Annotated in this window: 40 protein-coding genes and 1 tRNA gene; 31 read left to right on the top strand and 10 right to left on the bottom strand. The window is 73.6% G+C overall.

Translation table 11 applies throughout. The features are described 5' to 3' along the window. Positions 1 to 108: 108 nt before the first annotated feature. The 3 genes from NOD94_RS21290 (at position 109) to NOD94_RS21280 (ending at position 2,706) form a co-directional block, all read left to right on the top strand. Positions 109 to 840, top strand: a complete 732-nt coding sequence (locus tag NOD94_RS21290; protein WP_281207610.1) for a disulfide bond formation protein DsbA — start codon at positions 109 to 111, stop codon at positions 838 to 840. A gap of 64 nt (positions 841 to 904) precedes the next feature. Then, a complete protein-coding gene (locus tag NOD94_RS21285; protein ID WP_281207609.1) occupies positions 905 to 1,903 on the top strand; it encodes a zinc-binding dehydrogenase in 999 nt (332 codons plus the stop codon). A 167-nt stretch (positions 1,904 to 2,070) separates the two neighbouring features. Beyond that, complete coding sequence (locus NOD94_RS21280; protein WP_281207608.1) at positions 2,071 to 2,706, top strand: anthrone oxygenase family protein; 636 nt, start codon at positions 2,071 to 2,073, stop codon at positions 2,704 to 2,706. A gap of 46 nt (positions 2,707 to 2,752) precedes the next feature. Here NOD94_RS21280 and NOD94_RS21275 read toward each other — a convergent pair whose 3' ends face one another. Beyond that, the gene (locus NOD94_RS21275; RefSeq protein WP_281207607.1) at positions 2,753 to 3,247 is read right to left on the bottom strand and encodes a DUF1772 domain-containing protein; all 495 of its coding nucleotides are present in this window, start codon (positions 3,245 to 3,247) and stop codon (positions 2,753 to 2,755) included. 216 nt (positions 3,248 to 3,463) lie between these two features. Here NOD94_RS21275 and gdhA point away from each other — a divergent pair, with 216 nt between their 5' ends. The 5 genes from gdhA to NOD94_RS21250 all read left to right on the top strand — a co-directional run bounded on the left by gdhA (position 3,464) and on the right by NOD94_RS21250 (position 8,523). Next, positions 3,464 to 4,813, top strand: a complete 1,350-nt coding sequence (gene gdhA / locus NOD94_RS21270) for an NADP-specific glutamate dehydrogenase (RefSeq protein ID WP_281207606.1) — start codon at positions 3,464 to 3,466, stop codon at positions 4,811 to 4,813. A gap of 79 nt (positions 4,814 to 4,892) precedes the next feature. Then, a complete protein-coding gene (locus NOD94_RS21265; RefSeq protein WP_281207605.1) occupies positions 4,893 to 6,245 on the top strand; it encodes an AMP-binding protein in 1,353 nt (450 codons plus the stop codon). Continuing rightward, the gene (locus NOD94_RS21260; protein ID WP_281207604.1) at positions 6,242 to 7,027 is read left to right on the top strand and encodes an alpha/beta fold hydrolase; all 786 of its coding nucleotides are present in this window, start codon (positions 6,242 to 6,244) and stop codon (positions 7,025 to 7,027) included. Before NOD94_RS21265 ends, NOD94_RS21260 begins: the two co-directional genes overlap by 4 nt. Before the next feature lie 92 nt (positions 7,028 to 7,119). After that, a complete protein-coding gene (locus NOD94_RS21255; RefSeq protein ID WP_281207603.1) occupies positions 7,120 to 8,037 on the top strand; it encodes a DMT family transporter in 918 nt (305 codons plus the stop codon). 183 nt (positions 8,038 to 8,220) lie between these two features. After that, positions 8,221 to 8,523, top strand: coding sequence for a hypothetical protein (locus NOD94_RS21250; protein ID WP_281207602.1), 303 nt, complete (start codon positions 8,221 to 8,223; stop codon positions 8,521 to 8,523). 63 nt (positions 8,524 to 8,586) lie between these two features. On the opposite strand, the gene NOD94_RS21245 is transcribed toward NOD94_RS21250, so the two are convergent. Then, entirely contained in the window at positions 8,587 to 9,444 is an 858-nt protein-coding gene (locus tag NOD94_RS21245; protein WP_281207601.1) for a LuxR C-terminal-related transcriptional regulator, read from the bottom strand. Positions 9,445 to 9,699: 255 nt separating this feature from the next. On the opposite strand from NOD94_RS21245, the gene NOD94_RS21240 reads away from it, so the two are divergent. The 20 genes from NOD94_RS21240 (at position 9,700) to NOD94_RS21145 (ending at position 35,196) form a co-directional block, all read left to right on the top strand. Then, entirely contained in the window at positions 9,700 to 9,990 is a 291-nt protein-coding gene (locus NOD94_RS21240; protein ID WP_281207600.1) for a hypothetical protein, read from the top strand. A gap of 75 nt (positions 9,991 to 10,065) precedes the next feature. Continuing rightward, positions 10,066 to 10,884 (top strand): alpha/beta fold hydrolase, encoded by an 819-nt coding sequence (locus tag NOD94_RS21235; protein WP_281207599.1) that lies wholly within the window; start codon positions 10,066 to 10,068, stop codon positions 10,882 to 10,884. A gap of 42 nt (positions 10,885 to 10,926) precedes the next feature. Next, a complete protein-coding gene (locus NOD94_RS21230) occupies positions 10,927 to 11,835 on the top strand; it encodes an isocitrate lyase/phosphoenolpyruvate mutase family protein (RefSeq protein WP_281207598.1) in 909 nt (302 codons plus the stop codon). Beyond that, positions 11,832 to 12,893 (top strand): 3-oxoacyl-ACP synthase, encoded by a 1,062-nt coding sequence (locus NOD94_RS21225; protein WP_281207597.1) that lies wholly within the window; start codon positions 11,832 to 11,834, stop codon positions 12,891 to 12,893. The genes NOD94_RS21230 and NOD94_RS21225 overlap by 4 nt, the downstream gene beginning before the upstream one ends. A gap of 1 nt (position 12,894) precedes the next feature. After that, positions 12,895 to 15,246: an iron-containing redox enzyme family protein gene (locus NOD94_RS21220; protein ID WP_281207596.1), complete on the top strand. Its 2,352-nt coding sequence runs from the start codon at positions 12,895 to 12,897 to the stop codon at positions 15,244 to 15,246. Between the two features lie 11 nt (positions 15,247 to 15,257). Beyond that, a complete protein-coding gene (locus NOD94_RS21215; protein ID WP_281207595.1) occupies positions 15,258 to 16,448 on the top strand; it encodes an acyl-CoA dehydrogenase family protein in 1,191 nt (396 codons plus the stop codon). Between the two features lie 58 nt (positions 16,449 to 16,506). Further along, positions 16,507 to 17,736: a cytochrome P450 gene (locus NOD94_RS21210; protein ID WP_281207594.1), complete on the top strand. Its 1,230-nt coding sequence runs from the start codon at positions 16,507 to 16,509 to the stop codon at positions 17,734 to 17,736. A 99-nt stretch (positions 17,737 to 17,835) separates the two neighbouring features. Continuing rightward, complete coding sequence (locus NOD94_RS21205; protein WP_281207593.1) at positions 17,836 to 18,909, top strand: saccharopine dehydrogenase; 1,074 nt, start codon at positions 17,836 to 17,838, stop codon at positions 18,907 to 18,909. Continuing rightward, positions 18,899 to 20,101: a saccharopine dehydrogenase C-terminal domain-containing protein gene (locus NOD94_RS21200; protein WP_281207592.1), complete on the top strand. Its 1,203-nt coding sequence runs from the start codon at positions 18,899 to 18,901 to the stop codon at positions 20,099 to 20,101. The genes NOD94_RS21205 and NOD94_RS21200 overlap by 11 nt, the downstream gene beginning before the upstream one ends. Continuing rightward, the gene (locus NOD94_RS21195; RefSeq protein WP_281207591.1) at positions 20,098 to 21,450 is read left to right on the top strand and encodes an ATP-grasp domain-containing protein; all 1,353 of its coding nucleotides are present in this window, start codon (positions 20,098 to 20,100) and stop codon (positions 21,448 to 21,450) included. Before NOD94_RS21200 ends, NOD94_RS21195 begins: the two co-directional genes overlap by 4 nt. Then, the gene (locus NOD94_RS21190; RefSeq protein WP_281207590.1) at positions 21,440 to 22,690 is read left to right on the top strand and encodes an MFS transporter; all 1,251 of its coding nucleotides are present in this window, start codon (positions 21,440 to 21,442) and stop codon (positions 22,688 to 22,690) included. The genes NOD94_RS21195 and NOD94_RS21190 overlap by 11 nt, the downstream gene beginning before the upstream one ends. Before the next feature lie 66 nt (positions 22,691 to 22,756). After that, positions 22,757 to 24,085, top strand: coding sequence for a SidA/IucD/PvdA family monooxygenase (locus NOD94_RS21185; RefSeq protein WP_281207589.1), 1,329 nt, complete (start codon positions 22,757 to 22,759; stop codon positions 24,083 to 24,085). After that, positions 24,085 to 25,275, top strand: coding sequence for an FAD-dependent oxidoreductase (locus tag NOD94_RS21180; RefSeq protein WP_281207588.1), 1,191 nt, complete (start codon positions 24,085 to 24,087; stop codon positions 25,273 to 25,275). The genes NOD94_RS21185 and NOD94_RS21180 overlap by 1 nt, the downstream gene beginning before the upstream one ends. Beyond that, entirely contained in the window at positions 25,272 to 27,560 is a 2,289-nt protein-coding gene (locus tag NOD94_RS21175; protein WP_281207587.1) for a class I tRNA ligase family protein, read from the top strand. The genes NOD94_RS21180 and NOD94_RS21175 overlap by 4 nt, the downstream gene beginning before the upstream one ends. Then, positions 27,557 to 30,859, top strand: coding sequence for an amino acid adenylation domain-containing protein (locus NOD94_RS21170; protein WP_281207586.1), 3,303 nt, complete (start codon positions 27,557 to 27,559; stop codon positions 30,857 to 30,859). Before NOD94_RS21175 ends, NOD94_RS21170 begins: the two co-directional genes overlap by 4 nt. Beyond that, a complete protein-coding gene (locus tag NOD94_RS21165) occupies positions 30,856 to 32,487 on the top strand; it encodes an AMP-binding protein (protein ID WP_281207585.1) in 1,632 nt (543 codons plus the stop codon). Before NOD94_RS21170 ends, NOD94_RS21165 begins: the two co-directional genes overlap by 4 nt. After that, the gene (locus NOD94_RS21160) at positions 32,480 to 32,752 is read left to right on the top strand and encodes an acyl carrier protein (RefSeq protein WP_281207584.1); all 273 of its coding nucleotides are present in this window, start codon (positions 32,480 to 32,482) and stop codon (positions 32,750 to 32,752) included. The genes NOD94_RS21165 and NOD94_RS21160 overlap by 8 nt, the downstream gene beginning before the upstream one ends. 3 nt (positions 32,753 to 32,755) lie before the next feature. Then, positions 32,756 to 33,361 carry a GNAT family N-acetyltransferase gene (locus tag NOD94_RS21155; RefSeq protein WP_281207583.1) on the top strand — a complete coding sequence of 202 codons (606 nt, stop codon included), beginning with the start codon at positions 32,756 to 32,758 and terminating at the stop codon, positions 33,359 to 33,361. Next, positions 33,358 to 34,410 (top strand): C45 family peptidase, encoded by a 1,053-nt coding sequence (locus NOD94_RS21150; protein WP_281207582.1) that lies wholly within the window; start codon positions 33,358 to 33,360, stop codon positions 34,408 to 34,410. Before NOD94_RS21155 ends, NOD94_RS21150 begins: the two co-directional genes overlap by 4 nt. 45 nt (positions 34,411 to 34,455) lie before the next feature. Continuing rightward, positions 34,456 to 35,196, top strand: a complete 741-nt coding sequence (locus NOD94_RS21145; protein ID WP_281207581.1) for a 4'-phosphopantetheinyl transferase superfamily protein — start codon at positions 34,456 to 34,458, stop codon at positions 35,194 to 35,196. Here the strand turns inward: NOD94_RS21145 and serS are convergent. From serS to NOD94_RS21120, 5 genes are all read right to left on the bottom strand, one after another. Next, entirely contained in the window at positions 35,180 to 36,460 is a 1,281-nt protein-coding gene (gene serS, locus NOD94_RS21140; RefSeq protein ID WP_281207580.1) for a serine--tRNA ligase, read from the bottom strand. The genes NOD94_RS21145 and serS overlap by 17 nt on opposite strands. A 71-nt stretch (positions 36,461 to 36,531) precedes the next feature. Next, positions 36,532 to 37,515, bottom strand: a complete 984-nt coding sequence (locus NOD94_RS21135; RefSeq protein WP_281207579.1) for a VlmB-like protein — start codon at positions 37,513 to 37,515, stop codon at positions 36,532 to 36,534. Beyond that, on the bottom strand, positions 37,512 to 38,144 hold the full coding sequence (locus NOD94_RS21130) for a flavin reductase family protein (protein WP_281207578.1): 633 nt from the start codon (positions 38,142 to 38,144) through the stop codon (positions 37,512 to 37,514). Before NOD94_RS21130 ends, NOD94_RS21135 begins: the two co-directional genes overlap by 4 nt. Beyond that, positions 38,141 to 38,668 carry a hypothetical protein gene (locus NOD94_RS21125; RefSeq protein WP_281207577.1) on the bottom strand — a complete coding sequence of 176 codons (528 nt, stop codon included), beginning with the start codon at positions 38,666 to 38,668 and terminating at the stop codon, positions 38,141 to 38,143. Before NOD94_RS21125 ends, NOD94_RS21130 begins: the two co-directional genes overlap by 4 nt. Before the next feature lie 28 nt (positions 38,669 to 38,696). Beyond that, on the bottom strand, positions 38,697 to 39,851 hold the full coding sequence (locus NOD94_RS21120) for an acyl-CoA dehydrogenase family protein (RefSeq protein ID WP_281207576.1): 1,155 nt from the start codon (positions 39,849 to 39,851) through the stop codon (positions 38,697 to 38,699). Between the two features lie 249 nt (positions 39,852 to 40,100). On the opposite strand from NOD94_RS21120, the gene NOD94_RS21115 reads away from it, so the two are divergent. Both NOD94_RS21115 and NOD94_RS21110 read left to right on the top strand, forming a co-directional pair. Further along, positions 40,101 to 41,114 carry a DUF2156 domain-containing protein gene (locus tag NOD94_RS21115; RefSeq protein WP_281207575.1) on the top strand — a complete coding sequence of 338 codons (1,014 nt, stop codon included), beginning with the start codon at positions 40,101 to 40,103 and terminating at the stop codon, positions 41,112 to 41,114. 17 nt (positions 41,115 to 41,131) lie between these two features. Beyond that, a complete protein-coding gene (locus tag NOD94_RS21110) occupies positions 41,132 to 41,311 on the top strand; it encodes a hypothetical protein (RefSeq protein WP_281207574.1) in 180 nt (59 codons plus the stop codon). 138 nt (positions 41,312 to 41,449) lie between these two features. Here NOD94_RS21110 and NOD94_RS21105 read toward each other — a convergent pair whose 3' ends face one another. From NOD94_RS21105 to NOD94_RS21095, 3 genes are all read right to left on the bottom strand, one after another. Continuing rightward, entirely contained in the window at positions 41,450 to 42,148 is a 699-nt protein-coding gene (locus NOD94_RS21105; RefSeq protein ID WP_281207573.1) for a hypothetical protein, read from the bottom strand. 4 nt (positions 42,149 to 42,152) lie between these two features. After that, a complete protein-coding gene (locus NOD94_RS21100) occupies positions 42,153 to 43,244 on the bottom strand; it encodes an iron-containing redox enzyme family protein (RefSeq protein WP_281207572.1) in 1,092 nt (363 codons plus the stop codon). A 239-nt stretch (positions 43,245 to 43,483) separates the two neighbouring features. Then, a tRNA-OTHER gene (locus NOD94_RS21095) sits at positions 43,484 to 43,573 on the bottom strand. 157 nt (positions 43,574 to 43,730) lie between these two features. Between NOD94_RS21095 and NOD94_RS21090 the strand changes: the two genes are divergently transcribed. Then, positions 43,731 to 44,111: a hypothetical protein gene (locus NOD94_RS21090; protein ID WP_281207571.1), complete on the top strand. Its 381-nt coding sequence runs from the start codon at positions 43,731 to 43,733 to the stop codon at positions 44,109 to 44,111. Positions 44,112 to 44,291 lie beyond the last annotated feature (180 nt).

Raw genomic sequence — 44,291 nt, 5'->3', positions numbered from 1 at the left:
CCCCCCCCCCCCCCCCCCCCCCCCCCCCCCCCCCCCCCCCCCCCCCCCCCCCCCCCCCCCCCCCCCCCCCCCCCCGTCCGCACCCTCATCCCGGGGAGCTCCTCAGACATGCCACACACCGACACCGAGTCCGCCCCGCGGGCCGCGCACACGGACGGGCCCGGCGGCCAGACGGTCGACTTCTGGTTCGACCCCCTCTGCCCCTTCGCCTGGATCACCTCCCGCTGGGTGCTGGAGGCCGCCGAACGGCTGCCCCTGACCCTGCGGTGGCACGAGATGAGCCTGGCGCTCCTCAACAGCGGCCCCGAGGTCCCCGAGGCCCGGCGTGCCCTCCTCGGCCGCTACTGGGGTCCGGTCCGGCTGATCGCCGCCGCCCGCGAAGCGCACGGCGACGAGGTCGTCGGCCCCCTCTACACCGCCCTCGGCAACCGCTTCCACGGCGCGGGCGGCATCTTCGAGCCGGTGCGCACCGCGGCCGACTCCGACTTCCGCGAGGCCATGCACCGGGCGCTGGACGGCGTCGAGCCGGGCTGCGCGGAGGCCCTGGCCGAACTCGGCCTGCCCGCCTCCCTGTTGGCGGCGCTGGACTCCGAGGAGTGGGACGAGCGCCTGCGGGCCTCCCACGACCGGGTACCCGACCAGGACCTCGGCCGGGAGCTGATCGGCGTACCGACGATCTCGGTGGACGGCGGCCCGGGCCAGTTCGGGCCGGTGCTGTCCGCGATACCGCGCGGCAAGCGGGCGGCCGGCCTGTGGACCGCCTTCGCGACACTGGCCGCCGACCCGGACTTCTTCGAGTTGAAGCAGAGCACGGGCCGCACCGCGCCCGTCACCGACTAGGCCGCCCCGTCCCCCCTTTCCGTTCTTCTCTTTCCCGCTCCGCGGCACGACCGGAGGAAGTCAGATGCGCATCATCCGAATCCACGAGTACGGGGACCCGGATGTCCTCCGCGTGGAGGAAGCACCCGTCCCGACGCCGGGCCCGGGCGAGGTACTCATCGCCGCCGAGGCCGTCAGCGTCGGCTTCGCGCAGACCCAGATGCGGCGGAACATCTTCCCCGCCCCCATGTGGCGCCCGCAGTTCCCGATCGTGCTCGGCGGGGACATCATCGGCCGCGTCGCGGGTGTCGGCGCCGGTGTGACGGACATCCACGAGGGCGACCGGGTCGGCGCGTTCACCCTGAACGGCGCCTACGCCGACTACGCGGTCGTCGACGCCTCCACCGTGCTGCCCGTCCCCGAGGGCCTGGACGCCGCCCAGGCGACCGCGCTGCCCTCCCCGGGCCCGATCGCCGCCGGCACGCTGGGCACCGCGGCGCTCCGGCCCGGCGAGAGCGTCCTCGTGCACGCGGCGTCCGGCGGCATCGGCCACCTCGCCGTCCAACTGGCCAAGGCCGCGGGCGCCGGCCTGGTCATCGGCACCGCCGGCTCCCCCGACAAGCTGGAGTTCGTACGGGGCCTGGGCGCGGACGTCGTCGTCGACTACAGCCGGGACGACTGGGCCGACGAGGTCCGCGCGGCGACGGGCGGCAAGGGCGTCGACGTCATCCTCGACAGCGTCGGCGGCGACGTGCTCCGGCAGGGCGTGGGCCTCCTCGCCCCGTTCGGCCGGCTCGTGTTCTACGGTTCGGCCGGCGGCGGCCTGGAGATCCCCAAGGTCTCGCCCATGGAGCTCATCGAGATGAAGTTCCTGACCGGCTTCGCGCTATCGCGCTGGCGCGCCGCCCGCCCCAAGGAGTACCTGCGCAACCACGAGGACCTGGCCAACCGGCTCGCCGACGGCACGGTCCGGCACGCCGTGCACGCCACCCTGCCGCTGCACGAGGTCGCCGAGGCACACCGCCTGATCGAGTCCCGCGCGCAGATCGGCCGCATCGTCCTGCTCCCGGACGCCACCGCCTGACGCCGCCCCGGCACCGGAACGGCCCCCACCGGCCCCGCGAGCTCCGGCTCGCGGGGCCGGTGGGGGCCGTCGGGACGCTCCGATGCCCTGACAGGGAGGCCGCCCGGGTGCCACGATCGGCTCCGCGCGCGGGTACGGGGCCCGCCGACAGCAGGTGAGGACGCGTCATGAATCCGAACAGAGCCGTGCCGGGCCACGTTCCACAGGGCGGTGCCCCACAGGGCGGTGCTCCACAGGGCGGTGCCCCACAGGGCGGTGCTCCACAGCGACCGGCCGGGGCGGGCGGGGGCGGTGCGCGGGCCGCCGGGGTGTTGCTCGGGCTGTCGACGGTGCTCGTCGGCCTGATGGCCGGGCTGTTCTTCGCCTTCGACGTCTCGGTGATGCCGGGACTGGCCGGGCTCGACGACCGCGCGTACGTCACCGCCATGAACGGCTTCAATGCGGCCATCGACGGCAACGGCCTCTTCGGGAGCGTCTTCGTCCTGGCCCTGCTCACCACCGCCGCCGCGGCGGTGGTCTCCCTGCGGACCGGCCACCGCGCCGTCGCGCTCCTGGCCGGGGCGGCCGCCGTCGCCTACCTCGTCGTCCTCGTGATCACCTTCGCGGTGAACATCCCGCTGAACGACCGGCTCGCCGACGTGGCGGGCGCGGTGGGCGCCGCGCCGCCGACCGGCCTGCCGGTGGTGGACGACTTCAAGGGCACCTGGGTGACCACGAACATCATCCGCACCCTGCTCTCCACGCTCGCGCTCGTCGCCCTGGTCCGGGCCCTCCTCCTGCACGGCCGCGCCACGCCGCGCTGACCGGGACGGGACCGGCCCCCGCACCGCGCGGGGGCCGCTCCCGAGGTCAGGAACCGCCGTGGAGGACCAGCGCCCAGGCCAGCAGGCCGGTGGCGGCCGTGCACAGCAGGGTGCGCCACACGTTCGCGCGCACCCACGGGCCCTCGAAGGCCCGCCGGACGGCCGCCGGGTCGGCGAGCGCGTCGGCCGGACCGGCCTGCGCCAGGGCGTTGTTGAGCGGGATGTTCACCACGCCCGTCACCACCATCGCCAGCACGTAGCAGACGAACGCCCCGATCAGCGGGCCGAGTGCCGCCCGCCCGTCGGCCGGGACGTGCAGGCCCACGGCGAGCCCGGTGAACAGGAGCGCCCCGAGGTAGCCCAGCATGAACCAGCCGTTGAGGATCGCCACGTTGATGCGCTGCATCACCTCGACGACGGTCCGGTCGCCGGTGGCCCGCAGACCGGGCATCACGGCCACGGAGAACCCGTAGAAGAGGCCGCTGACCAGGCCCATGGTGATCGTCGCCGCGATCAGTGACGCGAACCGTGCCGTTTCCATGTTGAGCTCCCCCGTGCGTAGTCGAAATCCGGTCATCGAGCTGACGGACGCGGCCGATCCTACGGGCGGAGATCCACGGCGTCCCGGGAAATCCGATGAGCTGATACCACCCGGTTTCAACCGATGGACACCGTTCGGCGCGCACAGGTGCCCGGGGTACCCTCCGCTTCCGCGGGCCCGCACGCCCGGCACCGAAGCCTGGAGAGGAAACAGACCGTGACCGAACCGAAGCACCGGCTGGACGCATTGCGGGCCGACATCGAACGCCGCAACCCCGCCCAGCCCGAGTTCCACCAAGCCGTGCGCGAGGTCCTGGACACCCTCGCCCCGGTGTTCGCCGCACGCCCCGAGTACGCGGAGGCGGGCCTGGTGGAGCGGCTGGTCGAGCCCGAGCGGCAGATCATCTTCCGGGTGCCGTGGACGGACGACCGCGGCCGGGTCCACGTCAACCGCGGCTACCGGGTGGAGTTCAACAGCGCGCTGGGCCCGTACAAGGGCGGCCTGCGCTTCCACCCGTCGGTGGACATCGGCGTGGTGAAGTTCCTGGGCTTCGAGCAGATCTTCAAGAACGCCCTGACGGGCCTGGGCATCGGCGGCGGCAAGGGCGGCAGCGACTTCGACCCGCACGGCAGGTCGGACGCGGAGGTGATGCGCTTCTGTCAGTCGTTCATGACGGAGCTGTACCGCCACATCGGCGAGCACACGGACGTCCCGGCCGGTGACATCGGCGTCGGCGGCCGCGAGATCGGCTACCTCTTCGGCCAGTACCGGCGCATCACCAACCGCTGGGAGGCCGGCGTCCTGACCGGCAAGGGCACCGGATGGGGCGGCTCCGAGATCCGTCCGCAGGCCACCGGTTACGGCAGCGTCCTCTTTGCCGCCGAGATGCTCGCCGTCCGCGGCGAGTCCCTCGACGGCCTCACCGCCGTGGTCTCCGGCTCCGGCAACGTCGCCCTGTACACCATCGAGAAGCTCCAGCAGCTCGGCGCCAACCCGCTGACCTGCTCGGACTCCCAGGGCTACGTCATCGACGACAAGGGCATCGACCTCGCGCTGCTGCGCCGGATCAAGGAAGTCGAGCGCGGGCGCGTCAGCGAGTACGCGCAGCGCCGCGGCTCCTCCGCCCGGTTCGTGCCCGGCGGCCGGGTGTGGGAGGTCCCGGCGGACGTGGCCTTCCCGTCGGCCACCCAGAACGAACTCGGCGCCGACGACGCCCGCGCGCTCATCGCCGCCGGGGTCAAGGCCGTCTCGGAGGGCGCCAACATGCCCACCACCCCGGAGGCCGTCCACCTCTTCCAGGAGGCCGGCGTCGCCTTCGGCCCCGGCAAGGCCGCCAACGCGGGCGGGGTCGCGGTCAGCGCCCTGGAGATGGCCCAGAACGCGGGCCGCACGGCGTGGAGCGCCGGCCGAGTCGAGGAGGAACTCGCGGGCATCATGCGCGACATCCACGCGGTGGCGTACGAGACGGCCGAGCGGTACGGGGCTCCCGGCGACTACGTCACCGGCGCCAACATCGCCGGCTTCGAGCGGGTCGCCGACGCCATGCTCGCCCAGGGCGTGATCTGACGCCGGAAGCCGGGGCACCCGGCCCGGGCACCGGGCCGGGGCCGTAGCCTGGTGTTCCACCACCGACAGGGAGTCATCCGTGCTGAGCGCGCTCGACGGGACGTACGGCGATCGCAAGGACGCCCTGAGCGTCGCCGGACGGACCGCCTCGTACGAGGAGTTGCTGGGCGCCGCGAGCGCCGTCGCCGCCGACGTGGCGGGCACGACGGCCTTCGCGATGACGGCGACGGCCTCGCTGGAGACCGTCGCGGCGGCCGTCGGCGCCCTGCTGGCCGGGGTGCCGTTCGTACCGCTGCCGCCCGACGCGGGACCCGCCGAGCGCGAGCACATCCTGCGGGACTCCGGCGCCGTCGAACTCGACGTCGACTTCGCCCGCCGGGCTCCCGCCCGGTCCCTCCCGGCCGTGCCCACCGCCGATCCGGCGCTCATCCTCTACACGTCCGGCACCACCGGGCCGCCCAAGGGCGTCGTGCTGAGCGGCACCGCGATCACCGCCGACCTGGACGCCCTCGCCGACGCCTGGCAGTGGAACGCCGACGACACCCTCGTCCACGGACTCCCGCTGTTCCACGTGCACGGCCTGGTCCTCGGCGTGCTCGGCGCGCTGCGCACCGGCAGCCGCCTCGTGCACACCGGCCGCCCGACCCCGAGTGCCTACGCGCGGGCGGGCGGCAGCCTCTGCTTCGGGGTACCCACCGTCTGGTCCCGCATCGCCGCCGACCCGGAGGCCGCCGCGGCCCTGTCCGGGGCCCGGCTCCTCGTCTCGGGCAGCGCCGCCCTGCCCGCCCCGGTCTTCCGGGACCTGGAGCGCCTCACGGGGCACCGGCCGGTGGAGCGGTACGGGATGACCGAGACGCTGATCACCATCAGCGGCCGGGCGGGCGGCGAGGTCCGCCCGGGCACGGTCGGCACCCCGCTGCCCGGCATCCGGACCCGCATCGCGGCCGAACCCGGCGCGGAGATCGGCGAACTCCAGCTGACCGGGCCGACCTTGTTCTCCGGCTACCTGGGCCGCCCGGAGGCCACCGCCGCCGCGTACACCGAGGACGGTTGGTTCCGTACGGGTGACATCGCCGCCGTCGACGAGGCCGACGGGGTCCACCGGATCGTCGGCCGGGCCTCCATCGACATGATCAAGTCCGGCGGGTACCGGATCGGCGCGGGCGAGATCGAGAACGCGCTGCTGGACCACCCCCGGGTGAGCGAGGCGGCCGTGGTGGGCGTCCCGGACGCCGACCTCGGGCAGCGGATCGTCGCCTTCGTCGTCGCCGAAGGCGTCACGGGCGGCGAACTGACCGACTTCGTCGCCGCGCACCTGTCGGTCCACAAACGACCGCGCGAAGTCCGGTTCATCACGGCCGTACCGCGCAACGCCATGGGCAAACCACAGAAGAAGCTCCTGCTGACGGACGACACCGGGGACCACGCATGACCATCGCCAAGACCACCAGGGACCTCCGCACCACCGGCAGTCCGTGGATCCGCCGCTTCCACACCGCGGTGCGACCGCAGGACGCACCCGTCCTCGTCGTGCTCCCGCACGCGGGCGGCAACGCCTCCTTCTACTTCCCGATCTCCCGGGACCTGGCCCCGCACGCCGAGGTGCTCACCGTCCAGTACCCCGGCCGCCAGGACCGCTTCGGCGAGCCGAGCCCCGAGACGGTGACCGGCCTCGTCGACGAGGTCGAGCGGGCGCTGCGGCCCTGGCTGGGCCGGCCCCTGGTGCTCTTCGGCCACAGCATGGGCGCGGTCCTCGCCTTCGAGTTGACCCGCCGGCTGGAGCGCGCGGGCACGGCCCCGCGCGGCCTGGTCCTCTCCGGGCGCCGCTCCCCGCTGCTGCCCGAGGAGGGGAACACCCACATCGAGGGGGACGACGCGCTCCTCGCCCGGCTGGGCGAACTCTCCGGCACCGACCCGCAGTTGCTCGCCGATCCGGACTTCCGGGAGCTGATCCTGCCGTCGCTGCGCAGCGACTACAAGGCGATCGAGACGTACCGCTACGAGCCGGGGCCGCCTCTGAGCACCCCCGTCAGCGTGCTGTGCGGGCAGTCCGACCCGCGGGCGAGCCTGGCCGGGTCCATGGACTGGCGGCAGCTGACCGGCGCCGCCTTCACCTTCCGGTCGTTCCCCGGCGGGCACTTCTACCTGGCGGAGCAGCACGACGCCGTGGTCCGGGCGCTCACCGAGGACCTTTCGGCCTTCGCCGGGACCTGACGGGCGGGCGCCGCGACCGGTACCGGCCGCGCCGGCCGGATCCCGTCGGAGATCATCTAGGCAGGGCCGGGGGGCGTCGGTACGTTGCTCGCATGGACCAAACGGCTGGCGATCCCAGAACCGATCATCGCGCCCTCGTCGCGGCCTCCATCACGGTCGTGCTGTGGGCCTCCGCGTTCGTCTCCATCCGCGCCGCGGCCGAGCACTTCGGGCCCGGGGCGCTCGCGCTGGGGCGGCTGCTGACGGCCTCGGTCGCGTTGGGCGTCGTACTCCTGGTCAAGCGGGTGCCGCTGCCGCCGCGTCAGGCCTGGCCCGGGATCCTGGTCTCGGGGGTGCTCTGGTTCGGGCTGTACATGGTGACGCTGAACTGGGGCGAGCAGGAGGTCGACGCCGGGACCGCGGCGATGGTCGTGAACATCGGCCCGATCGTCATCGCCCTGCTCAGCGGCTGGCTGCTGAAGGAGGGCTTCCCGCCGATGCTGCTGGCGGGCATGGGCGTCTCCTTCGTCGGCGCGGCCGTCGTGGGCGTGTCCACCTCCCACGGCGGCACCTCCTCGGTCCTCGGCGTGCTGCTGTGCCTGGTCGCCGCCCTCGCCTACGGGGCCGGGGTCGTCTCGCAGAAGCCGGCGCTCCGGCACGCCACTCCGCTCCAGGTGACGACGTACGGCTGCTTCGTCGGGACGGCGTGCACCCTGCCGTTCGCCTGGCAGCTGATCTCCCAGCTCCCCGAGGCCCCGCTCACCGCCACCCTCAACATGGTCTACCTGGGCCTGTTCCCGACCGCCCTCGCCTTCACCACCTGGACGTACGCGCTGTCGCGCACCACCGCCGGGAAGATGGGCGCCACCACGTACGCGGTGCCCGCCGTGGTGGTGGTCATCGCCTGGTTCGCCCTGGACGAGGTCCCCGGCTGGCTGACCCTGCTCGGCGGGGCGATCTGCCTCGGCGGTGTCGCGGTCTCCCGCAGGCGGCCGCGGGCCGCCGCGGCGGAGGTCCCCGCGGTGAAGTAACTCCCTTGGCGCGGAATGTCGTTCGGGGCGGGGCGGCGGCCGTCCGGTTTCGGTCGCGTCCGGCGAGTTCGGCCGCCGGCCCGCCCAGCAGGATCCGGAGGCCGAACTCGAAGGTCTGCTCGGGCGCCGCCGCGTACGCGGTCGCCGCCGGGCCGTCGACGCGCGCGCAGCCGGGGGAACCGCATGGCGACCTCGGTCGCCTTGGCCACGGTCGTCTCCTGGGCCCCGGTCCTGACCTACGTCCTCCAGTCGGTGATCCTGCTGGTCAACTGCGTGATCCTGTACAGCAACCTGACCGCCGTGCCCTCCGTGACGGCCGCCTTCGCCCGCAAGGGCGACGAGGAACTGGCCCGCGTCGATGTCGCGGCCCTGCTCAAGGCCGCCGAGGGCGGCTTCCCCGCGTGGGTCCGGGTCCTGCAGAACGCCCGCCACGCGGTCGTGTTCGGCGCCTCGATCGCGGCGATCGTCATCACCGCCCTGACCTGAGCCCCTACGGGCCGCACCCCGCCCCCGCGCCGCTGTGGACCCGCCCCCGCGTCCGGGGGCGGGTCACAGGACGTAGGTGGCCTCGTTGCGCCCCAGCAGGTAGCCGAGCTGCAAGCGGTTGAGGGCGCCCATCTCCTGCTTGATGGCCGCGATGTGGGCCTGGAGGGAGCGCTCGCTGATCCCGATGCGGCGGGCGATGGCCTTGTCCGCGTAGCCCTCCACGAGCAGCCTGCTGATCGACTCCCGGATCGCCGGAACCACTTCGTCCGCCGCTTTCGCGGCGTGCAGCGGCACGAAGGGAAAGGGCTTCGCCCGGTCCCAGGCCTTGTCGAACGTGTCGCGGAGAAATCGTACGATCGTCGGTTCGGTAATGGAGATCGCCGTGGTACGGTCCTCGTTCGCCGAAATGAAGGCGATGTCGTCCACAATGATCAGCCGGTCGAAGAATTCCTCCAATGTGCGAACCTGGGCTCCGTATTCGGTAACCGCGCGGACATATTCCTTCGTCGCCTCGTCGAATCGCGTGGTGTGCTGATAGAGCGTTCGCATCGCGATCCCCGCCGAGATGTGCCGGCGCACGGATTCCAGCGCCTCCTTCAGCACCGCGCTCGGCCGCGCCCCGTCGGGCTGCGCGGTGAGGATGTCCCGCCGGACCGCGCCGAGGGCGTCGTTGATCGCGGTGGAGATGCTGCCCAGACCATGCAAGTAACGGACCCCGGGGCCCACCACCACCTCGTCCGCGCCGCCCTCCACCGCCGGAGCGGCAACCGGTCGCGCGGCCTGCTGCGCGGCCTCCTGGGCCAACAGCCCGAGGTGCGTTGCGAGTTCCCGCAAGAACGCCTGCGGTTCCCCCGCCGCGGCCCCACACAGCGCTTCAGGTGCACCGCTCTGTGCGGTTTCGACGTATTTGACTACGTCCACGTGCCACCCCTGTCTGTCCGGTATGCAGCTGTCTGTAGCGGTCTGGACCCCGTGGGTTCCCGCAATGCGTAAACCGGAGCCATCGTAGGTCTACCTCGTCGTGACCCGGCAGGGGAGATTTGGTCTCACCGCAGGAACGAACACGCAGAAGGCGCCCGACGATCACCACCGCCGGAAACCGCCTCGGTTTGGCGTTCCTGGAATGGCCGAACACGAAACGACTTGAGGGGACTGGGCAAAATGGGGAAGAACCACATGGTGACTCGTCGGACCGGCCGCGTTTCGGGAATCCGCGGTCGCGTCGCCCTCGCCGCCGCGGGCGTCGCCCTCGGAGTCGGCACGGTCGTCACCGGGATCGCCCAGGGCGCCCTCACCTCCGACTCCGGCAGCCACCTGCGACTCGGCGACGTCGGCTGGAACAACACGAACCCGCACGTGGTCGCCGGTGACGTCGGCTGGAACAACCCGCAGCCGGGCGCGACCACCCCGGCGCCGGCCACCACGACCCCGACTCCGGGACCCACCAACGACGTTGGCTGGAACTGACCGTCCGTCGCCGCCCCGTCCTGCACTGCGTCACCTCCCGCCACTGACCGACCGGCAAGAGAATGGCTGATCCTCGTGGTTGCCCCCTCCCCCTGGTTCCTGACCCCCGAGACCGCCGCCGCTGCCGCCGACGATGCCACGGCCGCCGCCCGCGTCTACTGCTTCCCGCACGCCGGCGGCAACCCCCGGACCTTCCTCGACTGGCAGGCCGGCCTGGGAGAGGACGCGCGGATCCTCGCCGTCTGCCCGCCCGGCCGGGGCCACCGCTTCCGTGAGCCGGCCCTCACCTCCGTCCCCGCCCTCGCCGACGGAGCGGCCGCCGCCATCGCCCTCGCCGGCGCCACCACAGACCGGCCCTTCCTGCTCTTCGGCCACAGCTTCGGCGCGGCCCTCGCCTTCGAGGTCGCCCGCCGCCTGGACGGCTCACGCGGCTTCGCCGGCCTCGTCGTCTCCGGATGCAGCGCCCCCTCCCTGCTGCCGACCCGACGCGTCGTCGAAACCGCCCGACTGGAGGGCCGGGCCTTCACCGAGGCCGTCGGCTTCTTCGGCGGACTGCCGCCCGAGGTCGTCGAGGACGAGGCCGTCCAGGAACTGCTCCTCCCGCACCTGAAGGCCGACTTCCGGCTCGTCGCCGGCTACCACTACCGGCCCGCCGCCCCGCTGGAGGTCCCGGTCACCCTGCTCAACGGCACCGACGACCCGCACGTCGACGCGGCCGCGCTGGACGCCTGGGCCCGCGAGTGCGCCGCGCCGCCGGAGCGGCACTGGGCCGAGGGCGGTCACTTCTACTTCGAGGGCCGGCCGGACGCCGTCACCCGCGTGCTGCGCCCGTTGGCCCGCACGGCGGCCTCGGCCGCGACACCCGCCGGGGATGAGTACGTTGAGCTGATCTGACACCGGCCGACGCACTCCATCAGCTCACCAGCGAGGACCCTCATGAACCACTCAGCCTCCTTCGACGTGCCCCTTTCCGAATCCGCGGACGCCGCCCGGCTGCGGCGCGCCATCGCCTTCCGGGACCTGCACGAGGGCCCGCGCCCCTTCGTCGTCCCCAACCCCTGGGACGCGGGATCCGCCCGCGTCCTGGCCTCCTTCGGCTTCGCCGCCCTCGCCACCACCGGAGCCGGCCTCGCCCACAGCCTCGGCCGCCCCGACGGGGCGAACCGCGTCGGCCGCGCCGAACTCCTCGCCAACGCCACCGCGATCATCGAGGCCACGGACCTGCCCGTCACCGCCGACCTGGAGAGCGGGTTCGGCGAACGCCCCGAGGACGTCGCCGAGACCATCCGCCTCGCCGCCGCCGCAGGCCTCGTCGGCGGCTCCATCGAGGACTCCACCGGCCGCGACGAGGACCCCGTACGCCCCCTGGACGAGGCCGTCGAGCGCGTCGCCGCCGCCGTGGAGGCGGCGAAGGGACTCGACTTCCCCTTCACCGTCACCGCCCGCGCCGAGAACTTCTTCCAGGGCCGCCCCGATCTCGACGACACCATCCGCCGCCTGCGGGCCTACGAGGCCGCCGGCGCCCACGTCCTCTACGCCCCCGCCCTGCCCGACGCGGACGCCATCCGCGCCGTGTGCTCGGCCGTCGACCGGCCCGTCAACGTCCTGATGGGCGGCGCCCTGCCGCTGTCCGTCGCCGACCTGGGGGCCCTCGGCGTACGCCGCGTCAGCACCGGGTCCGCACTGTCGCGGGCCGCCCTCGGCGCCCTCACCCGGGCCGCCCGCGAGATCAGCGAGCTCGGCACCTTCGGCTTCGGCACCGACGCCCTTCCCTACGCCGAGGCCAACGAACTCCTGGCCGACCCCGCCCCGTCCGCCGACCGAGAGAGCGAACCGGCACCGTGAGCCTTCCGCACCCGTTACCCGCCACCGACGCGACGCCCGCGGCCCCGACCGCCGCCGTTCCCGCCGTCCACCTGTCCGCGCCCCGCTACGTCCTCGGCGAACTCCACGACGACCACACCTCCATCGAGGGGCTCGCCGAGCGCGCCCGCCGGTTCGGCATGCCGCCGCGCGCCGAGCTGTGGGGCTGGGGAAGCGTCCACCGCACCGCCAAGTCCCTGGAGACCCTGGCCGCGGAGACCGTCCGGGCCACCCTCGACGCGGCCCGCGCCGCCCCGTCGGACGTCGACTGCCTCATCCTGTGCTCCACCCGATTCCCCGGCGGACCGCGCACCCACGGCGCCTTCGTGGAGAACGTGCTGGCCGCCACGGGCCTCGGCGCCGCCGCCTTCATCGGCCTCACCCTCGGCCGCTGCGCCAACCTCCTGGCGGGCATCCGCACCGCCCAGGCGTACGTCGCCGCGGGCATGTACCGCCGGGTCGTCGTCGTCACCACCGACCGGGTCACCGACGAATCCGTCCGCATGGACAACTTCGCCCTGTTCAGCGACGGCGCCGCCTCCTGCCTGGTCGGCGCCGCCCCGATCGGCCCGGACGCCTACGAGATCGTCGCCGGGGCCGGCGCCCAGGACCCGGCCGGCCTCGACTGGTCCAACGAGATCAGCTCCGACCTCGCCCGCGAGGTCAACGACCGGATCCTCGACGACGCCGGAATGAAGATCGGCGACATCCACGGGGTCCTGCACCCCAACCTCTACAAGCCGCTCGTCGTCCTCAAGGAACGCCAGGCCGGCTTCGGCCGCGAACAGCTCTTCCTCGACAACATCCCGCGCGTCGGCCACTGCTTCGCCGCCGACCCGCTGATCAACCTCGTCGACCGCGCCGCGGCCGGCGCCCTCAAGCCCCACGGGCACTACCTGCTGGCATCGAGCGTCCCCGGCGTACGCATCGGCGTCCTGCTGCGCCGGCTCCCGTCCGCCGGTGCCGCCCCGTCCGCCGGTACCGCCACCACCCCCAACACCGCCACCGCCACCGCCACCGCCCGACGGGAGGGCCGCTGACATGACCGCCGACATGACCGCCGACGCGACCGCGGGCAGGACCGCCCGTACGGAGACCGGCGCCGGCCCCGCCACCGACGGGTTCCCGGACCTGGACCTGGCCCGCAGCTCCTTCGCACCGGCCTTCCCCCTGCCCGACCGCACCACCTCCCTGCCCGCCCGCCCCTTCGAGGCCTCCCCGGCCGCCGCCGCCGAGGCCGTCCTCATCGCAGCCGCCCCGCCCGCCGACCTCTTCCGCCGGCTGCTCGCCGACCAGGAGGGCGAGGCCGCCCTGCTCGCCGCCCGGCGCGTCCTCGCCGCCTTCCTCGCCCCCGAGGGCGACCCCGCGGCCGACGAACCCCTTCCCGAGCCGGCCGACGCCGACGCGGTCGCCGCGTACGTCGGCGCCGCCCGCGCCGAACTCGCCGCGGTCCTCACCCCGCTGCGCACGCACGCCGACCCCGAGGTGCGCGCCGCGGTGCTGCGCCAGCGCGCCCCCCTCACCCTGACCGGCGGCTGCTGGCTCGACACCGTCTCGCAGGCCGCGACCCAGCCCGCCGAGATCGTCGGCCGCCTCTTCGGCCAGCACTGGCTGCTCCAGGGCGAGGGCACCGCCGAGGCCGGCCTGCTGGGCCGCCGCCGTCGGGCACTGGCCGGGCACGGGGTGTTCCTCCCCGCCGTCGAGGCCGCCGCCTTCCTCGACGCGGCCGGGGCCCGCCCCCTCACCGCCCTGCACGCGGCCTTCCACCTGGCCCTGTCCCGGCTGCCCGCCTCCTTCCTCCCCGAGGTCGTCGGCGTCCACTACGCCGCCCACGCCCTGGGCCTCGACGAACTCCTGCTCGGCAGCGAGCCGATGCTCGCGGAGAGCGACGTACGCCCCGTCCTCGCCGAGTACCTGGCCCTCACCGCGCAGTCGCCGACCGGTGACGAGGACCGGCGCCGCGCCCTCGCCGCCGTACGCCTCGTCGTCCGCCTGGAACGCGAGCACACCGCCGCCCTCGCCGAGCTCGCCGCCTGGCACGACGGCCTCTCCCTCGACGCCAAGGTGGCCCTGATCGTCGAGCGGCACGCCCCGCACGCCGGCCGCCAACACCGCGCCGTCCGCCTCGGCGCCCGCAAGCTCACCGACTGGCTCGACGACGAACAACTCGACCCGGCCGCCTTCGTCCGGGAATTCCGCACCGCCCGCCAGCTGCGGCCCGGCCGCGACGGCGGACCCTGCCGGTTCCTGAAGTCCATCAAGTTCGGCGGCCCCATGTTCGGCATCTTCGACGAGCGCGAGGCGGCCGTCCTCGCGGCCTGGGCCCGGTCCGTCGCCGCCGGCGAGCCCGCCGGGGCCGACCTCGTCCCGCTCACCGCCGGGGACGAACCGGCCCGCGCCTGGAGCGGCCGCCTCGCCTCGGTCGAACCCGCCGACGTGCTGGTCCGCGAGCCCGGACCGACCGAGGACCACCGCCGCCTCTTCCACCGCCTCGTCAACTTCGAGCGGTACCCGAACGTCCTGCCGGCCGCCCGCGCCCGCGCCGAGGCCGGACTCGCCGAAGCCGAGATCCTGTTCGAACACGGGGCCGGGGGGATGCTCACCGACGCCTCGTACTTCGACTACACGCCCGAAGCCCTGATGGAGCGGGTCGAACGGATCTACCGGGACAAGCTGGTGGACCCGTACGAGCCGCTCACCGAGATCCCCTCGCGCGACGAGGTCGTCTTCGAGCAGTCCACGTACGCCCTGGGCAGCCTCATCGACGGCACCTGGGCCCACCGCGTCGGCAACCTCGGCCGCCGCCACCGGCGCAGCGACGACATGCTCTTCTCCATCTACGCCGACGAGATGGGTCGCGGCGACATGGCGAAGAACCACATCACGATCATCCACAAGGTGCTGGCCAGCATGGACATGGACCTGCCGCACATCCGGCAGGAGGCCTTCCTCCAGCAGGGGGACCTGCCGGACCACCTGTACGGCTTCTCGATCCACCAGATCTGCCTGTCGCTGTTCCCCGACAGCCTCCACCACGAGATCCTCGGCTACAACCTGGGCATCGAGATGTTCGGCCTCGGCGCGATGCGACTGCACGAGATCCAGAAACTGCGCCGGCACGGCCTCGACGTCTCCTACGAAGAGGCCCACCTGTCCATCGACAACTTCTCGGCCGGGCACGCCCGTCAGTCCGCCGAGATCATCGTGGCCTTCCTCGACGACGTGCGCACCGCCTCCGGGGAGGAGGCCGTCCAGGGCGCGTGGCGCCGCGTCTGGCGCGGCTACGCCTCCTTCGCCCACTTCGTCGAGCACGGCCTGGTGAAGCGCGTCCGCGCCGAGGCCGCGGCCGAGGCCGCGGACACTGCCCGGACCCCCGCCGACCTGGTCATCTGAGGAGCCTCACCATGGAACTGACGACGAGTTTCGACCCCGAGGTCCTCGCGCTGCCCTTCTACGAGGACTCCCACCGCCGGCTCGCCGAGTCCGCCGGGGCCTGGTGCGACAGCAACCGGGTCCTGTGGGAGGAGATCCGCACCCTGGACCCCGACGCCGCCGGACGCCGCCTCGTGCGCGCCCTCGGCGCGGCCGGCTGGCTCTCCGAACTGGACCCGCGCGGCGCCCCCGTGAACGACTTCCGCGCCGTGTGCCTGCGCCGCGAGGCCCTCGCCTACGCCGAGGACCTCGCCGACTTCGCCTTCTCCATCCAGGCGCTCGCCGCGACCCCGCTGCTGCGCTTCGGCAGCGAGGCACAGCGCCGCCGCTACCTGCCGGGGATGGCCGCCGGCACCCTGATCGGGGCGTTCGCGGTCTCCGAGAAGGAGGCCGGCTCGGACGTGTCCTCGGTCGGGCTGGAGGCGGCGCGGGCCGAGGACGGCTCGTACCTGCTCAACGGCCGCAAGGCTTGGATCGCCAACGGGACCATCGCCGACGTGTTCGTGGTCATCGCCCGTACCGGGCAGGGCCCCGGACCGCTGGGCCTGTCGGCCTTCCTGGTGCCCGCGGACACCCCCGGGCTGCGGGTCGAGCGGATCGACGCGATCGCCCCGCGGTCCTTCGCCCACCTGTCCTTCGAGGAGTGCCGGCTGCCCGCCGACGCCCTCCTCGGACGGCCGGGCAAGGGCTTCGTGATCGCGGTGGACCTGCTGGAGCGGTTCCGCACCACCGTCGGCGCGGCCGCCCTCGGCTTCGCCCGGCGGGCCTTCGACACCGCCCTCGCCCACGTACTGGGCCGGGAGGCGTACGGGGCCACCCTCTTCGACCTCCAGCTGGTCAAGGCCTCGCTCGCCGACATGGAGGTGCAGCTGAACGCGGCCGCGCTGCTGGTGGCGCGCGCCGGCTGGGAGACCGACCGGGGCAGCCGCCGGTTCGCCCGGCACTCCAACATCGCCAAGGTCCACGCGACCGAGGCCGCCCAGGGAGTCGTCGACGCGGCCGTGCAACTGCTCGGCGCGGCGGGCATCGTGCAGGGCGGCGTCACCGAGCGGCTCTACCGGCAGGTCCGGTCGCTGCGCATCTACGAGGGCACCTCGGAGGTGCTGAGGATGGCCATCGCGGGATCCCTCGACATGCGCCGCGCGGCCCGCGCGGCGGCCTGACCCGTACCGCCCGTACCACCCGCCCGACCCGTACCACCCGTTCAGCAAGGAGCAGGCAGTGAGCACCACGACCCCCCGGACCGGTAGCGCCGGTACCGCCCGTACCGCCCGTGCCGTCGCCCCCGTCGGCCCGGTCGGCCCGGTCGAGGCGGTGCGCCTCCCGGACCCCTACCCCTTCTACGCGCGCCTGGTGGCCGAGCGTCCCTTCGCCTACGACGAGACGCTCGGGGCCTGGGTCGCCGCCGACGCGGCCGCGGTGCGCGCGGTGTTGGGAGGCGACGCGCTGCGGGTGCGGCCGCCGGCCGAGCCGGTCCCCGCCGGGATCGTCGGGACCCCCGCCGGAGAGGTCTTCGGGGACCTGGTGCGCATGACGGACGGCCCGGTCGCGGCCCGCTTGAAGGCGGTGGTGGCCGAGGCGCTGGCCCGTGCCGACACCGCCCGCGCGGCCCGACTGGCGGCCCGGCACACCCGTGAGGTGCTGGCGGCGGGCGGCGAAGTCCCGTACGAGGAGCTGATGTTCGGGGTGCCGGCCCGGGTGGTCGCCGAACTCTGCGGTCTGACGCAGGGGGCCGGCCGGGAGGCGGCCCGCGCGATCGGCGACTTCGTCCAGTGCATTCCCGCCTCCGCGACCCCCGCCCAGCAGCGGGCCGCGGCCACGGCGGCGGCCCGGCTGCGCGAACTGCTCACCCCGCCCCTGAACGCGGCCTCCGCCACCCACGTGGCCGACCGGGGCGACGGCGCTCCCGCGTCCGGGTTGCTCGCCGAGCTGGTGGGCGCCGCCGACCGGCATTCCTGGCCGCACCTGGCGCCCCTGCTCTCCAACGCCGTCGGCTTCCTGTCCCAGACCTACGACGCCACCGCCGGCCTCATCGGCAACACCCTGGTCGCCCTCGCCCGGGGCGCCGCCGTGCCGGACACCCCGCGGGCCATCACGGCGCTCGTGCGCGAGGTGGTCCGCCACGACGCCCCGATCCAGAACACCCGTCGGTTCGCCGCCCGGTCCTTCGTCCACGCGGGCTCCGAAGTGGAGCCCGGACAGCAGGTGCTGGTGCTGCTCGCCGCCGCCAACCGGGACCCCGCGGTCAACCCGGACCCCGACGCCCTGTCGCCCGGCCGGGTGAATCCGGTGGTCTTCACCTTCGGTGCGGCGGCCCACCGCTGCCCGGGGGAGGAGCTCGCCGTGGCCCTCGCCGGCGCGGTCGTCACCGAGCTCCGCACGGCAGGCTTGAGCACCACCGCGACCCCCGCCTACCGCCCTCTGGCGAACGCCCGGATCCCGCTCCTCTAGCGCGCAGGTACTCCTCACCCGGGGACGACGTCACCCCCGCGACCGCGATCAGGCCGTGGGTCGGCCACCTCCATGCCTTCAGACAGGACAAACCGCAACATGTCGGACACAATTCACCTCTGGATGCGGCACGAGGCCCGCGTCACCGAACGCCGCGCCCCCCTCACCCCCGAAGACGCCGGCCGCCTGGTGGCCGAGGGCATCCGCATCACCGTCGAGGAGTCGGACCAGCGGGTGTTCCCGCTCGACGCCTACACCGCCGCCGGCTGCGCCACCGCCCCGACCGCCTCCTGGCACGAACAGGCCCCCGACGACGCGTACGTCCTCGGCCTCAAGGAACTCCCCGCCGGACCCGACGCGCCCGCCCTGCGCCACCGGCACATCTACTTCGGCCACGCCTACAAGGGCCAGGCCGGGGCCCGCGAGCTGCTCGCCCGCTTCACCGCGGGCGGCGGCGCCCTCCTCGACATGGAGTACCTCACCGACGGAGCGGGCCGCCGCGTGGCCGCGTTCGGCTACTGGGCCGGGTACGTCGGCGCCGCCCTCGCCGTCCTGCACCACCGCGGCGCCCTCACCACCCCGCTGCGCCCGACCGACCGGCCCGCCCTGGACGCCCTGCTCGCCTCCGGATCCACCGCCGACGACCCCACCACCGCCCTCGTGATCGGCGCGCTCGGCCGCAGCGGCCGCGGCGCCTGCGACGCGCTGACCACCGCCGGCCTGGAACCGACCCGCTGGGACCTGGCCGAGACCCGCGACCTCGACCGCGCCGCCCTCCTCGGCCACGACCTGATGGTCAACACCGTCCTGACCACCACGCCCGTAGCGCCGTTCCTGACCAAGGCCGACCTCGACGACCCCCGCCGCCGGCTGTCCCTCGTCTCCGACGTCACCTGCGACGTCACCTCCGACTGCAACGTCCTGCCCGTCTACGACGAGACCACCACCTGGACGGAACCCGTCCGCGCCCTGCGCGCCGGCGAGCGGCCCCTCGACCTGATCGCCATCGACAACCTGCCCTCGCTCCTGCCGGTCGAGGCCGCCACCGCCTTCTCCGCCGAACTCGCCCCGCAGCTCCTGCGCCTGACCGCCCCGGCGGACGACGTCTGGGAGCGCGCCCTGCACACCTACCGGACGGCCGTCGAAGCCCAGGAGGATCCCCTTGTCCGCTGACCACCCCGCGACCGCCGCGCCGACCGCGGCCGCGGCATCCGGCACCGTCCACTGGATAGGCACCGGCCTGTCCACCGGCCGCTCCGGCCTCTCCCTCGTCTGCGAACGCGCCCGGCGGGTGGTCCTGTGGGACCGCACCGTCGAGCGCGGCGCCGCCCGCCTCGCCGCACTCGGCCTGGCGGGCCGCGCCGAGGTCCGCGCGTTCACCCCGGCCGCCCTGGCGGCCGGGGTGGGCCCCGGCGACGTCCTCGTCTCGATGCTCCCGGCGACCGAACACGCCCCGCTGCTGCGCCTCGCCACCGACCGGGCCGCCCACTTCGCCTGCACCAGCTACGTCTCCCCGGAACTCGCCGAACTGGCCGCCGAGGCCGCCGCCCGTACCCGCACCGTCGTCCTCACCGAGGCCGGACTCGACCCGGGCATCGACCACCTGCTCGCCCACGACCTGGTCGCGCGGGGCCGCGCGGCCCTCGGCGAGATACCCGCGACCGCCGTGTTCACCTCCTACTGCGGAGGCGTACCGGCGGTCCCCAACCCCTTCCGCTACCGCTTCAGTTGGGCCCCCTACGGGGTCCTCGCCGCCCTCGGGTCCCCGGCCCGGCACATCGAGGCCGGCGCCGAGGCCACCGTCCCGCGCCCCTGGGAGGCCACCCGCTCCCTGACCCTGGCGGGCGAGGACTTCGAGGTCTACCCGAACCGCGACAGCCTCCCCTTCGTCGCCCAGTACGGCATACCGGACCACTGGCGGCTCGACACCTTCGTCCGCGGCACCCTGCGCAACGCCGGGTGGCACACCGCCTGGAAGGAGGTCTTCGACACCGTCTCCACCGGCGACCAGCGGGCCGTCCGCGCCCTTGCCGGCACGCTCGCCGCCCGGTACCCCACCACCCCCACCGACCGCGACCGCGTCGTGCTGTCCGTCGCACTCGAACTGCGCACCCCGGCGGGCCCGTCCTGGCGCGGCTCCCACCTGCTCGACCTGACCGGCGACGCCGAGGAATCCGCGATGGCCCGCTGCGTCTCCCTCCCCCTGGCCTACGGCGTCACCCGGATCCTCGCCGGCGCCCTCCCCGCCGGACTCAACCGCGCCGCCGCGCCCGAGGACACCGGCCGCTGGCTCGCCTTCCTCGGCGCCCACGGCCTGCGCGGCGCCCGCGAAGAAACCACCACCCCGTCAGGAGTCCCGGCATGACGCAGCCCTCCCACCTGCCCGAAGCCCCCGCCCTCCCGGAGGCGTTCATCCTCACCGGCGCCTTCCGGGTCGTCTGCCGCAACCCCCGCTACCTGGAGGAACTCGCCGCCCGCGGCCTGCGGATCCTGCTCATCACCCCCGACACGAACCGCGACGCCGTCCGCCGCGCCCGCAAGGACCCCGAGCACCCGGCCTCCCTGATCGACGAGATCGCCTACGTCGACGGCTCCCTCGACCTCGACGGCTCCTTCACCCCCGGCTTCGTCGCCGGGGCCCGCGCCTGGCGCGGCCGCTACACCGTCCGCGGCGCGTACGCCGTCGGCGAGACCCTCGTCGAGCAGACCGGCCTGCTGTGCGACGCCCTGGGCCTGCCCGGGCCGGGCCTGCGCGCCACCCGCGTGTGCCGCAGCAAGTACCTCCAGCGCTGGTACCTGGAGGAGTTCAGCCCCACCACCCTCGTCCTGCCGCCCGGCGGCCGCGAGGACGCCGACCTGTCCGCCCTGCACTACCCGGTCGTCGCCAAGCCCGCCACCCGGCACTCCAGTTCGGGCGTCGTCGCCGTCGCGGACGCCGCCGAACTGCGCGCGCTGCTGCCGCGGTACCCCGAGCACGAGACGCTGATGATCGAGGAGAAGGTGACCGGCCAGGAGTACTCGGTCGAGTCCCTCGTCCAGCACGGAGAGCCGCTCTTCACCTCGGTGACCCGCAAGGAGACCACCGAGTCCGGCGACCGGACCTTCGTCGAGCTCGCCCACTCCGTCCCCAACGCCGGCACCGGCGAGGACGCCGTCCTGCTGGCCGCCAACCGCCGGATGCTGGAGGTGCTCGGCTTCCGCGACGGGATCGCCCACGCCGAGTGGCGCATCGGCGAGGACGGCGAACCCCGCCTGATGGAGGTCGCCGCCCGCACCCCCGGGGACGGCCTCGTCGCCCTCTACCACCTCGCCACCGGGCAACCCCTGGAACCGGAGATCATCCGGATCGCCCTCGGCGAGGGCGCCGACTACCCGCCGCCGCGGCGCTTCACCCGCCAGGTCTACCTGGAACACGAGGCGGGCTGCCTCGCCGACGTCACCCTCGACTGGCCGGGCGTGCGCCCCCAGTGGGTCGGCGAGGCCGGCACCTGGCCCGACTGCGCGCCCGGCGAGCCGCAGGACGGGCCCGCGCTGCGCGCCCTGCTCGTCCTGAAGGAGGCCGGCGCCCGGCTCCAGCCGCTCGCCTGCTCCGACGACCGGGCGGTGACCTTCCTGATCGACGCGCCCACCCCGGAAGGGCTCGACGCACTGGAGCGGGCCGTCCGGGCCGCCGTCACCGTCGTCGTCGACCCGGAGGACCCCGATGAGCACTGACGTCCGGCCCGTCGAAGCGGAACGGGAAGCCGCCCCGCCCGCCCCGGCCCCCGGGGTGTGGACCACCTTCAAGGAGGCCCCGAGCGCGGTGAAGACCGTACTGGCCGGGGTGCTCGTCAACCGGCTCGGCGGCTTCCTGCACGTCTTCCTCGTCCTCTTCCTCACCGCCGAGGGCCACTCCAAGGGCCGCACCGTCATCGCGCTGGGCGTCTACGGGGCGGGCGCCGTCGCCGGCTCGCTCGTCGGCGGCACCCTCGCCGACCGGCTCGGCATCCGCGGCGCCACCGTCCTGTCGATGAGCAGCACCGCCCTGCTCACCGCCGCCCTGCTCTACCTGCCCGGGTTCCTGCCGCTGCTGGTCGCGATCGCCCTCGTCAGCCTGGGCGCCCAACTGTTCCGGCCGGCGTCGGCGACCCTCCTCGCCGAACAGACCGACGGCGACCGACAGATCATGATCTTCGCGATGTACCGCTTCGGCCTCAACGTCGGAGCGACCGCCGCGCCCCTGCTCGGCTACGCGCTCTACCACGCGGGCGGGAGGACCTACACGCTGCTGTTCTGGGGCGAGGCCGCCCTCGCCCTGGCCTTCGCGCTGGTCGCCCGCGCCACCCTGCCCGCCCGGACGCGGCCGGCACCCGGCGCCGTACGGCCGCAGGCACCCGTACGGACCGGCGGCTACGGCGCGGTCCTGCGCGACCGCCGCTACCTGCTCTACCTCGTCGCGGCCTTCTTCCACTCCGCCGTCTACATGCAGTACCTGTCCACCCTCCCCCTCTACATGGAGGAGGCCCGGCTGGCGCTGTTCTGGTACACCTTCGCGGTCGCGCTCAACGGCGTCATCGTCATCGCCTTCGAGCTGCTGGTCACCAAGGTCTCGCAGCGCTGGCCCCTGAAGATCACGATCGGCCTGGGCTTCGCCCTCGTCGGCGCCGGCGTCGCCTGCTACGGACTGCCGATCGGACCGGCGGCCATCGTCATCGGCACGCTCGTCTGGTCCCTGGGCGAGATCCTCGGCGGCCCCGCCGTCTTCGCCTACCCGGCCAACGCCGGGCCCGAGGCCCTGCGCTCCCGCTACATCGGCAGCTTCCAGTTCGTCTTCGGCCTGGGCTCCGCCCTCGGGCCGATGGCCGGCACCTGGCTCTTCCTCCAGTTCGGCTCGCTGGTCTGGCCGCTGGTCGGCGCCGCCTCCCTGCTCGCCACCCTGTTCGGCCTGATCGCCGTCCGCACCCGCCCCGCCTAGGCGGTGTCCGCCACCGTCCCCGCTCCCCCTCCTGCTGATCACCGATTCGAACGAGAGGTTCCGACCATGGGGCACGAGAGCTTCCGGCCCGGCACCAGGCACGTCCGTTGCCTGGGCGTCGGCGTGGGCCCGGCCAACCTCAGTCTGGCGTCGCTGCTGCACAGCATGCCGGACGTACCCAATCTCTTCCTCGACCGCAAGGAGTCCTTCGGCTGGCACGACGGCCAGCAGATCCCGGGCACCACGCTCCAGGTCTCCCAGTTCAAGGACCTGGTCAGCCTCGCCGACCCGGCCAGCCCCTTCTCGTTCCTGGCGTACCTGCACGCCAAGGGCCGCGTCTACCACTTCCTCAACGCCCAGTTCGACGACGTACCGAGGCTGGAGTTCCGCAACTACCTGGCGTGGGCCAGCCGCCGCAACGAGAACGTCGTCTTCGGCGAGGGCGTGCGCGAGGTCGACTTCGACGACGACCGCGGCGTGTTCACGGTCCACACCGACCGCCGCACCGTCACCGCGGACAACGTCGTCGTCGGCGTCGGCAGCCGGCCCTGGGTGCCGCCGCAGGGGGAGGGCCTCCTCGGCCCCACCCAGTTCCACGTCGCCGACTACCTGGGCGCGGCCCGCGACGTCGGCGGCAAGAGGGTCGTCGTCATCGGCGGCGGCCAGTCCGGCGCCGAGGCCTTCCTCGACCTGATCTCCCGCAGCGGTTGGGAGCTGCCCCGCCGCGTCTCGTGGATCTCCCGGCGGCCGAACTACTTCCCCATCGACGACTCGCCCTTCACCAACGACTACTACATGCCCAGCCACGCCGACTACTTCTACGGACTGCCCCGCGAACGCCGTCAGTCGCTGAACACCCGCAACCTCCTGACCAGCGACGGCATCTCCGAGTCCACCCTCCGGGAGATCTACCAGACCATCTACGTCCACCGGTTCGTCGAGGGCAACGAGGACCTGGTCGCCCTGCACCCGGGCCGCGACGTCTTCGACGTCGGCCGCGGCCCGTTCGGCGGCTGGGAGGTCTGCGCCCGCCACACCGGCGAGCCCGACTCCGTCGAGAAGTTCGAGGCGGACATCGTCGTCTGGGCGACCGGCTACCGGCCCGCCACCATGGACTTCCTCGCCCCCGTCGCCGACCGCCTGGAGCGCGAGGGCGACGAACTGCGCGTCGACGAGGACTACGCCGTCCGCTGGGACGGCCCCGCCGACCGCCGGATCTTCGTCCAGAACGGCGTCCGCGGCCAGCGGGGTCTCGCCGACCCCAACCTCAGCCTCAACGCCTGGCGCAGCCGGCGCATCGCCGACCGGCTGTGCGGCGTACGCGGCGACGAGCAACTGTCCTCCTTCATCGAGTGGTCGTCGAAGGCCCCCCAGGACGAACGGTGGAGCGCCTGATGCCGGCCGACCGCACCGACGCCCCCGGCATACCCACCGGGTCCGCCGCGTCCGCCGTCTCCGGCGGGGGCGCCGGCGGGCCCGCCCGGGCCCGTACCGACGTGGCCGTCGTCGGCGCCGGGATACTCGGCGTCCTCATCGCCCGCGAGGTACTCGCCCGGGACCCCCGCGCCACCGTCACCGTCCTCGACCGCGACATGACCGGCTGCGGCGCCACCCGCCGCTCCGCCGGACTGCACTTCCCGCGCGGCGCGAACGAAACCGTCCGCGCGCTGGCCGCCGAGAGCCAACGCTTCTACGAGGACCTCCGCACGGCCCGCCCCGACCTGCCCATCCACCCGCTCGGGATGACGGTGCTCGCACCGGAGCAGGCCGAGGAACAGCTGCGCGAGGTCTACCTCCCCGAGGCCAAGCTCCGCTGGACCGCCGACCTGCCGGCCGCCGTCCCCGCCCTGCCCCGGGGCCACGGCGCCTGGGAGGGCGACGGCTGCCAGTACGCCGACGTCCACGCCCTGACCCAAGGCCTCGCCGCCGAACTGCGCCCGGCCGTGGCCTTCCGGGAGGGCGTCGAGGTCACCGCCCTCGCCTCCGGCCCCGGCGGCACCCGCCTGACCCTCACCGGCGGCGCCACCCTCGACGCCGGCCACGTCGTCCTCGCCCCGGGGCCCTGGCTCGCCGCGCCCGCCTGGCGGGAACTCGTCGCGCCGCTCGGTGCCCGCGTCAAGAAGATCGTCGCCCTGCACATCGAGGTGCCCTGCGCCCCCGACGACCGGGCCGTCGTCCTGCACACCGAGGACGCCTTCCTGCTGCCCCTGCACCACCGGGGCCACTGGCTGTTCAGCTACACCTGCCAGGAGTGGGACGTCGACCCCGACACCGTCGACCCCTCCCTCACCGACGGCCACCTGCGCGAGGCCCGCGCCCTGCTCACCCGCTACGCCCCGGGCCTGGCCGCCCACTGCCGGTCGGGCCGGGTCTTCTGCGACGCGTACGGGGCCGGCGGCACCCCGGTCGTCACCCCGCTCGACCCCTACGGCCGGCTCCTGTTCGCGGGCGCGGCCGGCGGCTCCGGCTACCGCCTCGCCCCGGCGCTCGCCGCCCGCGCCGCCGACCTGATCCCGTCCCTGCCGTCCCCCTCCTCCCTTCCGTCCCTTCCGTCCCTCCCGGTCCCGCGAAAGGCCACGACATGATCATCGCCAGTTATGACGCCGACGTCCTGGAGCAGGCGTTCGGCATCGACATGAGCGGTGTGGAGGGCCTCGGCACACCCGCCGGTTGGGGCCGCATCGCACCCGGCCGGGCCACCGACCACCACCGCCACGACGAGACCGAACTGTTCGTGATCACCGCCGGGCGGGGCGAGTTCGTCATCGACGGCGAACGCCACCCCGCCGCCCCCGGCACCGTCGTCCTCTTCGAACCGTTCGAGTCCCACGTCCTGGAGAACACCGGCGGCCCCGACGCCGGCGACCTCGTCTTCTTCACCCAGTACTGGCGCGACGCCGAACGGGCCGCGACCTCCGCGGCGAACCCCGCCCGCAAGGGCTTCGGCGACCGGCCCGTCTTCGTCTTCTCCACCCCGCCCACCCCCAACGGCGACCTGCACCTCGGCCACCTCGGCGGCCCCTACCTCGGCGCCGACGCCTTCACCCGCTACCAGCGCATGAACGGCGCCGAGGCCTACCACCTCACCGGCAGCGACGACTACCAGAGCTACGTCCTCGGCGCCGCCCGCGCCGACGGCCGCACCCCCGCCGAGACCGCCGCGCACTACAGCGCCGAGATCGCCGAAACCCTGCGGCTGATGGACATACCCCTCGACCAGTACACGGTCACCGACCAGGACCCCGGCTACCGCGAGGGCCTGCGGGACTTCTTCGGCCGCGTCGTCGCCTCCGGCGAGGTCACCGTCACCGAACAGGACGCCCTGCACGACGCCACGACCGGCCAGTACCTCTACGAGTCCGACGTCAAGGGCGGCTGCCCCGGCTGCGGCAACCCCACCAACGGGAACATCTGCGAGGAATGCGGCGAACCCAACACCGTCACCGACCTCACCGACCCGCGCTCCACCGTCTCCGCCGCCGCGCCCCGCACCGCCCCGGCCGCCCGCTGGACCCTGCCCCTGCACACCTTCGCCACCGAGGTCCGCGCCCACCACCGCACCGGCCGCGTCCCCGCCCGGCTCCGCGAACTCGCCGACCGCCTCTTCCGCCGCCCCCGCGTGGACATCCCCCTCACCCACCCCTCGACCTGGGGCGTGGAACCCCGCGAGGGGGACACCGAGGGCCAGGTCATCTGGGTCTGGCCCGAGATGAGCTACGGGTTCCTGCACGGCATCCAGTCCCTGGGCGCCCGCCTCGGCCGGCCCTGGCGCGCCGCCGACCCCGAACGCGACTGGAAGATCGTCCACTTCTTCGGCTACGACAACAGCTTCTACCACTCGGTGCTCTACCCGGTGCTCTACCAGCTCGCCTTCCCCGGCTGGAACCCCGACATCGACTACCACGTCAACGAGTTCTACCTCCTCGAAGGCGCCAAGTTCTCCACCAGCCGCCGGCACGCCATCTGGGGCAAGGACGTCCTCGGCCCCGACACCGTCGACGCCGTCCGCTACTTCCTCGCCGCCACCCGCCCCGAGGGCCTGCGCACCGACTACACGCGCACCGCCTACGAGGCCACCCTGAACGACACCCTCATCGGCACCTGGCAGCACTGGCTGACCGACCTCGGAGCCCGCGTCGCCAAGCACCACGCCGGCCGCGCCCCCGACGCCGGCAACTGGACGCCCGAGCACTCCGCGTTCCTCGCCCGGCTCGGGACCCGCCTCTCCGCCGTCACCGCGGCCCTGGAGAACGACGCCTTCTCCCTCAACCAGGCCGCCGCCGAACTCGACGGCATCGTCCGCGACACCGTCCGCTTCGGCCGCGCCGAAGGCCTCCTCACCGACACCCCGGGATGGGAGGCGGAGAACCGCACCGCCATCGCCCTCGAACTGGCGGCCGCCCGCCTCCTCGCGCACGCCGCCGCCCCCGTCATGCCCCGCTTCGCCGCCCGGCTGGCCGCCGCCCTCGGCCGGGACACCCCGAGCGAGTGGCCCCGTACCGTCGAACTCCTCACCCCCGGCAGCGCCGTCGCCCTCGCCGACGCCGTGTTCTTCCGGCCGTCGCCCGACGCCGCACCGGACGCCGCACCGGACGCCGAACCCGCCCTGACGCCCTGGCTCACCCAGGTCGCCCGCACCGTCCTGCGGCTCGGCGACGACGAGCCGATCGCCGACCGCACCCTGACCCAGCTCGCCGCCGGCTCCCTCCAGGCCGTCACCGTCCAGTACCAGATCCTCGACGCCCTCGACGTCGACCTGTCCATGGACGAACTCCTGCACGGCGGCACCCTCGCCGAACTGGCCGCCGTCATCGCCGAACGCGCCGAACCCGCCGCCGTCGCCGCCCTGACCTCGGGAGAGCCCCGATGAACCACCTCCAGCTGCTGCGCGAAATGGGCCGCCGCGGGCTGTCCGTCACCCTCACCGACGGCGACCTGCGCCTCCAGGGCAACCGCGACCGGATGGACCCCGAGTTCATCTCCCGCGTCAAGGCCGCCAAGCCCGCCCTCGTCGCCCACCTCGCCCGCGAGGCCGAACACGGCCCCGGCTTCCCCCTCACCCCCCTCCAGCGCGGCTACTACGCCGGCCGCAGCGGAGTCTTCGAGATCGGGGACGTCGCCAGCCACGTCTTCCACGAGATCGAGGGCCACTGGGACGTCGACCGGCTGCAGAGCGCCCTGGGCACCGTCGTCGCCGCGCACAGCGCCCTGCGCTCGCGCTTCCTGTCCCCCGACCGCCAGGTCACCGAACACGGCGAGCACACACCCCGCATCGGCGTCCTCGACCTGCGCGCCCACGACCCCCGCCAGCAGGAACTCATCCGCACCGAACTCCGCGAGATGCGCTCCCACCAGGTACTGCCCGCCGACCAGGCCCCGCTGCTCACCGCCGACGTCACCCTCCTCGCCGACGACAGGATGGTCCTGCACGTCGGCCACGACGGCCTCGTGATGGACGGGATCAGCATGTTCCTGTTCTTCCGGGCCTGGTGGCACGCCTACCGCAGCCCCACCGCCGAAGCGCCGGAGGAACTCCCCTTCGAGGACTACGTCGCCGCCCTGGAGACCGCCCGCGACCGGGCCCCCGCCCGCCGCTCCCGCGACTACTGGACGGCCCGCGCCGACGACCTCGCCCCCCACCCCGACCTGCCGCTGCGCGCCGCCCCCGCCGCCCTGTCCGGCTCGCGGTTCACCCAACGCGCCGTCCGGCTGGACCGTACGGCCTGGACCGCGCTCAAGGACCGGGCCGCCGAGGCCGGGCTGACCCCGTCCGCCCTGCTGCTCGCCGCGTACGCCGAAACCCTCGCCACCTGGGGCGCCGGCGAGCGGTTCACCCTCACCACCACCGTCGCCAACCGGCCGCCGATCCACCCCCGGATCTTCGAGGCCATCGGACCGTTCTCCGACACCCTCCTCGTCGAGGCCGCCACCGACCGGACCCTGACCTTCGCCGAACGCGCCCGCGCCCTCCAGCGGCAGCTGCACACCGACATGGACCACCGCCACTTCTCCGGCATCGAGGTCCTCAAGGAACTCGCCCGCCGCCGCGGCGGACTGGCCGGCGCCCGCATGCCGTACACCTTCAACAGCGCCATCGGCCACGTCAGCAGCGAGGTCGACGGGTCGACCCTGGAACTCTTCGGCAAGGAGGTCTTCTCCGTCAGCCAGACCCCCCAGGTGTGGCTGAACGCCTTCGCCATGGAGCAGCACGGCGGGCTCGTCGTCCAACTCGACGGCCTCGACGAACTGTTCTGCGAGGGCCTCCTCGACGACCTGGCGCACGGCTACACCACCCTCCTCGAAACCCTCGTCGACGCGCGGGCCTGGCAGCGCCACGGCTTCGACCTGCTGCCGCCCGCGCAACGCGCCCGCCGGCTCGCCGCGAACGACACGGCCGTCGCCCTGCCCGACGAGATGCTCGGCGACGCCATCGTGACGCGGGCCGCCCGCACCCCCGGGGCGCCCGCGATCCTCACCGCCGACCGGACCGTCGGCTACGGCGAACTCCTGCACCGGGCCGCCACCGCCGCCGGCTGGCTGCGTGCCCACGGCGTCGGCCGCGGCGAACTCGTCGGCCTCGTCATGCGGCGCGGACCCGAGCAGATCATCGGCATCCTCGCGACCGTCCTCGCCGGAGCCGCGTACCTGCCCGTCGACGCGGGCCTGCCCGCCGCCCGCCAGGAGTACATGCTCGCCGACGGCCGAGTACGGTGCGTGCTCACCGACACCGCCCCGCCCGACACCGGACCCCTCGCCGCCCTGGCCACCCTCGATCTCACCGGACCCGCCTCCGGCCGCGCCGAGGTCCCCGACCGGCTGCCGGGCTCCCACCCCGACGACCTCGCGTACGTCCTCTACACCTCCGGCACCACCGGAGCCCCCAAGGGCGTGATGGTCACCCACCGCAACGTCGCCAACGTCGTCGCCGACTGCCACACCCGCTTCCGCATCACCCCCGGCGACCGGTTCTTCGCCATCAGCGCCTTCAACTTCGACCTGTCCGTCTGGGACGTCTTCGGAGCGCTGTCGGCGGGCGCGGCCCTCGTCATGCCCGACCACGACAAGGCCGTCGACACCGCGCACTGGCTCGACCTGTGCCGCCTGCACGGGGTCACCGTGTGGAACTCCGTCCCCGCCATCGCCGGACTGCTCCACGACCAGGCCCGCACCGACGGCGCGGCGCCGCCCGCCCTGCGCCTCGTCATGATGAGCGGCGACCGCATCCCGCCCGAACTGCCCGCCGCCCTGCGCACGATGACGCCCGGCCTGGAGGTGGTCTCCCTCGGCGGCCCCACCGAGACGACCATCTGGAACATCCTGCACCCCGTCGGCGAGGACGAGGACGGCAGCGAGTCCATCCCGTACGGGCGGCCCAACGCCAACAACCGCGCCTACGTCCTCGACCGGGACGGCCTCGACGCCCCCGACTGGGTCACCGGGGAGATCGTCGCCGCCGGCACCGGTCTCGCCCGCGGCTACTGGGGCGACGAACAGCGCACCGCCGAAAGGTTCTTCACCGACCCGGTGCGCGGCGAACGCCTCTACCGCACCGGCGACCTCGGCCGGTACCTGCCCGACGGGAACATCCAGATCCTCGGCCGCAGCGACTTCCAGATCAAGATCAACGGCTATCGCATCGAGGCCGGCGAGGTCGAGACCCGGCTCGCCGCCCTGGCCGAGGTCACCCGGGCCGTCGTCGCCGCCCACGGCAACCGCCTCGTCGCCCACCTCGTCCCCGCCGGCTCCCACCGCCCGCACCTCACCGAAGTCCGCCGCGCGTTGCGCGCCGACCTGCCGGACTACATGCTCCCGGCGGCGGTCATCTGGCACGGCTCGCTCCCGCTCACCAAGAACGGCAAGGTCGACCGTACGAAGCTGGTCGCGCTCGGCGCCGAGGACCCGGCGGCCCCCGCCCCGCAGGCGGGCGGCAGCGCCCCCGCCACCCAGGCCGAGAAGATCCTCTGCGACATCTGGTCCACCGTCCTGCGGCGTCCCGACGTCGGGGCCCTCGACACCCTCGCCTCCCTCGGCGGTGACTCCATCGCGGCGGCCCGGATCCTGACCGCGGCCCGCAAACGGTTCGGCGTCACCCTGACCCTCGACCGGTTCGCCGAGGTCGACACCGTCCGCGCCATGGCCGCCGTCCTGCGCCCGGAGGTGCCCCGATGACCGGCGCGGCGTCCTCACCGGCGCCCGTACGCCCCGCGCCCGGCGGCGGGCCGGCCTCCGGGCCCGACACGATCCGGCGGATCGTCACCGGCCCGCCGGCCGCCGGCAGCATCTCCGTCGCCCGCCTCGACGGCACCCGCACCATCGCACTGCGGGAGCTGTACGAGCGCTCCGGCCGCCTCGCCCACCACCTGCGCGACGCCCACGGCATCGGCCCCGGCGACCGCATCGGGATCCTCGCCGCGAACAGCCTGGAGTGGGTCCTCCTCGACCTGGCCGCGCTGCGCCTCGGGGCGCAGACGGCCGGCCTGGAGCCCGGCAAGTTCACCCCGTCCGCCGAACTGATGGACCGCTACGGCCTGCGCCTGCTGTACACCGACCGGGCCGCCGACGAGACCGCCGACGAGACCGCCGACCGGCCCGACCACGGCTGCGCCGAGTGGCCGGCCGGCGTCCTCGGCACCGGCGCGATCCTCGACCTGACCGAGCCGGACGGCGCCCCCGACCGGCCCCTGCCCCCCGTCCACTGGGGGTTCCAGGACGTCACCACCATCAAGTTCACCTCCGGCAGCACCGGCGTGCCCAAAGGGCTCGGCGCCACCGCCGGCAGCATCGACAGCTCCCTCACCGCCGTCCAGGAGATCTTCGCGCACGGCCCCGGCGACGACCTGTTCGTCTTCCTCCCGCTCTCCCTGCTCCAACAGCGCTACTGGGTGTACTCCGCGCTGCTCCACGGCCACGACGTCACCCTCACCACCTACGAGGCCGCCTTCGCCACCCTGCGCCGCGTCCGCCCCACCGTCGTCATGGGCGTACCCGCCTTCTACGAGAGCGCCCGCAGGCAGATCGAGGGCCGGCTGCGCCGATCCGCCGGCCAGGACCCGCGGCAGGCCGCCCGCGCCCTGTTCGGCGACCGGATCCGCTACCTGTGGACCGGCTCCGCCCCCGCCTCCCCGGCCGTGCTCCGCTTCTTCGCCGACGTCGGCCTGCCCCTCTTCGAGGGCTACGGCCTCAACGAGACCTGCATCGTCACCAAGAACCACCCCGGCGCCCACCGCGAGGGCAGCGTCGGCCGGGTGGTGCGCGGCAAGGAGGTGCTGATCGGCGAGGACGGCGTCATCAGCGTCCGCAGCACCCACCCGGTCAACAACCACTACGCGTACGCCCGCCCCGGTGACTCGGAGAAGGTGTTCGACACCGACGGAACGGTCCGCACCGGCGACCTCGGTCACCTCGACGAGGACGGCTACCTGTTCGTGCGGGGCCGCGCCGACGACGTCATCGTCCTCGACAACGGCAAGAAGGTCATCGTCCGGCCCATCGAGGAACTGATGCGGGCCGACCCGGCCGTCGCCGAATGCGTCCTGTTCAGCCCCACCCAGACCGACCTCGTCGCCGTCGTGTCCCCGGCCGCGCTGCCCGCCGACCGCGCCGCCATCGCCGCCCGGCTCGCCGCCGTCAACGCCGCCACCGGCGCCGACGAGCGGATCAGCCGTGTCCTCGTCGCCGATCCGCCGTTCAGCATCGACAACGGCCTGCTGACCTCCCAGTACAAGCCCAAACGGCCCGCCATCGCGGCCGCCCACCACATCCCGCTGCACGACCAGGAGGCCGGAATCCATGCCTGACACCCAGCTCGTAGAAGAAGCCGCCCGCGCCCAGCTCTCCCTCGTCCTGATCCCCGAGGTCGAGCCCGAGGACCTCGACCTCGACGCCGACATGGTCGCCGCCTACGGCCTGACCTCCCTCAACAAGGTCCTCTTCCTCACCGAGGTGTGCGAGGAGACCGAAGTGGACCTCGCCCACTTCACCGAGCACGACCTCGCCGTCATGCGTACGCTGCGCGACGTCACCGACGCCCTCACCCGCCACCACGCCACCACCGGAGCCTGAATCATGAGCTGGACCGACCACGCCGCCACCGTCCTGGAGAACGACCGGGTGCGCCTCGCCCCGATCACCGAGGCGGACCGCGAGGGCGTCCGGGCCGTCGCCATGGACCCCGCGATCTGGCGCTACTTCGTCGCCGCCGTCGAGACCGAGGCCGACTTCGAGTCCTTCTTCGACGCCAACCTCGCCGACCACGCCGCCGGCCGCCGGGTCGTGTACGTGATCACCGACAAGGACAGCGGCCGCGTCGCGGGCAGCATGAGCTTCGGCAACATGGCGGAGGCCGACCGCCGCCTGGAGATCGGCTGGTCCTGGCTCGGCCGGGACTTCCGCGGCCGCGGCGTCAACCACTGGGCGAAGGCCGCGCTGCTGGCCCACGCCTTCGAGGTGCTCGACGTCGAACGCGCCGAGTTCAAGACCGACGTCCTCAACGTCCAGGCCCGCCGCGGCCTCGCGAACATCGGCGCCACCGAGGAGGGCACCCTGCGCAGCTTCAACTACATGCCGGGCGGGCGCCGCCGCGACGCCGTCTTCTACAGCATCCTGCGCACCGAGTGGCCGGCCGTCCGCGAGGCCCTCGCCCGCGGCCCGAAGAAGGCGGTACCGGCGTGAACACCGGCGGCATCACCTTCATACGGGCGGGCGGCGAGCCCCGCGACATCGGCCGTGCCCACGGCCGGGCCCTCGCCGCCCCCCTGCGCACCTTCCTCGACGACGGCCTGGCCCGGCTGAACCACCTCACCGCCGGGCCCCTGACCCTGCCCGCCCTGCTGCCGACCGTCGCCGCCTACCGGACGCGGGTGACGGCGGCCCTGCCCGACCTCGCCGAGGAGGTCGCGGGCCTCGCCGAAGGCGCCGGCATCGGCGAGGACGAGGCCTGGCTGCTCCAGCTCCGCCGCGAGATCATGGGCTACTCCAAGGTCCCCACGGCCGGCGACTGCACCACCTACGCCCGCACCACCGCCGACGGAACACCCGTCCTCGCCCAGACCGTCGACCTCAACGGGAACCTCGACAGCCACATCGCCGTCCTGGAGACCGCCCGCGCCGGCTCCCCCCGGCGCTCGCTGGTCCTCAGCTTCGCCGGGCTCCTCGGCTACCTCGGCCTCAACAGCGACGGCCTGGCCGTCGGCCTCAACCTGGTCCTCGGCGGCACCTGGCGCCCGGGCGTCCCCCCGTACCTGGCCATCCGCCACCTCCTGGACCACGCGGGCAGCGTCGACGAGGCCCTCAAGGTCCTCTCGGGCCTGCCACTGGCCAGCTCCCGCTCCCTCATGCTGTGCGACCCCGAGCGGGCCCTGTACGTCGAACACCTCGACGGGGAACTGCGCGTACGGGAGGCCGGGCCCGGGGGCCTCGTCCACACCAACCACTTCCTCCACCCGGACTTCGCCCCGGCCGACGAGCTGAACGTCTTCGCCCGGAACTCCTCGGTGCGCCGCCTGCGCGCGGCCACCGACGGGCTCGCCGACCTCCGCGGCGACGCGGACGCCGAGGACCACTTCGCGCTGCTCTCCAGGGAGCCCCTGCGGGTCCCCGACCGCGGCGACATCCGGGCGGAGCGGACCGTCGCCGCGGTCGTCATGCACCCGGCCGCCGGCCGGCTCCACGTCCGCCCCGGCGACCCGGCGCACTCCGCCACGCAGGTGTTCCGCCTGTAGGCCGCCCCTTCCGCGCCGAAGGACCGTACCCATGGAAGGAGCACGATGGACGCATGGCTGGTCGACCTCGACCGGGTCGACCCCACCGACATCAGCGCGCACTACCCCGAGGGCCTCACCGAGGACGAGCTGCGCCGCGGCGCCGAGTTCGTCCACGCCCGGGCCGCCCACCGCTTCTACCGCGCCCGGCTCACCGTCCGTCGGCTGCTCGCCGAACGCCTCGGCGTCACCGCGTCCGAGCTGCGCATCCACTACGACCCCGCGGGCAAGCCGTACCTGCCCGACCAGCCCGGCACCCACATCAGCTGGTCCCGCTCGGACGGGCTGCTGCTGCTCGGGGCGACCGAGACCGGACCGGTCGGGGTGGACGTGGAACTGGTCCGCCCGTCCACCACCAACCTGGACGTGCTGACCTTCGTCTACCCGGGCGTGCCGGCGAGCGCGACCCCGGAGACCTTCTTCCACGCCTGGACCCTGCTGGAGGCCGCGGTCAAGGCCACCGGCCGCGGCCTCACCGACGGCGCCCGGGAGGTCGACCTGGACTTCGGCCCGGACGGCGCGGTCACCCTGCGCGGGATCAGCGGCCACGGCCCGTCGCCCTGGCACGGCCGGACCGAACTCCGGCCGACCCACCGGGACGCGCCCTGGGCGATGACCGCCTTCGTGTCCCGGGACCTCGCCCCGGTCACGGTCCTGCCGTGGCCCGTCCCGGAGCACGCCCGGGAACCCGTCCGGGCGCACGCCGGCGGCCGGCCCCGGCAGGCCCTGCTCACGCCGCGGGGCTGAGCACCGCCGTACCGTCCGGGGCGATCGCGGTGAAACCCGTGTACGGAACCAGCGCGGGCGGCACGGTCACCGAGCCGTCCGCGCGCTGGTACTGCTCCAGGATCGCCACGAGGGTCCGGCCGATCGGCAGCGCCGAACCGTTCAGCGTCGCCGCGAAGGCCTTGCCGCCGTCCCGGTCGCGGACCCGGATGCCGGCCCTGCGCCCCTGGAAGTCCCCGCAGTCGGAACAGGAGGAGATCTCCCGGTAGGTGCCCTGACCCGGCAGCCACACCTCGATGTCGTACGTCCGCCGGGCGGCGAACCCGAGGTCGCCGGCCCGCAGTTCCACCACCCGGTGCGCGAGCCCCAACCGTCGCAGCGCGGTCTCCGCGTGCCCCACCAGGATCTCCAGTTCCTCCCGGGCCCGGTCGGGCGGGCAGATCCGCACCAGCTCGACCTTCTCGAACTGGTGCAGTCGCACCAACCCCCGCGTGTCCCGGCCGTACGAGCCCGCCTCCGCCCGGTAGCAGGGAGTGAACGCGGTCAGGGCGAGGGGGAGTTCGCCCTCCTGGAGGGTCTCCCCGCGGTACAGGTTGACCAGCGGCACCTCGGCCGTCGGGATCAGCAGCAGCTCGCGGTCCGCGGCGTCCGTCGCGAACAGGTCGTCGGCGAACTTCGGGAGCTGCCCGGTGCCCGTCATCGTCTCCCGGCTCACCAGGTGCGGGACGCCGTGCTCCACGTATCCGTGCTCCCCGGTGTGCAGGTCCAGCAGGAACGAGGCCAGCGCCCGCTCCAGCCGGGCCCCCGCCCCCCGGGTCACGGCGAAGCGCGAGCCCGAGAGCTTCGCGGCCCGCACCGGGTCGAGGATGCCCAGCCGGGTGCCGACGTCCACGTGGTCGCGCGGGGTGAACTCGAAGCCCGGGGGTTCCCCGAAGACCCGGCGCACCACCGGCGGATCCTGCTCGGTGCCGTCGGGCACGTCGGGGTGGGGCCGGTTGGGGACGGCCAGCAGCAGCGCGTCGAGGGACTCCTGCGCCACCCGGAGCTCCTCCGACACCGACCGCAGGCGCTCCTTGGCCTCCTGGATCCGGGCGCGCGCGGCCGCGTCGGGCCGCACCCCGCTACGGGCTGAGCGGTTCTGCTCCGCCCGCAGCTTGTCGCGTTCGGCGATGAGCCGGGAGCGCAGATCGGTCAGCTCGCGCAGGGCGGCGCGGTCCAGGTGGTGTCCGCGGCGGGCCAGGTCGGCCACCGCCGCGTCCTGCAGCAGGGCGTGCGGGTCGTGCATGACGGCTCCTCGGTCCTCGGCGGTGGTGTGCGCGGGTGACGTGCGCGGCGGCGGCGACGGCCGTCACCGGCTCACCGCGGGTGGTTGCGGATGATGTCCACGGCCTCCGGGATGCCCATGTACGGCAGCCGCACCTCGGCCATGTCGTCGGTCCACTGCTCGGCGAGGTCGTAGCGCTGCTTCGGGGTCGTCTCCAGGAGCTTGCAGCCGGGGAAGACCTCGTACCCGTCCAGCAGCCCGGCGTGGGCGAACATGCCCTCCTGGAACAGCTCCTCGCGTTCCAGCACGAACTCCTCCGAGGGCAGCTCGTCCCACAGCTGCCGGCCGCGCCGGATCAGCTCGATCAGCCGCGGCCGGTACGAGGGGTTCAGCGCCAGGTGCTCGCGCACGATGGAGCTGCCCACGGTCAGGTGGCGGATCTCGTCGATCGAGGCACCGCGCGCGATCTCGGCGGCGGCCGGGTCGAGGAGCGTCCACTTGCGTTCGCTGAGCTCGGCGGCGGGCGCCAGCACCCCTTCGATGACGATGGTGAACACGGCGACCGCGCCGATGAAGTCGCCCTCGTCGCGGACCACGGTCGTGGCGAACTCGGCGATCGGGTTCAGCACCCGCCGGGTGTAGTCGGCGCCCTGCTCCTTGATGAAGCCGAGCAGCCCGGCCGCGGGCACCCCCAGGTCCACCAGGTGCTTGCGGAAGATCATCGCGTGCCGGGCCTCGTCGACCACCTGCGTGGTGAAGAACTCCTGCTCGACGACGCCGGGCGCGCCGATCACGTAGTGGGACAGCACCTCCACCGCCCGGGACTCGGCCAGCGACCGGTTGCCCAGCTCCAGCACGAGCGCCCGGCGCAGCGGCCCGTCCTCGCGCATGTGGGCGGGGGTGACGGCGTCGTGGCCGGCCTCGGCCCGCCCGCGCAGGGTGCCCTGGGCGACGGCCGACAGCCAGTACCCGAGGTCGCACTCGTCGGCGGTCAGGGTCATCTCCTGCGCGCCGTCCAGCAGGTTGGGCGCGCGGTCCCAGTCGGCCTCGACGGGGATCTGCGGAACGGTGGTCATGACACCTCGCTGGGAGAGACGGAAACGGTGGAAGCGCCGGAAGGGGCGGGCACACCGGAAGGGACGGCGCCGGCCGACGCCGCGGGAGTGACGGCGGCGCTGTGCATGCGGCCGGCGAAGCTGAGCATCGGGGAGTCGACGGTGTGGCTGCCGCCCGTCACCTCGGCGAGGAGCATGTCGTGGTCGCCGACCTGGTGCCAGCCGAGGATCCGGCAGGCCATGTGCGCCAAGCTCCCACCGAGCAGCGGAGCACCCGTGAGCGGGTCGGTGGACCAGTCGAAGCCCTCGAACTGGGCGTCCCCGAGCGGACGTCCGGGGTTCGCGAACCGCCGGGCCACGTCGTTCTGCGCCGAGGACAGCACGTTCACCGAGAACCGGCCCGCCCTGCGCACCAACGAGGCGAACGTCGACGTGGGCCGCAGACAGGCCCCCAGCACCAGCGGGTCCCTCGACAGGGTCACCACCGCGCTCGCCGTGGTGCCGTGCCGGACCCCGCCCTGGCTGACGGTCAGCACCGTCACGCCCGAAGCCAGCCGGCGCAGCGCCAGCCGGGCCGCCTCCGGATCCTCGTACCCCTGCGCGGGCGCCGACGCCGAACGGTCCGTGAGCCAGGTCGGGTAGCGGCTCACCGGTGCGCCCCGACCGCCGCGGCCGCGCCGGTGGCGGCGGCCTGCTCCTCGTAGGGCAGCGGCACCGGGCCGTCGGTGGCCGCCCGGCGCTTCAGCATCGCCGTCACCCGGTCGACCAGCGGCGTGGGCACCGGCTCGAAGGGCAACCCGAACGGCTTGAGGAAGTTCCCGAAGACGCCCCGGTCACCGAACACGTGGAACGGCAGCGCCAGCAACGCCCACTCGGGCCCGATCAGCCACATCCACAGCACACCCACGAGGGCCACGCTGAGCAGGCTGTGCATCGTGTTGTACAGGACGTAGTACGCCTTGTGGATCCGCCCGTCCGGGCTGCGCCGGTAGGCGATGGCCCCCGGGATGTAGCCCAGCAGATCGATGTAGAGGAACAGGCCGATCGCCACGAACCACCGGATGTCCGTGAAGTGCCACAGGATCATGCCGATCGTCACCGCGAAGGCGACGAGGTACTCGGCGCGGTGCAGGTTGAAGGTGACCGGTGACTCGACCGGGTTCTTGATGTCCATCAGGGTGTCCTTCCGACGGGGCGGCTGATCAGGACAGCCGCAGGGGGCTGCCGGCGAAGTAGTCGGCCAGCTCGGCGGCCACGCTCGCGCGCGACGGCGGGTGGAAGGCCAGGGCGCGGACCGCGCTCGCCAGGTACGCCACGTCCGCGGAACGGATGAACGCCATCCCGCCGAGCATCTCCACGGCCTGGTCGACGGCCGAGGCGAGCAGGTCCTGGGACGCGTACCGGGCGGTGAGCACCGCCGCCACCGCCTCGTCGCCCTCGGTGCCGTCCTCCAGGGCCCGGGCGGCGCCCTCGACGAGGGCCACCGCGGCGTCGAGCCGGACCACCAGCCGCGCCCGCTCGTCGGCCGTGCCGCGCCCGCCGGCCACCACCCGGGCGACGAGCTCCGAGGCGGCGCCCACGTACGTGGCGGTGGCGAGCAGTTCGAACCAGGTGAACCCGGCCGTCTGCAGGTCGTCGAGCCGGTCGGCGTCCTCGGGGGTGCTGTGGATGACGAGGTCGGCCGGGACCTCGACGTCGGTGAACACGACCTCGTCGCTCTGCGCGGCCGCCAGTACGGGGGTCCCCCAAAACGGCCGGGTCGTGATGCCCGGCGAGGAGGCCGGAATGAGCATCAGCGCCAGACCGGAGCGTCCGTCGTCCCCCGTCACCGCCACACTGGCCGTCAGCACGTCCATCGAACGGGACAGGCTGCACGGCTTCTTCGACCCGTTGACCCGGTACCCGCCGGGGGTGCGCTCCGCGACGACGGACGGCGTCAGGATGTTCTGGCTGGTGCGCCCCTCCGCCCAGCCGGAGGCCAGCAACAGCCCGTCCGAGGCCACCGCCGTCATCACCTTCAACTGGGTCGGGGTGAGCCGGTCGGTGACCTCCGCCAGCCGGAACAGCATCGCGACGGTGAAGTGGTGCATCGTCGAGGCGACCCCCAGCGACGGCGAGGCGGCGGCGAGGGCCCGCTGCACCCGCACCGCCTCCAGCGGCCCCGCGGCCGCGCCGCCGTAAGCGGCGGGCACCAGCAGCCCCGGACCGGCGTGCTCGCGGTACAGCTCCAGCACCGGGCTGTCCGCGCTCTCCCGCGCCCCGCCGTCGGCGGAGGTGAGCGGCAGGTTCTCAAGCGCGTCGAGAAGACCTGGATGGAATTGCTCGCAGATCCCGCGGGCTGTCGTCAGGGAACGCATCGGCGTTTTCTCCTCGGGCTCTCTCGGAATTCTCCTCCGGACCGGTCGGGACATTCCCCGCGGTCCGAAAGGCAATATTCGGAAAGAAGTGTTTCACCCACCGTCTGACTGAGGCCTGACACCCATCTGACCAGTGATTTCACCTGACTTGGCCCTGACGCGCGACTGACCGGGGGACCGCCCGGCACTTGTGGCGGGGCGCCGCCCGTGCCATAAGTGGAGAAGTGCTCGCGGGAGAATGGATCTGAAATGACCGGAACGATTCTGGAGACGGATGTCGCGCTCGACGCCATCCGGCAGTACGCGGACGCCGGAAATCCGAGCGCGTATTTCGCCTTCAGTGACGGGAACAGCTACTTCCGGCTGCCGGACGAGCCCGGGATCATCGTCTACCGGCCCGTGGGCCGCTACCTGGTGCAGTTCGGCGGCCCCTTCGCACCCTTCGCCCCGGCCGGCCCCGACGGCCCCCGGGCCCGGCTCCTGGCCGGCTTCACCGCCTTCGCCGCCGAACAGGGCCGCGAGATCGTGTCGGTACAACTCCAGGGCGCGGACGCCGACGTCTACGTCGACCAGGGCTTCACCGTGAACCAGATGGGCGCCTCCTACGTCGTCGACCTGGAGACCTTCACTCTGGCGGGCACCAAGTTCATGCAGCTCCGCAACAAGATCTCCCGGGCGCTGCGCAGCGGCCTGGAGATCCGCGAAGCCCCCTACGAGGACTGGGCCGACCAGATCGCCGCGCTCGACACCGCCTGGCTCGCCACCAAGGGCGAGGGCGTCAAACCGCTGGAGTTCCTCGTCGGCCAGACCGGCGGCCGCTACCAGCCGCTGCGCCGGCTCTTCGCCGCCGTCCACGACGGACGGCTCATCGGCTACGTCTCCTACGCCCCCGTCTACGGGCCGCGGCCCGGCTGGATGCACGACCTGAGCCGCCGGCAGCCCGACTCCCCGCCCGGGGTGATGGAGGCCCTCAACAAGGCGGCCCTCGACGTGTTCACCGCCGAGGGCACCCGCTGGCTGCACTTCGGCTTCACCCCCTTCACCTCGCTGACGGCCCCCCAGTTCCCGGGCCACAGCCCGGGCTTCCACTGGTTCATGCGACACCTGTGGGAGCACGGCGCGCACATCTACCCGGCGCGCACGCAGCTGGAGTACAAGCAGAAGTGGGCGCCCTCCGTGGTGCTGCCGGAGTACATCGCCTTCCAGCACCGGGCCAGCCTGCCCGCGCTGGTCCACGTCTTCCGCGCCTGCAACGCGGTCTGAGAGAGGGAGGCCCACCCATGCCCCCGACGTCCCCGACGTCCCCGACGGACGAGGAGATCCGGGCCCAGGGCCTGCTCGTCGTCGAACAGTTCCAGGCCTGCGCGGCCGCCCCCGACGACCTGGAGGCGGCCCGCGCCGTCGAGGAGGGCCTGGTCCGCCTCGACGCCCTGCTCCGGGAAGGAGCCGCCGCGTCCTGAGAACCCGTACGTCCTCCCCGCCCGCGCCCCCGTACGGATTCCCGTGCGGGGGCGCGGCCGTGGGCGGGCCCCCGCACGCGGAGGGCGGGGCGGCGGGGGAGTCCCCCACCGCCCCGCCCTCCCGTTCCGATCAGGCCCTCAGCGCAGGGCCGGCCGGGTGCTCACCACGGTGCCGGCCGGCCCGCGCACCAGCATCGGGCGTCGCCGCAGGGCCGGACCCGGAGCCGCCTCCACCGGCCCGGAGGCCGGGGAGAGGTGCGCGACCAACAAGTCCTGGACCACCGGCCCGCCGGCCCCGGCCAGCAGCTCGTGCCGGTCGTCGACGACGGCCCGCCGGTCCAACAGGACGCCCTGCCCGGGCGCGGGGGCCGCCTCCACGAGCGGCCCGACGCGCCCGGGAGCGTACAGCCGAGAGCGCAGGCTCCCCGTACCGTCGCGGCCTGCCACCGCCACCAGGGTGAACGCGCAGCCGGCCGGTCGCCCGGGTCGTTCCACCCGCGCCGCCTCCCCGGCGGGGGCGACGGTGCGGACCCGGTGCAGTTCGATCAGCCAATCCGCGTGGATGTCGAGCCACGGCCCGCTGAGCGTGGACCGCAACAGCGCCGACAGGCCCGCAGCGAGCCGCCGGTCCGCGAGGTCCCGTACGGGGCTCGCGGGCCCGGCGGCCGCGGGGACGTACTGGAACAGCCAGTCGTCATCGGCCGTCCACGACATCCGCAGCCGCAGGGGCGGCCGCGGAAGGTCCGCGAAGCCGGCGGCGACCACCGCGGGGACGGGCGGCAGCCCGGTCAGGGCGAACCCGTGCTCGCGCAGCGCGTGCCCGCTCGGCGACGCCACGGCCTCAGCCCGCGGCGACGGGCGTGCGCTCGGCGGACATCCGCGCCAGTTGCAGGCGCTCGTCGAGGTGGCGGGCGGAGGAGTTGGCCCGCCACAGCGCGCCGCGGGCGATGCCCCGGCGCATGTAGGCGGTGTCGGCGCTCGGGATGACCACGTTGTGGAACCAGCCCGCCGCGTGCTGCGAGTCGATGGTGATGTGCAGCCGGTGGTAGGTGATGCCGACCTCGGGCAGACCGAGCCGCTCCCAGGCGCGCACGACGTTGCGGAACCGGTCGGGGGCCAGCCATTCGGTCATGCCGAGGAAGCCGACCGCCTCCGGGTAGAGGTGGCGGTAGCGGCACAGCAGCACCGCGAGGTTGCCCGAATGCAGGTCGGTGGTGGTCATGGCGGCTTCCAGGTCCTCGGCGCGGACGTCGAAGACCTCGTAGATCTTGTTGAAGAGGTGGGTGTGCACGGCCTCGGGGTCGCCGTTGCCCATCTCGTCCCAGTAGTTGCCGGCGATCTCCATCTTGCTCGCGCCGGCCGTGCCGATCTGCATCATCGCGAGGAAGTCGTCGAAGCGGCCGTCGATCAGCGACTCCTGGATGACGTACGTGCGCAGGTCCTCGCTGCGCGCCTCGCGGTTGATGAAGTCGGTGTAGTACGGGTGCTTGAAGGCGCGGTGCTTGCGGACCAGGCCCTTGAGCCAGGACAGGAACTGCTTGGGTTCGGTCGGCGCGGACTCCAGCAGCCCGGGTTCCAGATGGGCGTCCTCGGTGGTGAGGGTGGCGTGCTCCAGGAGCCGGGTGACCTCGTGGACGAGCACGGAGCCCTCGGCCGTGGGCCGCGACGGTATCTGCATCACCGTCTGGTAGATGCGCGACAGCAGGAGTTGCTGCTGGTAGTGGGCGTCGTCCCGGTCGGGGCCGGCCACCGCGGCCGCGTTCATCCGGGTGACCGCCTCGACGACCCTGGCCCGCTCGCCGGCGAACTTGGCGTCGATCTCGTCGGCGTCGACGGCCAGCCAGGACGAGACCTCCTCGACGAGCGCTGCGGCGTCGGTCCTGCGGATCGCGGGATCGGTGTGGTTGTCGGTGCTGGGCAACTGCGTCTCCATGTCTCTCAAGGTCGCTCGGGAAACGACGCCTGGTCGGGTCGCGCGGGTGTGGTGAGGGAATCGGATCCGTCGACGCGGACCCGCGGGCGGATCGGCTGGATACACGTCCTCGCTCCGCGAGTCCGGGGCGGGAGGGGCGCCGGAGGGGGCCCGGGCCGGTGCGGCGGGGGCCCCTCATGCCAAAGACACGCGCACCCCTTGGTTCGGATCGGGATGCGCGTGCCTGGGATGAGCACCTGCGGAGAGGGCAGGATTCGAACCTGCGTGGGCAGAGCCCGTCCGGCGAGTAGCCCCACCGGACCCCATTCGGCCGCTTTGGGAACCTCTCCAACGGCCTTTCTCTGGCATCAGCTTGGCACGCCGCCGCTGACAGGCTGCTGATGGATTTCTGAGACCGGAATTCGGGGGAACGGTCAGGGGCCCATCAGTGCCCGCTGGGATAGTGAAGGGCGATCGAGCCACTTCACCAGATACCCGGGAGTTCCCGTGAGCGCCGAGACCGCAAAAATCGCCGTATCGCGTCTCTACAACGACGAGAACGGCGAATCGCATTTCATCGACGAGACGCTGGAGGTGACCGCCGTCAATTTCGCCCCGCCCGCGCCGCCGATCTTCGTCTCCGAGGGCGTGCCGGCCAAGCAGGCCGTCTACCTCTTCCTGCCGGCCGGGTACGTGGGCGACTTCCACCCCGCGCCGCGCCGCCAGATCATGACCCTGATCAGCGGTCTGCTGGAGTGCGGCGTCAGTGACGGCACCTGGCGGACCTTCACCCCGGGCAACACCCAGCTCGTCGAGGACACCCAGGGCAAGGGGCACGCCACCAAGGCCCTCCAGGACTGCGTGATGATCGTCTCGCAGCTCGACTGAGCGCGCCCGCGACGGCGGAGGAGAACGGCGTGCGCCGGAACGGCGCGAGGAGAACGTGAAAGGGGGGCCCGGGCCGATCGGCCCCGGCGCCCCCGTCGGGGTTCGCGTCGCCCCTAGATCGCCCCGCGGGCGTGGTGCCCTAGCGGTGGCGCTGCTCTAGTCGCTATAGCGCGTCGTCCG

The sequence above is a fragment of the Streptomyces sp. Isolate_45 genome, assembly GCF_024721315.2.
In the GTDB taxonomy this organism is placed as follows: Bacteria; Actinomycetota; Actinomycetes; order Streptomycetales; family Streptomycetaceae; genus Streptomyces.
Note: the sequence above shows the minus strand (reverse complement) of the source record. Positions and strands in the feature narration are given on the sequence as shown.

Excerpts from the sequence above, each read along its gene's own strand:
- NOD94_RS21115 (WP_281207575.1), top strand. The coding sequence starts at position 40,101 with ATGACCGGAACGATTCTGGAGACGGATGTCGCGCTCGACGCCATCCGG.
- NOD94_RS21180 (WP_281207588.1), top strand. The coding sequence starts at position 24,085 with ATGCCGGCCGACCGCACCGACGCCCCCGGCATACCCACCGGGTCCGCC.
- NOD94_RS21190 (WP_281207590.1), top strand. The coding sequence starts at position 21,440 with ATGAGCACTGACGTCCGGCCCGTCGAAGCGGAACGGGAAGCCGCCCCG.
- NOD94_RS21100 (WP_281207572.1), bottom strand. The coding sequence starts at position 43,244 with ATGGAGACGCAGTTGCCCAGCACCGACAACCACACCGATCCCGCGATC.
- NOD94_RS21290 (WP_281207610.1), top strand. The coding sequence starts at position 109 with ATGCCACACACCGACACCGAGTCCGCCCCGCGGGCCGCGCACACGGAC.
- NOD94_RS21160 (WP_281207584.1), top strand. The coding sequence starts at position 32,480 with ATGCCTGACACCCAGCTCGTAGAAGAAGCCGCCCGCGCCCAGCTCTCC.
- NOD94_RS21170 (WP_281207586.1), top strand. The coding sequence starts at position 27,557 with ATGAACCACCTCCAGCTGCTGCGCGAAATGGGCCGCCGCGGGCTGTCC.
- serS (WP_281207580.1), bottom strand. The coding sequence starts at position 36,460 with ATGCACGACCCGCACGCCCTGCTGCAGGACGCGGCGGTGGCCGACCTG.
- NOD94_RS21195 (WP_281207591.1), top strand. The coding sequence starts at position 20,098 with ATGACGCAGCCCTCCCACCTGCCCGAAGCCCCCGCCCTCCCGGAGGCG.
- NOD94_RS21145 (WP_281207581.1), top strand. The coding sequence starts at position 34,456 with ATGGACGCATGGCTGGTCGACCTCGACCGGGTCGACCCCACCGACATC.
- NOD94_RS21230 (WP_281207598.1), top strand. The coding sequence starts at position 10,927 with ATGAACCACTCAGCCTCCTTCGACGTGCCCCTTTCCGAATCCGCGGAC.
- NOD94_RS21120 (WP_281207576.1), bottom strand. The coding sequence starts at position 39,851 with ATGCGTTCCCTGACGACAGCCCGCGGGATCTGCGAGCAATTCCATCCA.
- NOD94_RS21205 (WP_281207593.1), top strand. The coding sequence starts at position 17,836 with ATGTCGGACACAATTCACCTCTGGATGCGGCACGAGGCCCGCGTCACC.
- NOD94_RS21255 (WP_281207603.1), top strand. The coding sequence starts at position 7,120 with ATGGACCAAACGGCTGGCGATCCCAGAACCGATCATCGCGCCCTCGTC.
- NOD94_RS21155 (WP_281207583.1), top strand. The coding sequence starts at position 32,756 with ATGAGCTGGACCGACCACGCCGCCACCGTCCTGGAGAACGACCGGGTG.
- NOD94_RS21175 (WP_281207587.1), top strand. The coding sequence starts at position 25,272 with ATGATCATCGCCAGTTATGACGCCGACGTCCTGGAGCAGGCGTTCGGC.
- NOD94_RS21220 (WP_281207596.1), top strand. The coding sequence starts at position 12,895 with ATGACCGCCGACATGACCGCCGACGCGACCGCGGGCAGGACCGCCCGT.
- NOD94_RS21240 (WP_281207600.1), top strand. The coding sequence starts at position 9,700 with ATGGTGACTCGTCGGACCGGCCGCGTTTCGGGAATCCGCGGTCGCGTC.
- NOD94_RS21250 (WP_281207602.1), top strand. The coding sequence starts at position 8,221 with ATGGCGACCTCGGTCGCCTTGGCCACGGTCGTCTCCTGGGCCCCGGTC.
- NOD94_RS21260 (WP_281207604.1), top strand. The coding sequence starts at position 6,242 with ATGACCATCGCCAAGACCACCAGGGACCTCCGCACCACCGGCAGTCCG.
- NOD94_RS21110 (WP_281207574.1), top strand. The coding sequence starts at position 41,132 with ATGCCCCCGACGTCCCCGACGTCCCCGACGGACGAGGAGATCCGGGCC.
- NOD94_RS21135 (WP_281207579.1), bottom strand. The coding sequence starts at position 37,515 with ATGACCACCGTTCCGCAGATCCCCGTCGAGGCCGACTGGGACCGCGCG.
- NOD94_RS21125 (WP_281207577.1), bottom strand. The coding sequence starts at position 38,668 with ATGGACATCAAGAACCCGGTCGAGTCACCGGTCACCTTCAACCTGCAC.
- NOD94_RS21165 (WP_281207585.1), top strand. The coding sequence starts at position 30,856 with ATGACCGGCGCGGCGTCCTCACCGGCGCCCGTACGCCCCGCGCCCGGC.
- NOD94_RS21285 (WP_281207609.1), top strand. The coding sequence starts at position 905 with ATGCGCATCATCCGAATCCACGAGTACGGGGACCCGGATGTCCTCCGC.
- NOD94_RS21215 (WP_281207595.1), top strand. The coding sequence starts at position 15,258 with ATGGAACTGACGACGAGTTTCGACCCCGAGGTCCTCGCGCTGCCCTTC.
- NOD94_RS21185 (WP_281207589.1), top strand. The coding sequence starts at position 22,757 with ATGGGGCACGAGAGCTTCCGGCCCGGCACCAGGCACGTCCGTTGCCTG.
- NOD94_RS21275 (WP_281207607.1), bottom strand. The coding sequence starts at position 3,247 with ATGGAAACGGCACGGTTCGCGTCACTGATCGCGGCGACGATCACCATG.
- NOD94_RS21280 (WP_281207608.1), top strand. The coding sequence starts at position 2,071 with ATGAATCCGAACAGAGCCGTGCCGGGCCACGTTCCACAGGGCGGTGCC.